52 protein-coding genes (2 of these 52 running past the window's edge) are annotated in these 56,148 nt (G+C 73.2%); 20 read left to right on the top strand and 32 right to left on the bottom strand.

All coding sequences use genetic code 11. The annotated features are described in order from the left end of the window. Window positions 1–350 carry the 5' portion of a Fe-S cluster assembly protein SufB gene (sufB, locus tag ACZ6S5_RS17130; protein ID WP_154227702.1) on the bottom strand. It extends 1,081 nt beyond the left edge of the window, so only the first 350 of its 1,431 coding nucleotides appear in the window; it begins with the start codon at window positions 348–350; its stop codon lies off the left edge, out of view. After that, window positions 347–1,093: a helix-turn-helix transcriptional regulator gene (locus tag ACZ6S5_RS17135; RefSeq protein WP_466001378.1), complete on the bottom strand. Its 747-nt coding sequence runs from the start codon at window positions 1,091–1,093 to the stop codon at window positions 347–349. Before ACZ6S5_RS17135 ends, sufB begins: the two co-directional genes overlap by 4 nt. A 98-nt stretch (window positions 1,094–1,191) precedes the next feature. Between ACZ6S5_RS17135 and ACZ6S5_RS17140 the strand changes: the two genes are divergently transcribed. Both ACZ6S5_RS17140 and ACZ6S5_RS17145 read left to right on the top strand, forming a co-directional pair. Beyond that, the gene (locus ACZ6S5_RS17140; RefSeq protein ID WP_466001380.1) at window positions 1,192–2,154 is read left to right on the top strand and encodes a COX15/CtaA family protein; all 963 of its coding nucleotides are present in this window, start codon (window positions 1,192–1,194) and stop codon (window positions 2,152–2,154) included. A gap of 89 nt (window positions 2,155–2,243) precedes the next feature. After that, window positions 2,244–3,917, top strand: a complete 1,674-nt coding sequence (locus tag ACZ6S5_RS17145; RefSeq protein WP_466001382.1) for a right-handed parallel beta-helix repeat-containing protein — start codon at window positions 2,244–2,246, stop codon at window positions 3,915–3,917. Between the two features lie 113 nt (window positions 3,918–4,030). Here the strand turns inward: ACZ6S5_RS17145 and ACZ6S5_RS17150 are convergent, their stop codons facing one another. The 3 genes from ACZ6S5_RS17150 to ACZ6S5_RS17160 form a co-directional block, all read right to left on the bottom strand. Further along, the gene (locus ACZ6S5_RS17150; protein WP_466001384.1) at window positions 4,031–4,951 is read right to left on the bottom strand and encodes an ATP-grasp domain-containing protein; all 921 of its coding nucleotides are present in this window, start codon (window positions 4,949–4,951) and stop codon (window positions 4,031–4,033) included. Window positions 4,952–4,957: 6 nt separating this feature from the next. Continuing rightward, complete coding sequence (locus ACZ6S5_RS17155) at window positions 4,958–5,290, bottom strand: hypothetical protein (protein ID WP_466001385.1); 333 nt, start codon at window positions 5,288–5,290, stop codon at window positions 4,958–4,960. 251 nt (window positions 5,291–5,541) lie between these two features. After that, the gene (locus tag ACZ6S5_RS17160) at window positions 5,542–6,501 is read right to left on the bottom strand and encodes a heme o synthase (protein ID WP_466001387.1); all 960 of its coding nucleotides are present in this window, start codon (window positions 6,499–6,501) and stop codon (window positions 5,542–5,544) included. 266 nt (window positions 6,502–6,767) lie between these two features. Between ACZ6S5_RS17160 and tkt the strand changes: the two genes are divergently transcribed. The 6 genes from tkt (at window position 6,768) to pgl (ending at window position 15,282) form a co-directional block, all read left to right on the top strand. Further along, complete coding sequence (gene tkt, locus ACZ6S5_RS17165) at window positions 6,768–8,906, top strand: transketolase (RefSeq protein WP_466001389.1); 2,139 nt, start codon at window positions 6,768–6,770, stop codon at window positions 8,904–8,906. Between the two features lie 16 nt (window positions 8,907–8,922). After that, window positions 8,923–10,101 (top strand): transaldolase, encoded by a 1,179-nt coding sequence (gene tal / locus ACZ6S5_RS17170; RefSeq protein ID WP_466001391.1) that lies wholly within the window; start codon window positions 8,923–8,925, stop codon window positions 10,099–10,101. A 79-nt stretch (window positions 10,102–10,180) separates the two neighbouring features. Next, the gene (locus tag ACZ6S5_RS17175) at window positions 10,181–11,824 is read left to right on the top strand and encodes a glucose-6-phosphate isomerase (RefSeq protein ID WP_466001393.1); all 1,644 of its coding nucleotides are present in this window, start codon (window positions 10,181–10,183) and stop codon (window positions 11,822–11,824) included. Window positions 11,825–11,862: 38 nt separating this feature from the next. Further along, entirely contained in the window at window positions 11,863–13,377 is a 1,515-nt protein-coding gene (zwf, locus tag ACZ6S5_RS17180) for a glucose-6-phosphate dehydrogenase (RefSeq protein WP_466001395.1), read from the top strand. A gap of 31 nt (window positions 13,378–13,408) precedes the next feature. After that, a complete protein-coding gene (locus ACZ6S5_RS17185) occupies window positions 13,409–14,425 on the top strand; it encodes a glucose-6-phosphate dehydrogenase assembly protein OpcA (protein WP_466001397.1) in 1,017 nt (338 codons plus the stop codon). 86 nt (window positions 14,426–14,511) lie between these two features. Beyond that, entirely contained in the window at window positions 14,512–15,282 is a 771-nt protein-coding gene (gene pgl, locus ACZ6S5_RS17190; RefSeq protein ID WP_466001399.1) for a 6-phosphogluconolactonase, read from the top strand. Between the two features lie 102 nt (window positions 15,283–15,384). Here the strand turns inward: pgl and ACZ6S5_RS17195 are convergent, their stop codons facing one another. From ACZ6S5_RS17195 to rapZ, 8 genes are all read right to left on the bottom strand, one after another. Then, on the bottom strand, window positions 15,385–15,729 hold the full coding sequence (locus tag ACZ6S5_RS17195) for an RNA polymerase-binding protein RbpA (RefSeq protein ID WP_466001401.1): 345 nt from the start codon (window positions 15,727–15,729) through the stop codon (window positions 15,385–15,387). A gap of 133 nt (window positions 15,730–15,862) precedes the next feature. Then, window positions 15,863–16,117, bottom strand: coding sequence for a preprotein translocase subunit SecG (gene secG / locus ACZ6S5_RS17200; protein ID WP_466001502.1), 255 nt, complete (start codon window positions 16,115–16,117; stop codon window positions 15,863–15,865). Between the two features lie 96 nt (window positions 16,118–16,213). Then, on the bottom strand, window positions 16,214–17,005 hold the full coding sequence (gene tpiA, locus ACZ6S5_RS17205; RefSeq protein WP_466001403.1) for a triose-phosphate isomerase: 792 nt from the start codon (window positions 17,003–17,005) through the stop codon (window positions 16,214–16,216). After that, a complete protein-coding gene (locus ACZ6S5_RS17210) occupies window positions 17,006–18,205 on the bottom strand; it encodes a phosphoglycerate kinase (RefSeq protein WP_466001405.1) in 1,200 nt (399 codons plus the stop codon). Further along, window positions 18,202–19,206, bottom strand: a complete 1,005-nt coding sequence (gene gap, locus ACZ6S5_RS17215) for a type I glyceraldehyde-3-phosphate dehydrogenase (protein WP_466001407.1) — start codon at window positions 19,204–19,206, stop codon at window positions 18,202–18,204. Before gap ends, ACZ6S5_RS17210 begins: the two co-directional genes overlap by 4 nt. Window positions 19,207–19,472: 266 nt before the next feature. Continuing rightward, window positions 19,473–20,453: a DNA-binding protein WhiA gene (gene whiA, locus ACZ6S5_RS17220; RefSeq protein WP_076467662.1), complete on the bottom strand. Its 981-nt coding sequence runs from the start codon at window positions 20,451–20,453 to the stop codon at window positions 19,473–19,475. A 54-nt stretch (window positions 20,454–20,507) separates the two neighbouring features. Then, window positions 20,508–21,491, bottom strand: a complete 984-nt coding sequence (locus ACZ6S5_RS17225) for a gluconeogenesis factor YvcK family protein (protein WP_466001409.1) — start codon at window positions 21,489–21,491, stop codon at window positions 20,508–20,510. Further along, window positions 21,488–22,396, bottom strand: a complete 909-nt coding sequence (gene rapZ, locus ACZ6S5_RS17230) for an RNase adapter RapZ (protein WP_466001504.1) — start codon at window positions 22,394–22,396, stop codon at window positions 21,488–21,490. The genes ACZ6S5_RS17225 and rapZ overlap by 4 nt, the downstream gene beginning before the upstream one ends. Before the next feature lie 243 nt (window positions 22,397–22,639). Here rapZ and recQ point away from each other — a divergent pair, with 243 nt between their 5' ends. Continuing rightward, entirely contained in the window at window positions 22,640–24,481 is a 1,842-nt protein-coding gene (recQ, locus tag ACZ6S5_RS17235; protein WP_466001411.1) for a DNA helicase RecQ, read from the top strand. A 59-nt stretch (window positions 24,482–24,540) separates the two neighbouring features. Here the strand turns inward: recQ and ACZ6S5_RS17240 are convergent, their stop codons facing one another. The 5 genes from ACZ6S5_RS17240 to rsgA form a co-directional block, all read right to left on the bottom strand. Then, window positions 24,541–25,191 (bottom strand): C39 family peptidase, encoded by a 651-nt coding sequence (locus ACZ6S5_RS17240; protein WP_466001413.1) that lies wholly within the window; start codon window positions 25,189–25,191, stop codon window positions 24,541–24,543. A 715-nt stretch (window positions 25,192–25,906) separates the two neighbouring features. Next, window positions 25,907–27,847, bottom strand: a complete 1,941-nt coding sequence (gene uvrC / locus ACZ6S5_RS17245) for an excinuclease ABC subunit UvrC (RefSeq protein ID WP_466001415.1) — start codon at window positions 27,845–27,847, stop codon at window positions 25,907–25,909. A gap of 93 nt (window positions 27,848–27,940) precedes the next feature. After that, window positions 27,941–28,426 carry a Rieske (2Fe-2S) protein gene (locus ACZ6S5_RS17250; protein WP_466001417.1) on the bottom strand — a complete coding sequence of 162 codons (486 nt, stop codon included), beginning with the start codon at window positions 28,424–28,426 and terminating at the stop codon, window positions 27,941–27,943. 153 nt (window positions 28,427–28,579) lie between these two features. Further along, on the bottom strand, window positions 28,580–31,525 hold the full coding sequence (gene uvrA / locus ACZ6S5_RS17255) for an excinuclease ABC subunit UvrA (protein ID WP_466001419.1): 2,946 nt from the start codon (window positions 31,523–31,525) through the stop codon (window positions 28,580–28,582). A 211-nt stretch (window positions 31,526–31,736) separates the two neighbouring features. Continuing rightward, window positions 31,737–32,816 carry a ribosome small subunit-dependent GTPase A gene (gene rsgA / locus ACZ6S5_RS17260; protein ID WP_466001421.1) on the bottom strand — a complete coding sequence of 360 codons (1,080 nt, stop codon included), beginning with the start codon at window positions 32,814–32,816 and terminating at the stop codon, window positions 31,737–31,739. Between the two features lie 178 nt (window positions 32,817–32,994). On the opposite strand from rsgA, the gene ACZ6S5_RS17265 reads away from it, so the two are divergent. Then, complete coding sequence (locus tag ACZ6S5_RS17265) at window positions 32,995–33,711, top strand: maleylpyruvate isomerase family mycothiol-dependent enzyme (protein ID WP_466001423.1); 717 nt, start codon at window positions 32,995–32,997, stop codon at window positions 33,709–33,711. Window positions 33,712–33,719: 8 nt separating this feature from the next. Next, window positions 33,720–34,373, top strand: a complete 654-nt coding sequence (locus tag ACZ6S5_RS17270) for an MBL fold metallo-hydrolase (protein WP_466001425.1) — start codon at window positions 33,720–33,722, stop codon at window positions 34,371–34,373. Between the two features lie 48 nt (window positions 34,374–34,421). On the opposite strand, the gene ACZ6S5_RS17275 is transcribed toward ACZ6S5_RS17270, so the two are convergent. Together ACZ6S5_RS17275 and ACZ6S5_RS17280 are read right to left on the bottom strand one after the other, a co-directional pair. After that, window positions 34,422–35,045, bottom strand: a complete 624-nt coding sequence (locus tag ACZ6S5_RS17275; RefSeq protein WP_466001427.1) for a DedA family protein — start codon at window positions 35,043–35,045, stop codon at window positions 34,422–34,424. Between the two features lie 98 nt (window positions 35,046–35,143). Then, the gene (locus tag ACZ6S5_RS17280; protein WP_466001429.1) at window positions 35,144–35,830 is read right to left on the bottom strand and encodes a class I SAM-dependent methyltransferase; all 687 of its coding nucleotides are present in this window, start codon (window positions 35,828–35,830) and stop codon (window positions 35,144–35,146) included. Window positions 35,831–35,996: 166 nt separating this feature from the next. Between ACZ6S5_RS17280 and ACZ6S5_RS17285 the strand changes: the two genes are divergently transcribed. Beyond that, on the top strand, window positions 35,997–36,200 hold the full coding sequence (locus ACZ6S5_RS17285) for a cold-shock protein (RefSeq protein ID WP_091059998.1): 204 nt from the start codon (window positions 35,997–35,999) through the stop codon (window positions 36,198–36,200). A 51-nt stretch (window positions 36,201–36,251) separates the two neighbouring features. On the opposite strand, the gene ACZ6S5_RS17290 is transcribed toward ACZ6S5_RS17285, so the two are convergent. The 5 genes from ACZ6S5_RS17290 to ACZ6S5_RS17310 form a co-directional block, all read right to left on the bottom strand. Further along, window positions 36,252–37,520, bottom strand: a complete 1,269-nt coding sequence (locus tag ACZ6S5_RS17290) for an MFS transporter (RefSeq protein WP_466001431.1) — start codon at window positions 37,518–37,520, stop codon at window positions 36,252–36,254. Next, on the bottom strand, window positions 37,517–38,095 hold the full coding sequence (locus ACZ6S5_RS17295) for an ArsR/SmtB family transcription factor (RefSeq protein ID WP_466001433.1): 579 nt from the start codon (window positions 38,093–38,095) through the stop codon (window positions 37,517–37,519). The genes ACZ6S5_RS17290 and ACZ6S5_RS17295 overlap by 4 nt, the downstream gene beginning before the upstream one ends. A gap of 80 nt (window positions 38,096–38,175) precedes the next feature. Further along, on the bottom strand, window positions 38,176–39,045 hold the full coding sequence (locus ACZ6S5_RS17300) for a hypothetical protein (protein ID WP_466001435.1): 870 nt from the start codon (window positions 39,043–39,045) through the stop codon (window positions 38,176–38,178). Between the two features lie 161 nt (window positions 39,046–39,206). Then, the gene (locus ACZ6S5_RS17305; RefSeq protein ID WP_466001437.1) at window positions 39,207–40,862 is read right to left on the bottom strand and encodes a CocE/NonD family hydrolase; all 1,656 of its coding nucleotides are present in this window, start codon (window positions 40,860–40,862) and stop codon (window positions 39,207–39,209) included. A gap of 4 nt (window positions 40,863–40,866) precedes the next feature. Continuing rightward, the gene (locus ACZ6S5_RS17310; RefSeq protein WP_466001506.1) at window positions 40,867–41,412 is read right to left on the bottom strand and encodes a MarR family transcriptional regulator; all 546 of its coding nucleotides are present in this window, start codon (window positions 41,410–41,412) and stop codon (window positions 40,867–40,869) included. Window positions 41,413–41,532: 120 nt separating this feature from the next. Between ACZ6S5_RS17310 and ACZ6S5_RS17315 the strand changes: the two genes are divergently transcribed. Then, entirely contained in the window at window positions 41,533–43,668 is a 2,136-nt protein-coding gene (locus tag ACZ6S5_RS17315; RefSeq protein ID WP_466001439.1) for an MMPL family transporter, read from the top strand. 63 nt (window positions 43,669–43,731) lie between these two features. Here ACZ6S5_RS17315 and ACZ6S5_RS17320 read toward each other — a convergent pair whose 3' ends face one another. Next, window positions 43,732–44,928, bottom strand: a complete 1,197-nt coding sequence (locus ACZ6S5_RS17320) for a S53 family peptidase (protein WP_466001441.1) — start codon at window positions 44,926–44,928, stop codon at window positions 43,732–43,734. A 493-nt stretch (window positions 44,929–45,421) separates the two neighbouring features. Between ACZ6S5_RS17320 and typA the strand changes: the two genes are divergently transcribed. Beyond that, the gene (gene typA / locus ACZ6S5_RS17325) at window positions 45,422–47,290 is read left to right on the top strand and encodes a translational GTPase TypA (protein WP_466001443.1); all 1,869 of its coding nucleotides are present in this window, start codon (window positions 45,422–45,424) and stop codon (window positions 47,288–47,290) included. Window positions 47,291–47,484: 194 nt separating this feature from the next. Here the strand turns inward: typA and ACZ6S5_RS17330 are convergent, their stop codons facing one another. Beyond that, window positions 47,485–48,150 (bottom strand): class I SAM-dependent methyltransferase, encoded by a 666-nt coding sequence (locus ACZ6S5_RS17330; protein ID WP_466001445.1) that lies wholly within the window; start codon window positions 48,148–48,150, stop codon window positions 47,485–47,487. Between the two features lie 72 nt (window positions 48,151–48,222). On the opposite strand from ACZ6S5_RS17330, the gene ACZ6S5_RS17335 reads away from it, so the two are divergent. Continuing rightward, window positions 48,223–49,086: a serine hydrolase gene (locus tag ACZ6S5_RS17335; protein ID WP_466001447.1), complete on the top strand. Its 864-nt coding sequence runs from the start codon at window positions 48,223–48,225 to the stop codon at window positions 49,084–49,086. 39 nt (window positions 49,087–49,125) lie between these two features. Here ACZ6S5_RS17335 and ACZ6S5_RS17340 read toward each other — a convergent pair whose 3' ends face one another. After that, window positions 49,126–49,923 (bottom strand): tyrosine-protein phosphatase, encoded by a 798-nt coding sequence (locus tag ACZ6S5_RS17340; protein ID WP_466001449.1) that lies wholly within the window; start codon window positions 49,921–49,923, stop codon window positions 49,126–49,128. A 44-nt stretch (window positions 49,924–49,967) separates the two neighbouring features. On the opposite strand from ACZ6S5_RS17340, the gene ACZ6S5_RS17345 reads away from it, so the two are divergent. Both ACZ6S5_RS17345 and ACZ6S5_RS17350 read left to right on the top strand, forming a co-directional pair. Continuing rightward, on the top strand, window positions 49,968–51,065 hold the full coding sequence (locus tag ACZ6S5_RS17345; protein WP_466001451.1) for a mandelate racemase/muconate lactonizing enzyme family protein: 1,098 nt from the start codon (window positions 49,968–49,970) through the stop codon (window positions 51,063–51,065). A gap of 43 nt (window positions 51,066–51,108) precedes the next feature. Beyond that, window positions 51,109–52,041 (top strand): C40 family peptidase, encoded by a 933-nt coding sequence (locus ACZ6S5_RS17350; RefSeq protein WP_466001453.1) that lies wholly within the window; start codon window positions 51,109–51,111, stop codon window positions 52,039–52,041. Window positions 52,042–52,098: 57 nt separating this feature from the next. On the opposite strand, the gene ACZ6S5_RS17355 is transcribed toward ACZ6S5_RS17350, so the two are convergent. Continuing rightward, on the bottom strand, window positions 52,099–53,097 hold the full coding sequence (locus ACZ6S5_RS17355; protein ID WP_466001455.1) for a TerC family protein: 999 nt from the start codon (window positions 53,095–53,097) through the stop codon (window positions 52,099–52,101). A 459-nt stretch (window positions 53,098–53,556) separates the two neighbouring features. On the opposite strand from ACZ6S5_RS17355, the gene ACZ6S5_RS17360 reads away from it, so the two are divergent. The 3 genes from ACZ6S5_RS17360 (at window position 53,557) to ACZ6S5_RS17370 (ending at window position 54,394) form a co-directional block, all read left to right on the top strand. Then, window positions 53,557–53,850: an antibiotic biosynthesis monooxygenase family protein gene (locus tag ACZ6S5_RS17360; RefSeq protein WP_466001457.1), complete on the top strand. Its 294-nt coding sequence runs from the start codon at window positions 53,557–53,559 to the stop codon at window positions 53,848–53,850. A 164-nt stretch (window positions 53,851–54,014) separates the two neighbouring features. Then, the gene (locus tag ACZ6S5_RS17365; protein WP_466001459.1) at window positions 54,015–54,197 is read left to right on the top strand and encodes a hypothetical protein; all 183 of its coding nucleotides are present in this window, start codon (window positions 54,015–54,017) and stop codon (window positions 54,195–54,197) included. Then, the gene (locus tag ACZ6S5_RS17370; protein ID WP_466001461.1) at window positions 54,194–54,394 is read left to right on the top strand and encodes an SDR family oxidoreductase; all 201 of its coding nucleotides are present in this window, start codon (window positions 54,194–54,196) and stop codon (window positions 54,392–54,394) included. The genes ACZ6S5_RS17365 and ACZ6S5_RS17370 overlap by 4 nt, the downstream gene beginning before the upstream one ends. Window positions 54,395–54,407: 13 nt before the next feature. Here the strand turns inward: ACZ6S5_RS17370 and ACZ6S5_RS17375 are convergent, their stop codons facing one another. The 3 genes from ACZ6S5_RS17375 to ACZ6S5_RS17385 form a co-directional block, all read right to left on the bottom strand. Continuing rightward, window positions 54,408–55,322 (bottom strand): helix-turn-helix domain-containing protein, encoded by a 915-nt coding sequence (locus ACZ6S5_RS17375; RefSeq protein ID WP_466001463.1) that lies wholly within the window; start codon window positions 55,320–55,322, stop codon window positions 54,408–54,410. Window positions 55,323–55,468: 146 nt separating this feature from the next. After that, window positions 55,469–55,837 (bottom strand): VOC family protein, encoded by a 369-nt coding sequence (locus tag ACZ6S5_RS17380; RefSeq protein WP_466001465.1) that lies wholly within the window; start codon window positions 55,835–55,837, stop codon window positions 55,469–55,471. 24 nt (window positions 55,838–55,861) lie between these two features. Then, window positions 55,862–56,148, bottom strand: partial view of an AraC family transcriptional regulator gene (locus ACZ6S5_RS17385; RefSeq protein ID WP_466001467.1) — the 3' portion only. It continues 568 nt past the right edge of the window; only the last 287 of its 855 coding nucleotides appear in the window; the start codon falls outside the window, past its right edge; the stop codon is at window positions 55,862–55,864.

Consider the following 56,148-nt stretch of genomic DNA (forward strand, 5'->3'; position numbering starts at 1 on the left):
CCCAGCCGGTCGTAGGTGTTCTTGATGTCCTCGGGCAGGTCCTCCCAGCTGGTGGCCTGCTTCTCGGTGGACCGCACGAAGTACTTGATGTTGTCGAAGTCGATCCCGGTGAGGTCGGCGCCCCAGGCCGGCATCGGCTTGCGCCCGAACAGCCGCAGGCCCTTCAGGCGCAGGTCGAGCATCCAGGCCGGCTCGTTCTTCTTGGCCGAGATGTCCCGGACCACCGCCTCGTTGAGGCCGCGCTGGGCGGACGCCCCGGCGACGTCGGGGTCGGCCCAGCCGTACTCGTAGCGACCGAGGGCGGCGAGCTGCTCCTCCTGGGTCAGGGGCTGGACGATCTGCTCGGTCATCTATCTGTCCTCACAGTGGTGACGGTGTTACCGGACTGGGCACGCGGCTGGGCGGGAATGTGCGTGGTGCACACCCCGTCGCCGTGCGCGATGGTGGCCAGGCGCTGCACGTGGGTGCCGACCAGACGGGAGATGACCGCCGTCTCGGCCTCGCACAGCTGGGGGAACTCGGCGGCCACGTGTGCCACCGGGCAGTGGTGCTGGCAGAGCTGGCCGCCGGAGGCGATCGTGGACGCGTTGGCAGCGTAGCCCTCGGCGGTGAGCGCCCCGGCGAGCGCCTCCGCCCGGGCCAGCGGGTCGTCGCCGGCGTCCTCCATGGCGGCCCGGCAGCGCGCCTCCAGCGCGGCGACCTGGTCGGCGGCGAACGCCTCCACGGCCGCGGAACCGCCGTTGCGCGCGATCCAGCGCAGCGCCGCGGTGGCCATGTTGTCGTAGTGGTGGGTGCCGCAGCGCACCCGGGCCGCCTCCGTCAGCACGAAGACCTTGGCCGGCCGGCCCCGGCCCCGGCTGCCCCGCACGACCTGCTCGCGGGCGACCACGTCGCCGTCGGCGAGCATCGCGTCGAGGTGACGGCGGATCGCGGCCGGGCTGAGCCCGAGCGCCGAGCCGAGCTGGGCGGCGGTGGTCGCGCCCCGCTCCAGCAGGAGCTGGGTGACCCGGTCCCGGGTGGAGAGGTCGGCGGACGCGGCCGAGCTGGCGACCGCACGGGTCACCGGGCCTCGGGAGAGCGCCGCGTTTTTCACAACGGCAACGTTACGTAATTCGCCGAGGGCCCGCAAACCCGGGGTCCGGTGATCCCGACCACCGGGGTGGCGGAGTCACCCGATCGGGATCCACTACGGTGCGTAGGATTCGCTCCGTGAAGCCTTCCGTCCGGTTCCCGGTCTCCCCGACGCTGCTGGCGCGCCTCGCGTACACCTCGATCATCGCGAACGTGGCGATCGTGGTCACCGGCGGGGGCGTCCGGCTCACCCGCTCCGGGCTCGGCTGCCCGACCTGGCCCCGGTGCACCGACGGGTCGTACACCACCACCCCCGAGATGGGCGTGAACGGGGCGATCGAGTTCGGCAACCGGCTGCTCACCTTCGTGGTGGGGATCATCGCGCTCGCCGTGGTGCTGGGCGTGCTCGCCCAACGCCCCCGCCGGCGCGGGCTGCTGCCGCTCTCGGTCGCCGTGCTCCTGGGCATCCCCGCGCAGGCGGTGATCGGCGGGATCACCGTGCTGACCCACCTCAACCCGTGGGTGGTCGGGCTGCACTTCCTCGCCTCGATGGTGGTCATCGCCGCCGCGTACGCCCTCTGGCGGCGCATCGTCGAACCGGACGAGCCGGCGACGCCCACCGTGCCGGCGCCGCTGCGTACCCTCGCCCTGCTCACCACCCTGGTCAGCGCGGCGGTGCTGGTGGTCGGCACCTGGGTGACCGGCAGCGGCCCGCACGCCGGCGACCAGGGCGCGGCCCGCAACGGGCTCGATCCCGAGGCGATCTCCCAGGTGCACGCCGACGGGGTGTTCCTGCTCATCGGCCTGTCGGTGGCGATGGTCCTCGCGTTCCGCGCGGTCCGCGCCACCCGGGCCGCCCGGGCCGCCGCAGTGCTGGTCGCCGTGGAGCTGGGCCAGGGACTGATCGGCTTCGTGCAGTACTTCACCCACCTGCCGGTCGTCCTGGTCGCCGCGCACATGCTCGGCTCCTGCCTGGTGCTGCTGGCCACCCTGGCGGTGCTCTGGTCGACCCGGGAACGCCGTCCGGTCGCGCCGCCGGTGCGGCCCGCGCCGGCCGCCGAACCGGTCACCGCGGTCGCCTGACCCGACACCGGGACACCGCGCCCGGCGTTAACCCCGGGACCGGGCGGGAACCCGGCGGCGGAGAGATCCGTACGCCGAGGGGAGCGCCCGTGTCCACCAGAGGGCTGTCCACCGCCGTCCCGCAGCGGCTCACCCCCGTGGCCGGCGCGCCGCTGTGGTGCGACGCGCGGGAGTTCGGGCTCACCGGCGACGGGGTGACCAACGACCAGCCGGCGCTCTCCGCCCTGGTGGACCGGCTGGGCGACGGGTACGCCGCGGACGGCCGGGCCCGGGTGATCTGGTGCCCGCCCGGGATCTACTCGATCCGGGACGCCGGCACGGTGTGGCGCAGCGGGGTGTCCCTGATCGGCGCCGGTCCGGCGGCGACCCGCTTCCTGCTGAGCAACGAGGGCAACCGGGCCGCCCCGGTGCCGCTGGCGTACTGGACGGTGCTGCAGCACGGGGCCAGCCGGGAGCGGCACATCGCGGACTGCACCTTCGCCGACTTCGAGATCGACGGCTCCGGGGTGGGCCAGGTCCAGTACTGCTACCTCGCCAAGGGCCTGGGCATCCAGTACATGGTCCGGGGGGTCTTCCGGAACCTCTACATCCACCACACCGGGGCGAGCGGCCTGGGCTGCGACTTCCTCCAGGACAGCCTGATCGACGGGGTGGTCGCGGTGGGCTGCGGCCGGCTGGACAACGGCGAGGAGATCGGCGGCGCCGGCATCGGCATCGGGGTCGGCGGCTGGGGCGAGGTGGAGCGGCTCACCATCGCCAACTGCACCACGGTCGGCAACGGCACCAACGGGATCTTCCTGGAGCTGCAGAAGGACTGGTGGCCCCCGCCGCGCGGCTACCGCATCATTGGCTGCCACAGCCAGGCCAACCGGTTCGGCATCTCCGACTGGGGCACCGACGGGCTGATCGTCACGGGCTGCACGCTCAGCGACAACCTGGAGGCCGGCTTCGACGTCTCGGCCAACGGCACGGCCGGCATCGCCGGGCGCGGCGGGCTGCTCGCCGACTGCGTGATCGACTGCAACGTCGGGGACGGGATCAGCATGGGCAACTCCCCCGGGCCGTACACGATCCGGGGCAACCGGATCAGCCGCAACGGCGGGTACGGGTACCACGAGCACGACCTGGGGCACGGCTTCACCGGGCCGGCCGCCGACGTGGTGCTCGACGGCAACGAGATCTGGGAGAACGGGCTGGACGGCATCCGGATCGACCGGCCGATGACCGACGCCACGGTGGTGAACAACCGGATCCGCAACAACGGCCGCCGCTGCGCGCCGGCGGCGAGCGGGGCGGGCGAGTCGGTGCGCTACGGCGACCGGAAGATGGTCGACTCGGCGGCACACTGGCCGCCCGACGGGCACCGGGGAAAGATCGTCCGGGTCGGCTCGCACACCGCCGTGGTCGTCGCGAACACCGACACCGAGCTGACCCTCGCCGAGGTGCGACCGGACTCGGTCACCGGCTGGAACGAGGACATCCCGCACCCCGGCGCGCGGTACGAGCTGCCGGACGGGCCGCCGATCCGGGCCGGGATCGCCGTCAACGCCGCGTTCGACTCCGCCACGGTGCGGGCCAACCGGATCTGGGACCACCGGGACGACCGGACCCAGACGTACGGGCTGTGGGTCACCGGCCGGGGCAGCTGCCTGTCCTGCCGGGTGGAGGACAACGACTTCGTCGGCAACGCCGAGGCCGCGGTGCGCCTGGACACCCCGCCGGTGGGCGGCCACTGGCACCGCAACCACCAGGACGTGCCCTGACGCCGCCGGGCGAGTGGCCGACGCGGGTTGCGGCAGCTGGGGGTGTCATCGGGCCCGGAGGCCCCGAGATGCCGCAACCCGGGGTCGATCAGGCCCCGCCCGGGGGCGGTCGGTCAGGTGCCCGCGGTCAGGTGGGTGGCGATCGCCGCGGCGAGGCGGTCCGGGGCGCCGTGGGCGTACCCGATGAACAGGCTCGGCTCGGTGAGTTCCAGTTCGACCACGACGGGCGCGCCGTCCCGGCCGGGGATCACGTCGACCCGGGCGTAGAGCAGCCGGTCCGTGCCGCCCGGAACCACGGCGAGGGTCTTCTCCGCGGTGTCGAGCTGCTCGGGGGTGGCCGTCCGGGCGTCGATCCGCTCCTCCTTGTAGAGCTCGGCCACGCCCAGGTCGGGGCCGGTCAGCATCGGCCCCTTGCGGATCGCGTGGCTGAACGCCAGGCCGTCGGGCCTCGCCAGGAAGAGCAGCGCGGTCTCCCCGGCGGTGTCCACCGCGCCGAGGTACGGCTGGACCATGGTGACCCGGCCGGCGGCGGAGAGCCGCCGTACGTGCGCCTCGGCCAGCTTCCGGTGCTCCGGGTCGGCCAGGTCGTACCGGCCGGTGTCCTGGCTGCCCGCGCTGACCGCCGGCTTGAGCACGATCTCGCCGGAGTCGGCGGGCGGGGCCCAGCGCTCCCCCGGCTCGACCCAGGTGGTCGGCACGGTCGGCACGCCCGCCGCCGACAACTCGGCGAGGTAGCGCTTGTCCGTGTTCCAGGTGACCACGTCGGCGGGGTTGACCAGGTGCGGGACCGTACGCGCCCAGGCGACGAACTCGTCGCGCCGCAGCGCGTAGTCCCAGGGCGAGCGGAGCACGACCAGGTCGTAACCGGACCAGTCCACGGCCGGGTCGTCCCAGCGGGCCGGCTCGGCGGTGACGCCGCGCGCGGCGAGCGGGCCGAGCACGAGCCGGTCGTCCGGGTCGAGGTCGGGCAGGGCGGAACAGGTGACGAGAGCGACCCGGGGTTCCCCCCGGGTCGACTGGTGGTGGTTGGTCAATTTATGTCAACGGGCCATCGTGCGTCGGGCCATCGACCGCCAGAGGTCGTTGCTCGGCCGCATCTGGTCCATCAGCTCACGCTCCCAGGCGTTCTCGACGGCGACCCCGGCCGTGGCGCAGGCCTGCCGCGCGATGTCGGTGCCGTCGGCGAACTGGTCGGCCCACGCCCCGTCCTCACCCACGAGGACGATGCGCGCGCCGCGCTTGCCGACGTACTCGATGACCGCCTTCGCCCCGCCGTGCCCGGCGGCGAACGACTTGATGCCCGCGACCAGACCGTTGGGGGCCTGCTCGGCGGTCTTGTCAGCCGTCAGCGTCGTATCGGAACCATCTGCCATGACGCGAAGCCTAAGCAGAGTTCCACCCACGTGTGCGAGAACGATGAACTAATTGTGATGCCAATTACCTACAGGTTTAAGGAAGACCACAGGTAATTCGCCCGTACATGTCCGCTATATCCGGGCGAAGCGGACAGGGAAGATCGTCACAGTCTGTCCCACTTGAGCCGCCCTGGCTCAGGCCGAAAAAAATTCTGATGAATCCGTCACCTGCGGGAACTCATCCATCCCGGTCAGTGCGGAACAGACCCCTACACCAGGGCGTCAAGCGCGACGGCCGCGAAGAGGATCGTGAGGTAGGTGGTGGACCAGTGGAACAGCCGCATCGGCTTGACCGCCTCGCCGCGCGCCGCGCGCCGGCACAGCTTGTGCGCCTCCACCACGAAGATGCCGCCGACCACCAGCGCGGTGACCCCGTAGATCGGGCTCATGCCCAGCGGCCAGACGGCCAGCGACGAGAGCAGGGTCAGCCAGGAGAAGATGATGATCTCGGCGTTTACCCGGCGGACCGAGGCCACCACCGGCAGCATCGGGATGCCGGCCCGGGCGTAGTCGGCCTTGTACTTGATCGCCAGCGCGTAGAAGTGTGGCATCTGCCAGAAGAAGACCACCGCGAAGAGCCCCCACGCGGCAGGGGCCAGCGAGCCGGTGACCGCGGCCCAGCCGATCAGCACCGGGGCCGCCCCGCAGGCGCCGCCCCAGAAGGTGTTGGCCGCCGTGGTCCGCTTGAGCCAGAGCGTGTAGACCAGGTCGTAGTAGGCGATCGCGGCCAGCGTCAGCGCGGTCGCCAGCCAGTTGGTGAACGCGGCCATCAGCACGATCGAGACGACCGCCAGCACCAGTCCGAAGACCAGCGCGTTGCGCGGCGACACGGTGTGCGCGGGCAACGGCCGGCGCTTGGTGCGCCGCATCAACTGGTCGATGTCCCGGTCGATGTAGCAGTTGAGCACGCTGGCCGCACCGGCGGCGAGCGAACCGCCGACCAGCACCACCGCCACCAGCCAGAGCGAGGGCAGCCCGCCGTCGGCGAGCATCATCGCCGGCACCGTGGTGACCAGCAGCAGCTCGACGATCCGCGGCTTGGTGAGGGCCACGTACGCGGCCACCACGGCCCGCACGTCCCGCCGCCCGGTCGCCGACGCCTCCGCCACCGTGCGCACCGGCGGCTGCCCGGCAGAGTTGCTGACGGGGCGCTCGGTGATCATGCTCACGGATTGCCACCTTCCGGCTTCGGCGGGGGAGGTCGGGGTCGGTGGCGGCCCTGGGCGGGTCCACACACCGCCCCACACACTACGCGGCGTCGTTTTGGCTGCCCCGCAGACCCGACAACGGTGCGGGCCGTCACACCCGACGGTGAACGACCGATCCGGTCGGACGCGTACAGAACACCATGCAGAGATCCCCGGGCGGACGTTTAGGGACGCTCGATAGGGTCATCAGTGAGGGTTCCGCCCATCTGCCGAGGAGCACAACCATCGTGGCTGCCAACCGACCCGAGCTTCCCGCTCTCAACTGGTCCGACCTCGACCGCAGGGCCGTCGACACGGTCCGCGTGCTGGCCATGGACGCCGTGGAGAAATCCGGCAACGGCCACCCGGGCACGGCGATGAGCCTCGCCCCGGCGGCGTACCTGCTCTTCAACCGGGTCATGCGGCACAACCCGGCCGACCCGAACTGGCCCGGCCGCGACCGGTTCGTGCTCTCCGCCGGCCACTCCAGCCTGACGCTCTACATCCAGCTCTTCCTCTCCGGCTACCCGCTGGCCCTGGATGACCTCAAGGCGCTGCGTCAGTGGGGTTCGCTCACCCCGGGTCACCCCGAGCACGGCCACACCCCCGGTGTCGAGACCACCACCGGCCCGCTGGGCCAGGGCATCGGCAACGCGGTCGGCATGGCCATGGCGGCCCGCCGCGAGCGCGGCCTCTTCGACCCCGAGCCGGACCGCGGCGACTCCCCGTTCCGCCACGACATCTGGTGCATCGCCTCGGACGGCGACATCGAGGAGGGCATCAGCCACGAGGCCAGCGCGCTCGCCGGCCACCAGCAGCTCGGCAACCTCTGCCTGATCTACGACGACAACGAGATCTCGATCGAGGACGACACCCGCATCGCCAAGAGCGAGGACGTCGCGGCCCGCTACGAGGCGTACGGCTGGCACGTGCAGACCGTCGACTGGCGCCGTGGCGACGCCGACCAGGGCGACTACCACGAGGACGTGGAGGCGCTCTACCAGGCGCTGCTGGCCGCCAAGGCGGAGACCGGCCGTCCCTCCTTCATCGCGCTGCGCACCATCATCGGCTGGCCCGCCCCGAACAAGAAGAACACCGGCAAGATCCACGGCTCGGCGCTCGGCGCCGACGAGGTGAAGGCCACCAAGCAGATCCTCGGCTTCGACCCGGAGCGGACCTTCGAGGTCGACGACGAGGTCCTCAAGCACGCTCGTCAGGTGATGGACCGGGGCGCCGAGGCCCAGGCGGCGTGGACCACCACGTTCGACGCGTGGGCGCAGGCCAACCCGGAGCGCAAGGCGCTGTGGGAGCGGATGTCCACCCGTACCCTCCCGACGGGCTGGGCGGACGCCCTGCCGACCTTCCCGGCCGACGCCAAGGGCGTGGCCACCCGGGCCGCCTCCGGCAAGGTGCTGGAGGCCCTCGCCCCGGTGCTGCCCGAGCTGTGGGGCGGCTCCGCCGACCTGGCGGAGAGCAACAACACCACCATGAAGGGCGAGCCGTCGTTCGTCCCGGCCGAGCACGCCACCAAGGACTTCCCGGGCGACGAGTACGGCCGCACCCTGCACTTCGGCATCCGTGAGCACGCCATGGGCGCGATCCTCAACGGCATCGCCCTGCACGGCGGCACCCGCCCGTACGGCGGCACGTTCCTGGTCTTCAGCGACTACATGCGCCCCTCCGTCCGGCTCGCCGCGCTGATGAAGCTGCCGGTGGTCTACGTCTGGACGCACGACTCGATCGGCCTCGGCGAGGACGGCCCGACCCACCAGCCCGTGGAGCACCTCACCGCGCTGCGCGCCATCCCCGGCCTGGACGTGGTCCGGCCGGCCGACGCCAACGAGACCGCCTGGGCGTGGCGGCAGGCGCTGGAGCACACCGACCGGCCGACCGCACTGGCGCTCAGCCGCCAGGCGCTGCCGACGCTGGACCGGACCGAGCTGGCCGGCGCCGAGGGCACCGCCAAGGGCGGCTACGTGCTGGCCGAGGCGTCCACCGGCAAGCCGCAGGTGATCCTCGTCGGCACCGGCTCCGAGGTGCAGCTGTGCCTCACCGCCCGGGAGCGGCTGGAGGCCGACGGCACCCCGACCCGGGTCATCTCGATGCCCTGCCAGGAGTGGTTCTTCGCGCAGGACGAGGCGTACCGGGAGTCGGTCCTGCCGCGCGGGGTAAAGGCACGGGTGAGCGTGGAGGCGGGCATCGCCATGTCCTGGCGGGGGATCGTCGGGGACAGCGGCGAGAACGTGAGCCTGGAGCACTACGGGGCGAGCGCGCCGCACACCGTGCTCTTCGAGCAGTTCGGGTTCACCCCCGACCGGATCGTGGCCGCCGCGCACGCGGCGCTGACCCGGGTGGGCGACATCACCGGTTTCACGACCGGCAACTGAGGGGAGCGTGGACGGCATGACCGACAGGCTTGGTGAGCTGAGCGCCGCGGGTGTGGCGATCTGGCTCGACGATCTTTCCCGGACCCGGCTCAGCTCGGGCGGGCTCGACCAGCTCCGGCGGGAGAAGCATCTGGTCGGGGTGACCTCCAACCCGACCATCTTCGCCAAGGCGCTGAGCGACGCCGACGAATACAACTGGCAGCTCAAGGACCTCGCCATCCGTGGGGTGGACGTCGAGGAGGCCGTCCGCCTGCTCACCACGTACGACGTGCGGTGGGCCTGCAACGTGATGCGCCCGGCGTACGACGCGAGTGGCGGGGTGGACGGCCGGGTCTCCATCGAGGTCGACCCGCGGCTGGCCCACGAGGCGGAGAAGACCGTCGCCGAGGCCGGGGCGCTGTGGTGGCTGATCGACCGGCCGAACCTGTTCATCAAGATCCCGGCCACCGAGGCGGGCCTGCCGGCCATCACCGCCACCCTGGCCCAGGGGATCAGCGTGAACGTCACGCTGATCTTCGGCCTGGACCGATACTCGCAGGTCATGGAGGCCTTCCTGGCCGGTCTGGAGCAGGCGAAGGCGAACGGGCACGACCTGTCCAAGATCGGCTCGGTGGCCTCGTTCTTCGTCTCCCGGGTCGACACCGAGGTGGACAAGCGGCTGGAGAAGATCGGCTCGGACCAGGCCAAGGCGCTGCGCGGCAAGGCCGCCGTGGCCAACGCCCGGCTGGCGTACGAGCGTTACAGCGAGGTCTTCGGCTCCGACCGGTGGCAGAAGCTGGCCGAGGCCGGCGCCCACCCGCAGCGCCCGCTGTGGGCATCCACCTCCACCAAGAACCCGGACTACCGGGACGTCATCTACGTCGAGGAGCTGATCGCGCCCGGCACGGTCAACACCATGCCGGAGCCGGTCATCCACGCCTTCGCCGACCACGGTGAGACGCGCGCCGACACGGTCACCGGCGGCTACGACGAGGCCCGCAAGGTCTTCACCGACCTGCAGGCCGTCGGCGTAGACATGTCGGACGTGATCGCCACCCTGGAGCGGGAGGGCGTGGAGAAGTTCGAGGCGAGCTGGCTCGAGCTGCTGGACGGGGTCAAGAAGTCGCTCACCGAGGCGGCCAAGGGCGCCGGGCAGCCGGGCCGGGCCGCGAAGGGCAGCGCGCAGGCCGCCGAGCAGGCCGGGGGCAACGCGTGACGAACGGCGCCGGACGCGTCCCGGGGCACCGCCCCGGGTCGCGCCCCGCCGTCCCCGCCCCCGACGACGGGGCCCGGACATGAGTGACGTGCTGGCCGGTCCGGCGGAGGTCGCCGGCGGGCTGTCCGTACACGGCGCGGGCGCGGTCGACGCGGCCGCGCCCGCGTCGGTGCGCGCGGCCCTGGTCGACCGGGACGTCCCGGCCCGGCTGGCCGCCAAGGATCCCACCCTGTGGGGTCCCGACGCGGAGGCGGCGAAGGTCCGGCTCGGCTGGGTGGACACCCACGGGCGCAGCCGCGACCTCCTCCCCCAGCTCGCCGAACTGGTCGCCGAGCTGGCCGACCTGGATCACGTGGTGCTCGCCGGGATGGGCGGCTCCTCGCTCGCCCCGGAGGTGATCACCCGGACGCTGGGCCGGCCACTGACCGTGCTGGACACCACCGATCCGGGGCAGGTCCGGGCCGCCCTGGCCGACCGGCTGGAGCGGACCGTGGTGGTGATCTCCAGCAAGTCCGGTTCGACGGTGGAGACCGACAGCCACCGGCGGGCGTACTGGCAGGCGTTCCTGGACGCCGGGATGAGCGAGGCGGAGGCGGCCCGGCACTTCGTCGTGGTCACCGACCCGGGCTCCCCGCTGGAGGCGACCGCCGCCGAGATGGGCGTGGTCACCATCCTCGCCGATCCGGAGGTGGGCGGCCGGTACTCGGCGCTCACCGCGTTCGGCCTGGTCCCCGCGGCCCTCGCCGGCGTCGCGGTGACCGACCTGCTGGACGACGCGGACGCGCTCGCCGGGTCGCTGGGGCGGAACCGCGACAACCCGGCCCTGGCCCTCGGCGCGGCGCTCGGCGCGGCGGCCACCACGGGCCGGGCCACCGTCGCCCTGACCACGGACGGCACCGGCGTCGACGGGCTGGGCGACTGGGCCGAGCAGCTGCTCGCCGAGTCGACCGGCAAGGACGGGGTGGGGATCCTGCCGGTGGTGCTGGAATCCCCCGACGCCCCCGGCGCCACCGCCCCGGACGTGCTCACCGTGAGCTACGGCGGGGCGCTCACCCCCGGCCAGGCCCCCGGCGCCGGCGTCGCCGACCTGGCGGTCAACGGCCCGCTCGGCGCCCACTTCCTCGCCTGGGAGTACGCCACCGCGGTCGCCGGGGTGGTGCTCGGCGTCAACCCGTTCGACCAGCCGAACGTCGCCGAGAGCAAGGAGAACACCGCCCGCATCCTCGCCGCCGGGCCACCCGCGGAGGCGCCGTCGTTCACCGACGGTCCGGTCGAGGTGTACGCCCCGGTCGACGCCCCCGGTGACCTGGTCGGCGTGCTGCGGTGGCTGCTGGACGGGCTGGGCGACGACGGATACCTGGCGGTGACGGCGTACCTCGACCGGCTGGGCGACGCGGCGGTGGCCGGGCTGCGCCCGGCCCTGGCCCGGGCCACCGGACGCCCGGTGACCTTCGGGTGGGGTCCCCGGTCCCTGCACTCGACCGGGCAGTACCACAAGGGCGGCCCCCGGGCCGGCAGCTACCTTCAGGTGACCGGCGCGGTCACGGATGATCTGCCGGTGCCCGATCGCCCGTACACCTTCGGGGAGCTTCAGGCGGCGCAGGCCGCCGGCGACCGGCAGGCCCTGGCCCGCCGGGGGCGAACGGTGCTGCGACTGCACCTGACCGAGCGGGCGGCGGGCGTCGCCCAGCTGCTGGATGCTGCCGGACGGACACGGACGTGACGATGAATGACGTGGAATCAGCGGAGCGAGGAGGCAGCATGAACCCGCTGCGCGACCCCCAGGACCGGCGCCTGCCGCGGATCCCGGAGCCGTGCGCTCTGGTGATCTTCGGGGTGACCGGTGACCTGGCCCGCAAGAAGCTGTTGCCGGCGGTCTACGACCTGGCCAACCGGGGGCTGCTGCCGCCCGGTTTCGTGGTCCTGGGCTTCGCGCGGCGGGACTGGGGCGACGGCGACTTCGAGTCGCTGGCCCACGAGGCGGCGAAGAAGCACGCCCGTACCCCCTGGCGCGAGGAGGTGTGGGCGCGGCTGGCCGGCAACATCAAGTTCGTCGGCGGCTCGTTCGACGACGACGCCGCGTTCGACCAGCTCGCCGCGACCCTGGACGAGCTGCGCGAGTCGCACGGCATCGCCGGCAACGCCGCTTTCTACTTCTCCATCCCCCCGGCGGCCTTCCCGGTGGTGCTCAAGCAGCTCGCCCGCACCGGCATGGCGGACAACGCCAAGTCCGGCGGCTGGCGCCGGGTGGTGGTGGAGAAGCCGTTCGGCCACGACCTGCCCTCGGCGAAGGCGCTCAACGACCTGGTCGACGACGTCTTCACCCGGCAGGACGTGTTCCGGATCGACCACTACCTGGGCAAGGAGACGGTCCAGAACATCCTCGCGCTGCGGTTCGCCAACAACCTGTTCGAGCCGCTGTGGAACTCCAAGTACGTCGACTCGGTGCAGATCACCATGGCCGAGGACGTCGGCATCGGCACCCGGGCCGGGTTCTACGACTCGGCCGGCGCGGCCCGCGACGTGCTCCAGAACCATCTGCTCCAGCTCCTCGCGCTGGTCGCCATGGAGGAGCCGACCAGCTTCGACGCCGACGAGATCCGGGCCGAGAAGCTGAAGGTGCTCAAGGCGATCACCGTGCCGAAGGACGTCGTCCAGGACACCGTCCGCGGGCAGTACCTGCCCGGCTGGGTCGGCGGCGAGCGCGCCGTCGGCTACCTCGACGAGGAGGGCGTCCCCCAGGACTCCACCACCGAGACGTACGTGGCGGTGAAGCTCGGCATCCAGAACCGGCGCTGGGCCGGGGTGCCGTTCTACATCCGGGCCGGCAAGCGGCTGCCCCGGCGGGTCACCGAGGTGGCCATCATGTTCAAGAAGGCGCCGCACCTGCCGTTCAACGCGGCCGACATGGAATCGCTCGGCCCCAACCAGCTCGTCATCCGGGTCCAGCCGGACGAGGGCGTGGTGCTGAAGTTCGGCTCCAAGGTGCCCGGGACGACCATGGAGGTCCGCGACATCGCGATGGACTTCCAGTACGGCGAGGCGTTCACCGAGTCCAGCCCCGAGGCGTACGAGCGGCTGGTGCTGGACGTGCTGATCGGCGACCGGACGCTGTTCCCGGACGCCGCCGAGGTGGAGCAGAGCTGGCAGGTGCTGGACCCGCTGGAGCACGCCTGGACGGGCACCAAGCCGGAGCCGTACCGGGCCGGCGAGTGGGGTCCGCGGGCCGCCGACGAGTTGCTGGCCCACGAGGGCCGGGCTTGGCGGAGAGCGTGACCGAGCACTGCGACCGAACCAGGAGGCTCCCGTGATCGGGTTGTGGGACACCACCGGCAACGAGGTGGTCAAGGCGCTCGCCGCCGAACGGCGCAGCGCGGGTGGCGTGGCCAGCGGCATGGCGCTCAGTCTGATCGTCGTGGTGGACGAGAAGCGGGTGCGGGAGGCGGAGGCGGCGGCGACCATCGCGGCCTCGGCCCACCCGTGCCGGCTGCTCGTGGTGGTCCGCACCGACGTCGAGCGGGAACGCAACCGGCTGGACGCGGAGATCGTCGTCGGCGGCCGGCTCGGCCCGTGCGAGGCGGTGGTCATGCGCATGTACGGCCGGCTGGCGCTGCACGCCGAGTCGGTGGTGATGCCGCTGCTGGTGCCGGACGTGCCGGTGGTGACCTGGTGGCACGGCGAGCCGCCGGAGGAGATCGCCACCGACTTCCTCGGCGTGGTGTCGGACCGGCGGATCACCGACTCGGCGCAGGCCGCCGACCCGATCGCCGCGCTGCGACAGCGGGCGCGCGACTACGCGCCGGGCGACACCGACCTGGCCTGGACCCGGATCACCCCGTGGCGCACCCTGGTCGCCGGGGCGTTCGACACCGCGCAGGCGAAGGTCACCGAGGCGACCGTGGTCGCCCCTCGGACCGACCCGACGGCGGCGCTGATGCGCGGCTGGCTGACCGCCCGGCTCGGCATCGACCCGGTCTGGGAGCACACCGACGAGTTCCCCCGGATGCGCGAGGTGCAGCTGCGCTGCGCCAACGGCGACGAGCTCACCCTCACCCGGGACGAGAGCGTGGCGCGGTTCCGGCGGACCGGCCAGGAGGACCGTACGCTGCCGCTGGTCCGCCGCCCGCTCGGCGACGAGCTGGCCGAGGAGCTGCGCCGCCTCGACGCCGACCAGGTGTACGCGGAGGCGCTCGGGGCGGCCGCCGGCCTCACCGGGCTGGACCAGCGTCCGGCCGGGCGGGTGCACGTGTGGAAGGATCCGGCGACCGCCCAGCGCGCCGAGGCGGGCGTTACCGCGCATGCCGGCGCGACCGCCAACGAATGAGGTCGGCGGGCAGCAGCACGGACCGCTCGGCGGTCGGACAGCACAGGTGACCGCCGTGGGGCGGCCGGAGCACGAAGGCGCGATGGATGAGTGAGGCGAGTGTCGCCGTACACGCCGACCCCGACCTGCTGGCGCAGGCGGTGGCGGCCCGGTTGGTGGTGAAGCTGCTCGACGCGCAGGCGGACCGGGGCCAGGCGTCGGTGGTGCTGACCGGCGGGCGGATCGCCGCGGCGGTGTACCGGGCGGTGGCGGCGCTACCGGCCCGGGACGCCGTCGACTGGTCCCGGGTCGACGTCTGGTGGGGCGACGAGCGGTTCCTGCCGGCCGGTGACCCGGAGCGCAACGAGACGCAGGCCCGGGCGGCGCTGCTGGACGTGGTGCCGCTGGACCCGGCGCGGATCCACCCGATGCCCGCCTCGGACGGGCCGGCCGGCAACGACCCGGAGACGGCCGCCGCCGGGTACGCGCAGGAACTGGCCCGGGCCGCCCGGCCGGGCCACGCCGCGCTCCCCCACTTCGACGTGCTGCTGCTCGGTGTCGGCGAGGACGGGCACGTGGCCTCGGTCTTCCCCGAGCACCCGGTGCACCACGACAACCGGCCGGTCAGCGCGGTCCGGGGCAGCCCCAAGCCGCCCCCGGTGCGCACCACGCTGACCCTGCCGGCGATCAACACGGCCGAGGAGGTCTGGCTGGTGGCGGCCGGCGCCGACAAGGCCCGGGCGGTGGGCATGGCGCTGGCCGGCGCCGGTCCGGTGCAGCTGCCGGCGGCCGGCGTGCACGGCGTCACCCGCACCCTCTGGCTCCTGGACCGGCCCGCCGCGGCCGACGTCCCGCCCCGCTCGCGCAGCCTGCGCTGACCTAACCGGGCGACACAACTTCGGGGAAGTTGCTGCCTCCGCGCGCCCGGAGGCAGCAACTTCCGCGAAAATGCGCGGATCTTGGGGACGCGCGGAGGCGCGTCAGGCTTGGCCGCGGCGGCGGCGGAGGGTGTCTAGGGCCTCGGCGAGGAGGGCCTCCGCCTCCTCCGGGGTGCGCCGCTCCTGGACGTACGCCAGGTGGGTCTTGTAGGGCTCGGCGCGCTGCCGGCCGGGTGGGTTGCCCGGGTCGGGGCCGGCCGGCTCGCCGCAGCGGGGGCAGTCCCAGGTGGCGGGCGCCTCCGCCTCGGCGGCGATGAGGAACTGGACCCGGTGGTCGTTGCGGCACCAGTAGACGACCGGGCGACGGGGGGCCGGCTCGGTGCGCTGGTCGAAGCGTTCGGGGGCGGACCCGATCCGGGTGCCGCGGATGACGTTGCCACTCGGCACGGCTGCTCGCTCCTGTCGTCGGAGGGGACCGCCGCTCGGGGGTGGGCGGCGGGCGACGCGGTGCAGCGGGAAAACAAAACTGCGCGCGGTCCGTGACGGACCGCGCGCAGATTGTACGACTCGACGCGCTGGATCAGGAGCTGAGCTGCAGCCGGAGCCAGAGCCCGATCCCGATGATGCACGCGAACCAGACGATTCCGACCAGAACGGTGTACCGGTCGAGGTTCTTCTCGGCCACCGACGAGCCGGCCAGGCTGGAGCTGACGCCACCGCCGAACATGCTCGACAACCCACCGCCCTTACCTCGGTGCAGCAGGATCAGCAGGGTGAGCAGAATGCTCGTGATGATCAACAACACGATCAACGTGTACGCGAACGCGATCGGCATGGCGGGGGTCAGTCCTCTCGTAGCGATCAGCTGCCCGGGCTGGTCGGGCATGGTGGCACCGGCCAGCGGACGGGCAGCGTCAAGGATAGCGAGCGATCAGCGGGCGATGTGCTCCGGGAACCGGCAGATCTGCGCGAATTCCTCGGCGTCCAGGCTGGCGCCCCCGATCAGGGCCCCGTCCACGTCCGGCTGGGCCATGATCGCGGCGATGTTCGACGCCTTGACCGACCCGCCGTAGAGGATCCGGACCTGCTCGGCAGTGTTCTCGTCGTACGTCTCGACGAGCCGCTTGCGCACCTCGCCGCAGACCTCCTGGGCGTCCTCGGGGGTCGCCGTCTTGCCGGTGCCGATCGCCCAGACCGGCTCGTACGCGACGACGACCTTGGTGACCTGGTCCGCGGTGAGCCCCTTGAGCGCGCCGTCGAGCTGGTCGCAGCAGTGCGGCACGTGCTTGAGCTGCTCGCGGATCTCCAGCCCCTCACCGATGCACAGGATCGGCGTGAGGCCGTTCTCCAGGGCGGCGGCCACCTTGGCGTTGACCAGCGCGTCGTCCTCGTGGTGGTACTGCCGCCGCTCCGAGTGGCCGACCACCACGTAGGTGCAACCCAGCTTGGCGAGCATCGGCCCGGCGATGTCCCCGGTGTACGCGCCCGACTGGAACGGCGACAGGTCCTGCGCGCCGTAGCCGATCAGCAGCTTGTCGCCGTCCACCGCGGTCTGCACGGTACGCAGGTCGGTGAAGGGCGGCAGGACCACCGTCTCGACGTCGGTGAGCTGCTTCTCGGTGAGGCTCGCGGCCAGCTTCTGCACCAGCAGGTTGGCCTCGAGGTGGTTCAGGTTCATCTTCCAGTTGCCGGCCATCAGCGGCCGGCGGGTGGTGCTCGCCATTCAGTTCTCCAGGGCCGCGATGCCGGGGAGGGTCTTGCCCTCCAGGTATTCCAGGGAGGCGCCGCCGCCGGTGGAGATGTGCCCGAAGGACGACTCGTCCAAGCCGAGGGCGCGCACCGCCGCGGCGGAGTCGCCGCCACCGACCACGCTGAACGCGTCGGCCTTGGTGATCGCCTCGGCCACCCCGCGGGTGCCGTTGGCGAACGCGGCCATCTCGAACACGCCCATCGGGCCGTTCCAGAAGATGGTCTTCGCCTGGGACAGGGCGGCGGCGAAGCCGGCCACCGTCTCCGGGCCGATGTCCAGGCCGAGCCGGTGGCTCGGGATGCCGTCGGCCCGCACGACGTCGTGGTCGGCGTCAGGGGCGAAGGCGGTCGCGGCCACCACGTCGACCGGGAGCATGATCTTGCCCGGCTCGCGCTCCATGAGGTTGCGGCAGGTCTCGACCATCTCCTCCTCGAGCAGCGAGGTGCCCACCTCGTGGCCCTGGGCCTTGAGGAAGGTGAAGCACATCCCGCCGCCGATGAGCAGCCGGTCGACCTTGGGCAGCAGCGCCTCGATCACGGCCAGCTTGTCGGAGACCTTCGAGCCGCCCAGCACCACCACGTACGGCCGGTCCGGCTCGCCGGTCAGCTTGCTGAGCACCTCGACCTCGCGCAGCACCAGCCGCCCGGCGACGTGCGGCAGCCGGGCCGGCACGTCGTGGACGCTGGCGTGCTTGCGGTGCACCGCGCCGAACGCGTCGTCGACGTACGCCTCGCCGAAGGCGGCGAGCTGGTCGGCGAAGGCGCCCCGCTCGGCGTCGTCCTTGCTGGTCTCGCCCTTGTTGAAGCGCAGGTTCTCCAGCAGGGCGACCTGGCCGTCGGCCAGGCCCTCCACGGTGGACCGGGCGGAGTCGCCGACGGTGTCCTCGGCGAAGTGGACCGGGGCGCCCAGCAGCTCGCCGAGCCGCCCGGCGACCGGGCGGAGGCTGAACGCCGGGTCCGGCGCGCCCTTCGGGCGGCCCAGGTGCGAGCAGACGACCACCTTGGCGCCGGCCTGCACCAGCGCGCCGAGGGTCGGCAGGACGGCCCGGATCCGGCCGTCGTCGGTGATCTCACCGGTCTGCTTGTCGAGCGGGACGTTCAGGTCGGCGCGCACCAGCACGCGCCGACCCGACACCCCCTCGCCGAGCAGGTCGTCGAGGTTGCGGATGCTCACAGCGACGAACCCACCAGCTTGACCAGGTCGACCAGGCGGTTCGAGTAGCCCCACTCGTTGTCGTACCAGCCGACGACCTTGACCTGGTTGCCGATCACCTTGGTCAGCGGCGCGTCGAAGATGCAGGACGCCGGGTCGGTGACGATGTCGGCGGAGACGATCGGGTCCTCGTTGTAGACCAGGATGCCCTTGAGCGGGCCGTCGGCGGCGGCCTTGAGCGCGGCGTTGACCTCGTCCACGCTGGTCTCCCGGCCGACCGTGACGGTCAGGTCGGTGGTGGAGCCGGTCGGGATCGGCACCCGCAGCGCGTAGCCGTCCAGCTTGCCCTTGAGGTCCGGCAGGACCAGACCGATCGCCTTCGCGGCGCCGGTCGAGGTCGGCACGATGTTGAGCGCGGCGGCCCGGGCCCGGCGCAGGTCCTTGTGCGGCGCGTCCTGCAGGTTCTGGTCCTGGGTGTACGCGTGGATGGTGGTCATCAGACCCTGCTGGATGCCGAACGTGTCGTGCAGCACCTTGGCCATCGGGGCGAGGCAGTTGGTGGTGCAGGAGGCGTTCGAGATGATGTTGTGCTTGGCCGGGTCGTACTGGTCCTGGTTGACGCCCATGACCACGGTGACGTCCTCGTTCTTCGCCGGCGCGGAGATGATGACCTTCTTGGCCCCGCCGTCGATGTGCGCCTTCGCCTTGGTGGCGTCGGTGAAGAAGCCGGTGGACTCGATGACCACATCCACGCCGACCTCGGCCCACGGCAGCTTGCCCGGGTCCTTCTCCTCGAATACCCGGATGGACTTGCCGCCCACGGTGATCTCGTCGGCGGTGGCCTTCACCTCGTGCGGGAGGCGGCCCAGGATGCTGTCGTACTTGACAAGGTGGGCGAGCGTGGCGTTGTCGGTCAGGTCGTTGACCGCCACGACCTCGATGTCAGCGCCGGACGCCAGCACTGCCCGGAAGAAGTTGCGGCCGATCCGGCCGAAGCCGTTGATGCCAACCCGGATGGTCACAGGTCCCATCTCCTCGCGTTCTGGTCCGCCGGCGTAAGACCCCGGCCGGCGGAGATGTGTTCGCCGACCGTTGGAGCCGGCCGTTGACGGTTCATCTCGGCCACCCCGCCGCGCGGTCCGTGGGGACCTGACCGCCCGAGGCGGTGAGCACGGCGAGGGATGCCTGTGCCGGCCCCCTTGCCGTACGCAGCGACCTTATCCGAGCGCGCGCCGCCGCGCTGCGGCGGGTGGAGATCACTGCCGCAGCACAACGCCTCACCGTCCTATCAGACCACGAGCATGTCGGGCGTGACGGCCGCTTCCGTATCCGGGATGCCCAGGTCGCGGGCCCGCTTGTCGGCGAGCGCGAGCAGCCGGCGGATCCGGCCGGCGATGGCGTCCTTGGTCAGCGGCGGGTCGGCCAGGGCGCCCAACTCCTCCAGCGAGGCCTGCCGGTGCTCCAGGCGCAGCCGGCCGGCCGAGGTGAGGTGGTTGGGGGCGTCGTCGGCGAGGATCTCCAGCGCCCGGGTGACCCGGGCGGCGGCGGCCACCGCGGCGCGGGCCGAGCGGCGCAGGTTGGCGTCGTCGAAGTTGGCCAGCCGGTTGGCGGTCGCCCGGACCTCCCGGCGGACCCGCCGCTCCTCCCAGGCCAGGACGCTGGAGTGGGCGCCGATCCGGGTGAGCAACGCGGCGATCGCGTCGCCGTCCTTGACCACTACCCGGTCCACCCCACGCACCTCGCGGTTCTTGGCGGTGATGCCGATCCGGCGAGCCGCGCCGACCAGCGCGAGCGCCGACTCCGGCCCCGGGCAGGTGATCTCCAGCGCGCTGGAGCGGCCCGGCTCCGTGAGCGAGCCGTGCGCCATGAACGCGCCGCGCCAGGCCGAGACTGCGCAGCAGACGTTGGCGGCCACCACGTGCGGCGGCAGGCCGCGCACCGGGCGGCCCCGGACGTCCAGCAGGCCGGTCTGCCGGGCCAGCGCCTCGCCGTCCTTGACCACCCGCACGATGAAGTGGCTGCCCTTGCGCAGCCCGCCCGAGGCGAGCACGTGGATCTCGCTCGGGTAGCCGTAGACCTCGGCGATCTCCCGCCGGAGCCGCCGGGCCACCGCGCCGGTGTCCAGCTCCGCCTCGACCACGACGCGGCCCGACACGATGTGCAGGCCGCCGGCGAAGCGCAGCAGGGCGGCCATCTCCGCCCGCCGGCAGCAGGGCTTGGGCACGTCGACCCGACTCAGCTCGTCCTTGACCGCAGCCGTCATCGCCACAGTGCGCCCCCTCACGGACCGGTTCCGGCGTGTCGCCGGTGATTACGTACGTGTCTAACGATCGGCGCCCAGGACAGGCACCAGCGCGGCGCCCAGCGCGGCCGGATCATGGCGGGGCGTGCCGTCCGGGACGGCGACGGGGGCGAGGACCAGCCGGGCACCCAGCGATTCTGCCGCACGCCCGACCGCCTCGGGGTCACCCACCGCCGTCGAATCGGCCAGCACCATGTCCACCTTCAGCTCGGGCAGATAGCGCCCGAGGGTGTCCAGATGGTCGGCCAGGGAGAGCCCGTGGGTCTCCTTCTCCGCCACCAGGTTGAGGGTCACCAGCCGGCGCGCCGAGCTGGACACGATCGCGTCGGCCAGCCCCGGCACCAGCAGGTGCGGCAGGACGCTGGTGTACCAGCTGCCCGGGCCGAAGATCAGCCAGTCCGCGTCGCGTACCGCGGTCAGCGCCTCCGCGCAGGCCGCCGGGGCGGCCGGGGTGAGCCGCAGCGACTCGACCCGCCCCGAGGTGACCGCCACCTGGTGCTGGCCGCGCAGCGTGCGTACCTCGTCGGGGTGGGCCGGGTCGGCGCCGCGCACCTGAGCCTCGATGCCGACCGGCTGGCGCGACATCGGCAGCACCCGGCCGACCGCGCCGAGCATCGCGCCGGCGTGGTCGAGCGCCGCCACCGGGTCGCCGAGCAGCTCCATCAGCCCGCAGATCAGCAGGTTGCCGACCGCGTGCCCGGCGAGCGAGTCCGCCGCACCGCCGGTCACGTGGGCCAGGCCCGCCTCGAAGCGGTGCTGGAACAGCGCGGCGCTGCGCCGGGTGGCCGGGTGGTCGCCGGCCAGGGCGACCAGCGCCTGCCGCAGGTCACCCGGGGGCAGCCCGCCGCGCTCGGCGCGCAGCCGGCCGCTGGAGCCGCCGTCGTCGCCGACGGTGACCACCGCGGTGATGTCCAGGTCGAGTTCGGGTACGCAGCGCCGCAGCGCGCGCAGCGACGCGGAGAGCCCGTGCCCGCCGCCGAAGGCGACCACCCTGATCGGGGTCATTCCCGCCCCAGATCCCGGTGCTGGGGGTTGGCGGCGATGCCGGACTGGCGCAGCCGGGCGGCCAACTCCTCGGCGATCGCGACGCTGCGGTGCTTGCCGCCGGTGCAGCCGACGGCGACGGTCAGGTAGCGCTTCCCCTCCCGCTCGAAGCCGGCGGTGGTGGCGTTGACCAGGTCCGCGTAACCGGCCACGAAGGCGTCCGCGCCCTCCTGGCCCAGCACGTACGCGCTGACCGCCTCCTCGCGCCCGGTGTGCTCGCGCAGCTCCGGCACCCAGTACGGGTTGGGCAGGAACCGGGCGTCCATCACGAAGTCGGCGTCGGGCGGGAGGCCGTACTTGAAGCCGAAGGAGAGCACGGTGATCCGCAGCCGGCGGGAGTCCTCCCCGCCGAACAGCTCCTCGACCCGGCGACGGAGCTGGTTGACGTTGAGGTGGCTGGTGTCGATGATCACGTCGGCCTGGTCCCGGGCCTCCTCCAGCAGGGCGCGCTCGACGGCGATGCCGTCGGCCAGCCGGCCGTCGCCCTGCAGCGGGTGGGACCGGCGGACGCTCTCGAACCGGCGGATGAGCACGTCGTCGTCGGCGTCGACGAAGACCACCCGGGGCTGGAAGCCGCGCTCGCGCAGCTCCCGGATCGCCCCGGCCAGATCGGTGGAGAAGGCGCGGGAGCGCACGTCCAGCACCATGGCCGTACGCCGGGCCGCGCCGCCGGCCTTGAAGGCCAGCTCAGCCATGTCGAGCAGGAGCGCCTGGGGCAGGTTGTCGACCACGTAGTAGCCGACGTTCTCCAACGCCCGGGCCACCGTGCTGCGGCCGCCGCCGGAGAGGCCCGTGACCACCACCAGGGTGGTCTCCGCCTCGGCCGGCGCCGGCTGTCCGAGGGCTTTCTCCGTACCGGTCGGCACCAGGTCGCCCGTCCGCGCCTCGCTCACCCGTTACCCCCAAGCCGTGGCGCCGCGGCCGTTCGGCCGCGCATGGTCAGTCAGCGACTCTAACGGCTGCACACCCGTCCGGGATTCCACGGGGTGACGACCGGAACACGCAGTTGCCCGATTTGCCGGTGTCGCGGCCGGCGATCGCCGGGTCCCGGGCCGCGACGCGCTCGTCGCTGGTCGGGCGGTGTCGGGGGACGCTCGTAGACTGCGCGGATGGTCTCCCCCACCGGTCAGCGGACCGAGGACGCGCTGCGGGTGCTCAACCGGGTGTTCGGGTACGACGCCTTCCGCGGCTTCCAGCAGGAGGTCGTCGAGCACGTGGTGGCCGGCGGCGACGCGCTGGTGCTGATGCCCACCGGTGGCGGCAAGTCGCTCTGCTACCAGATCCCGGCGCTGGTGCGGGACGGCGTCGCGGTGGTCGTCTCACCGCTGATCGCGCTGATGCAGGACCAGGTCGACGCGCTCACCGCCGTCGGCGTCCGGGCCGGCTTCCTCAACTCGACCCAGGACCTCACCGAGCGGCGCCGGGTGGAGGCGGCCTTCCTCGCCGGCGAGCTGGACCTGCTCTACCTCGCGCCGGAGGCACTCGCGGTCCGCTCCACCGTCGCCCTGCTGGAGCGGGGCCGGATCGCGCTGTTCGCGATCGACGAGGCGCACTGCGTGTCGCAGTGGGGGCACGACTTCCGCCCGGACTACCTCAACCTGTCGATGCTGCACGAGCGGTGGCCGGGGGTGCCGCGCATCGCGCTGACCGCCACCGCGACCCGGGCCACCCGCACCGAGATCGCCACCCGGCTCCAGCTCACCGACGCCCGGCACTTCGTGGCCAGCTTCGACCGGCCCAACATCCAGTATCGGATCGCGCCGAAGCGGGAGCCGCGCAAGCAACTGCTCGGCCTGCTGCACGACGAGCACCCGGGCGACGCCGGCATCGTCTACTGCCTGTCCCGCGCCTCGGTGGAGAAGACCGCCGATTTCCTGGTGCAGAACGGCATCCCGGCGCTGCCCTACCACGCCGGGCTGGACGCGACGACCCGGGCGGCCAACCAGCAGCGCTTCCTCCGGGAGGACGGGCTGGTCATGGTCGCCACCATCGCCTTCGGCATGGGCATCGACAAGCCGGACGTACGCTTCGTCGCCCACCTCGACCTGCCCAAGTCGGTGGAGGGCTACTACCAGGAGACCGGCCGCGCCGGGCGGGACGGGCTGCCGTCGACCGCCTGGCTCGCGTACGGGCTCCAGGACGTGGTGCAGCAGCGCAAGATGATCGAGACGTCCGAGGGCGACCTGGCGCACCGGCGCAACCTCGCCACCCACCTGGACGCGATGCTCGCCCTCTGCGAGACGGTCCGCTGCCGCCGCGCCCAACTCCTCGAATACTTCGGCGAGACCGACACCGGTGGCTGCGGCAACTGCGACACCTGCCTGGAGCCGCCGGAGTCCTGGGACGGCACGGTCGCCGCGCAGAAGCTGCTCTCCACCGTCTACCGGCTCGACCGCGAGCGCAACCAGCGGTTCGGCGCCGGGCACAGCATCGACATCCTGCTCGGCAAGCGCACCGACAAGATCGACCAGTACGGCCACGACTCGCTGACCACCTTCGGCATCGGCGCCGAGCTGCGCGAGGCGGAGTGGCGAGGGGTGGTCCGGCAGCTGCTCGCCGAGGGCCTGCTCGCCGTCGAGGGCGACTACGGCACCCTCGCGCTCACCGAGGCCAGCGGCGAGGTGCTGGGCCGCCGGCGTACGGTCACCCTGCGGCGCGAGCCGGAGCGGCCCGCGTCCACCCGGTCCGCCAAGCCGCGCGGCGCGGCGACCGTCGTCGCCGACCTCGCCCCGGCCGCGGTGCCAGTCTTCGAACGGCTGCGCGCCTGGCGGGCGGCCACCGCGAAGGAGCAGGGCGTTCCCGCGTACGTGATCTTCCACGACGCCACCCTGCGGCAGGTCGCCGCCGACGCGCCCGCGTCCCTGGCCGAGCTGTCCCGGATCAACGGTGTCGGCGAGAACAAGCTCGCCAAGTACGGCGAGGCGATCCTCGCGGTCCTCGCCGAGTCCTGAGACAAGCCGAAAGGGCCCGACCCCGTGATGGGGTCGGGCCCTTCGTCACTGCCTCAGCGTCAGGAGCTGTAGCCGCGGCTGGCGATCCAGTGCGCCAGGGCGTCCACGTCGATCCGGTACGAGGCCATGTCCGGGTTGGCGGAGTCGGCGATCGTCACGACCTTCCCACCGTCGCGGTAGCCGACCACGCTGATGTAGTGGCCCCCCTCGAAGGAGTGGGTGTTGCCGTCGGTGTCGGTCGCGGTGCCCGCGATGTTGGCCACCACGGCCCGGCCGTCGTCCACGGCCTTGACGATGTCGGCGCGCAGCTGCTCGACGTGCTTGGCGTCGACCTTGTCCACCGGCATCTCGGTGCTGTGGTACGCGTTGCGGCCGGTCTCCTTGTTCAGCACCGGGGTGATGTCGTTGATGGAGTTGGTGCCGGCCTCGGTGGTGCCCATCTCCTTGGCCATGGCGTCCACGTCGATGGCCTTGCCCTGGACGGAGAGGGCGTTGCGGGTGGCGGCGGGGCCGCAGTAGTAGAAGTTCGGCTGCGCCTCGTAGCGGACGTTGAGCTCCCGCTCGCCGCCGGGCTTGCGCTCGGTCTGCACCTGCGCCGTCGGCTTGGCCTCGGCGGCGTGCGCGGCGATGGCGGGGCCGGCGATCCCGCCGGCGGTGGCGGCGAAGCCGGCAGCGGTCAGGACGGTCTTGCGAAGCAGAGTGGTGGCCATGATGAGTCACGCCTTCCATTCGGGGGTTTCGCGGCGGCCGCGAAGGGGGTGCGGTGGTGCCGCGTGAAAAGGTCTTGGGAGGGGCGGGCCCGGCGGTCGGGGGTGACCTGCTCGGGTGGCCCGGGGGTGTAACGACCGGGGGCCGGGGGTGATTCCCGGTGGCCTCACCGGCGGGACCAGTGTTCGCGGTCCGGGGGAGGTAACGACGGCCGGTGGCCGGTCATTCCGACCGGCGGCCCGCCGCGCCCGTGGGGGCGGGGGTTGCCGCGCGGTCTGCCATGTTCAACGACCCCGCCCCCGGCATGATTCCGCCGTGCGAGTGGCCCCGACCACGCGACACCCGCCCACGAACCACCCATCCGGGGCCGGCGGAGGACATCCCCGCCCCGGCGATCCGGACATTCGACGCGTGCGGTGTCTGTCAGGGGTGATCGACTCGGGCCGCGGCATATCGGCGCCTCCACCGCCCCGGATAGCGCCGCTTGCGGCACCAAGAGTCGATCAACGCACAGGCACAACCGCACGGGTCGGACGCCCACCCGGACATTCACCCCAAACGCCCACCACCGGCGAACCCGAACCCGGACCGGCCGTCCCACCCGGGGCTCGCCCCCAAGATCTGCGCAACCTCCCTGAAAGTGCTGCCTCCAGCCGCCGGGAGGCAGCGCTTTCGCCGATCTCGTGCGGATCTCGGCGCTCGGCCAGGGCGCGACGGTCAGGCGGTGGGGGTGGGCCTGGCGTTCTCGTCGAGGGCGGCGAGGATCGCCTCGGCGGTACGCCGGCCCACGCCGGGCACCTCGGTGATCTCCTCGACGGTGGCGGCGGAGAGGCGCTTGAGCGAGCCGAAGTGCCGCAGCAGCGCCTTGCGGCGTACCTCGCCGAGGCCGGGGATGTTGTCGAGCGCCGACTCGGTCATCCGCTTGGAGCGGCGCTGGCGGTGGAAGGTGATGGCGAACCGGTGCGCCTCGTCCCGTACGCGTTGGAGCAGGTAGAGCGCCTCCGAGGTGCGCGGCAGGATGACGGGGAAGTCGTCGTCGGGCAGCCAGACCTCCTCCAGCCGCTTGGCCAGGCCGCAGAGCGCCACGTCGTCGATGCCCAGTTCGGCGAGGGCCTGCGCGGCCGCCGCCACCTGCGGGGCGCCACCGTCGACGACGACCAGCTGCGGCGGATACGCGAACTTGCGCGGCCGGCCGGTGGTGGGGTCGATGCCCGGCCGGTCCGGGTCGCCGGCGGTCTCCTCGCCGATCTCGCCGGTCTCGGCACGGGCGTCGAGGTAACGGGCGAAGCGACGGCGCAGCACCTCGGACATGGCGGAGAGGTCATCGGTGGCGTTACGGACGATGAACCGCCGGTATTCGCTCTTGCGGGGCAGCCCGTCCTCGAAGACGACCATGCTGGCGACCACGTCGGTGCCCTGGATCTGGGAGACGTCGAAGCACTCGATCCGCAGCGGCGAGGTGCGCATGCCGAGCGCGTCGGCGATCTCGTCGAGGGCCTTGCTGCGGGTGGTCAGGTCGCCGGCGCGCTTGAGCTTGTGCCGGGCGAGCGCGTCCTTGGCGTTGCGCTCCACCGTCTCCAGCAGGGACCGCTTGTCGCCGCGCTGCGGCACCCGCAGCGACACCCGGCTGCCCCGGCGGGTGGAGAGCCAGTCGGCGAGCGCGTCCACATCGCCGGGCAGCTCGGGGACGAGCAGCTCGCGGGGGACGTCGGCCTCGCCCTGCTCGCCGCCGTAGACCTGGGTGCAGAAGTGGTGCACCAGGTCGCCGGTGGTGACCTCCTCGGTCTTCTCCACCACCCAGCCGCGCTGGCCGCGCACCCGCCCGTCGCGGACGTGGAAGACCTGGACGGCGGCCTCCAGGGGGTCGTCGGCGAAGGCCACCACGTCGGCGTCGGTGCCGTCGCCGAGCACCACGGTCTGCTTCTCCATGGCCCGCCGCAGCGCCGCGATGTCGTCGCGCAGCCGGGCCGCCCGCTCGAACTCGAGCTGCTCGCTGGCCTCCAACATCTCCCGTTCGAGCTTGCGGACCATGGTGTCGGTGCGGCCGCCCATGAAGTCGCAGAAGCCGTTGACGATCTCCCGGTGCCGTTCGGCGGTGACGCTGCCGACGCAGGGCGCGGAGCACTTGCCGATGTAGCCCAGCAGGCACGGCCGCCCCACCTGGCCAGCCCGCTTGAACACCCCGGAGGAGCAGGTCCGCGCCGGGAAGACCCGCAGCAGCAGGTCCAGCGTCTCGCGGATCGCCCAGGCGTGCGAGTACGGCCCGAAGTAGCGCACCCCCTTGCGCTTGGCGCCCCGCATCACCTGCAGCCGCGGGTACTCCTCGTCCAGCGTGACCGCCAGGTACGGGTACGACTTGTCGTCGCGGTAGCGGACGTTGAACTTCGGGTCGTACTGCTTGATCCAGGTGTATTCCTGCTGGAGCGCCTCGACCTCGGTGGCGACGGTGATCCAGTCCACCGACTCGGCGGTGAAGACCATCTGCCGGGTGCGCTGGTGCAGGTTGACCGGGTCGGCGAAGTAGGAGTTGAGCCGGCTGCGCAGGTTTCGCGCCTTGCCGACGTAGATCACCCGACCGGTGCCGTCGCGGAAGCGGTAGACCCCTGGCGACTCCGGGATCGTGCCGGGCGCGGGACGGTAGGTCGAGGGGTCAGCCACGTCAGCAAGCCTAGTCCGCGCCCCCGACAGGCCACCGCCGCCGCGCGCTCCCCCGGTCCGACGCCCGCGGGCCGGGGAGGCGCGGCGGACCGGTCAGGCCAGGGTGATCTGTTCCCCGGTGACCTTGAGGTTCTTCGACGCCAGCGGCCGGGTGGCCGGGCCCTGCTTCACCGAGCCGTCCTCGATGGAGAACCTGCTGCCGTGGCAGGTGCAGTTGATCGTGCCGCCGTCGACGTTCGACACCGGGCAGCCCTGGTGGGTGCAGATCGGGTCGAAGCCCTTGAACTCCCCCGCCTTCGGCTGGGTGATCACCACGCCCTTGCTGGCGAACACCGCCCCGCCACCGACCGGGATGTCGGTGGTCCGGGCCAGTGGACCGGTGCTGTCCCGGTTGCCGCCCTCGGCGTCGCCGGCGCCGGTCGCGCCGGGGCCGCCGCTGGTGGGCGTGGAGGTGCCCGAGCCCTGGTCGTCGCTGCCGCAGGCGGCCAGTACCACCGCCGCGCCGACCGCGCCGGCGCCCGCGAGCAGGGCCCGGCGTGTCCGCGTACCCGGCCCGGTCAACTCCTGGTCGTCACTCATGTCCGGCCTTTCTCTCGGCTGTCGCCTGTCATGATCTGCGGCCACACTGGGGGACACGCAACCCGGTCGCGCACGGTTCATACTGACGCGTCACGACATGGACACCGAAAACGGGCGGGCCGGTTGTCCCGGCCCGCCCGTCGTACGCCCGGGTCAGCGTGCCCCGGCGGGGACCTTGCGGCTGCTCCGCGACCGGGTGACGCCGTTGGCCTTGGCGGCCCGGGTGGTGGCCGCGGCGGCGCCCTTCGCCTCGCCGTCGAGCCTGAGCATCGGGCGGAGGAACTGCCCGGTGTGGCTCTCCGGCACCTCGGCGACCTCCTCGGGGGTGCCGGTCGCCAGGACCGTGCCGCCCCGGTGGCCCCCCTCCGGGCCCATGTCGATGATCCAGTCGGCCGTCTTGATCACGTCGAGGTTGTGCTCGATGGTGATCACCGTGTTGCCCTTGTCGACCAGGCCCTCCAGCACCATCAGCAGCTTGCGGATGTCCTCGAAGTGCAGGCCGGTGGTGGGCTCGTCGAGCACGTAGACGGTCCGCCCGGTGGAGCGCTTCTGCAGCTCGGAGGCGAGCTTGACGCGCTGCGCCTCGCCGCCGGACAGGGTCGGGGCCGGCTGGCCCAGCCGGACGTACCCGAGACCGACGTCGACCAGGGTCTTGAGGTGGCGGTGGATGGCCGGGATGGCGGAGAAGAACTCCGCCGCCTCCTCGATCGGCATGTCCAGCACCTCGGCAACCGTCCTGCCCTTGTAGTGCACCTCCAGGGTCTCCCGGTTGTACCGGGCGCCCTTGCACACCTCGCAGGGGACGTAGACGTCCGGGAGGAAGTTCATCTCGATCTTGATCGTGCCGTCGCCGGAGCACGCCTCGCAGCGCCCGCCCTTGACGTTGAACGAGAACCGGCCCGGGCCGTACCCCCGGACCTTGGCCTCGGTGGTCTCGGCGAAGAGCTTGCGGATGTGGTCCCAGACGCCGGTGTAGGTGGCCGGGTTCGACCGCGGGGTCCGCCCGATCGGCGACTGGTCCACGCCGACGACCTTGTCCACGTGCTCCAGTCCGCTGATCCGGGTGTGCCGGCCGGGGACCAGCCGGGCGCCGTTGATCTGGTTGGCCAGCACCGCGTGGAGGATGTCGTTGACCAGGGTCGACTTGCCGGAACCGCTGACCCCGGTGACCGCGATGAGCTGGCCGAGCGGGAAGCTCACGGTGAGGTTGCGCAGGTTGTGCTCGCGCGCCCCGTGCACCACCAGCTCCCGGCCCGGGGTCTGCGGCCGCCGCCCGGCCGGCGTCGGGATCACCTTCCGCCCCGACAGGTACGCCCCGGTGACCGACTCCTCGTTCTCCAGCAGGGCCGGCACCGAGCCGCTGTGCACGATCCGGCCGCCGTGCTCGCCCGCGCCCGGGCCGATGTCCACGATCCAGTCGGCCACCCGGATGGTGTCCTCGTCGTGCTCGACCACGATCAGCGTGTTGCCCAGCCCGCGCAGCCGCAGCAGGGTCTCGATCAGCCGGTGGTTGTCGCGCTGGTGCAGGCCGATGGACGGCTCGTCGAGCACGTACAGCACGCCCACCAGGCCGGAGCCGATCTGGGTGGCGAGCCGGATGCGCTGCGCCTCGCCGCCGGACAGGGTGCCCGCCGGGCGGTCCAGGGAGAGGTAGTCCAACCCGACGTCGAGCAGGAACTTCAGCCGGGCGTTGATCTCCTTGAGCACCCGCTCGGCGATCATCTTCTGCCGGTCGGTCAGCTCGATGCCGGCGAGCAGGTCGGCGGCCTCGCCGACGGAGAGGTTGCAGACCTCGGCGATGCTCTTGCCGGCCAGGGTGACCGCGAGCACCTCGGGCTTGAGCCGGGCGCCGCCGCAGGCCGCGCAGGGCACGTCCCGCATGTAGCCCTCGTACTTGTCCCGCGACCACTCCGACTCGGTGTCCGAGTGCCGCCGCTCGATCCACTGCACCACACCCTCGAAGCCGGTGTAGTAGGAACGCTCGCGGCCGTACTTGTTGCGGTAGCGGACGTGCACCTGGTCGTCGGAGCCGTGCAGGATCGTCTTCTGCGCCCGGGACGGCAGCTTGCGCCACGGGGTGTCGAGGTCGAAGTGCTCGGCCTCGCCGAGGGCCTCCAGCAGGCGCAGGAAGTATTCCAGGTTGTGCCCGTTCGCCCAGGGCTGGATGGCCCCCTCGCGCAGGGTGCGCTCCGGGTCCGGGATGACCAGCTCCGGGTCGACCTCCTTCTTGGTGCCCAGGCCGGTGCACTCCGGGCAGGCGCCGTACGGGGCGTTGAAGGAGAAGACTCGCGGCTCCAGGTCCTCGATCGCGAGCGGGTGGTCGTTGGGGCAGGCCAGGTGCTCGGAGTAGCGGCGCTCCCGCTCCGAGTCGTCCTCCGCCAGGTCGACGAAGTCGAGCAGGACGATGCCGCTGGAGAGCCCGAGCGCCGCCTCGACCGAGTCGGTCAGCCGCTGCTTGGCGCTCGGCTTGACGCTGAGCCGGTCGATGACCACCTCGATGGTGTGCTTCTCCTGCTTCTTGAGCTTGGGCGGCTCGGTCAGCGGGTGCACCACGCCGTCGACCCGGGCCCGCGCGTAGCCCTTCGACTGGAGTTCGGCGAAGAGGTCGACGTACTCGCCCTTGCGGCCGCGCACCACCGGGGCGAGCACCATGAACCGGGTGCCCTCGGCCATGGCGAGGACCCGGTCGACGATCTGCTGCGGGCTCTGCTTCGAGATCCGCTCGCCGCAGATCGGGCAGTGCGGCTCGCCGATCCGGGCGAAGAGCAGGCGGAGGTAGTCGTAGACCTCGGTGATCGTGCCGACCGTGGAGCGCGGGTTGCGCGAGGTGGACTTCTGGTCGATGGAGACCGCCGGGCTCAGGCCCTCGATGAAGTCGACGTCGGGCTTGTCCATCTGGCCGAGGAACTGCCGGGCGTACGAGGACAGCGACTCGACGTAGCGCCGCTGGCCCTCGGCGAAGATGGTGTCGAACGCCAGGCTCGACTTGCCCGACCCGGAGAGCCCGGTGAAGACGATCAGGGCGTCCCGGGGCAGGTCGAGACTGACGTCACGCAGGTTGTGCTCGCGCGCGCCACGGATGATCAGTCGGTCGGCCACGGTGCGTGTGCTCCCGGAAGAAGAATGTGAGGCGGATCTGTCCGCTCGGAGCGTGGTCTGAGCGGTTTTCGAGGGTTGTCGAGGCGCAGAAATACGCCTGGGCAACTCTAGCCCTGAGGTACGACAAACTTCGTCGCGCGCACATTCCCCCAGCTCAGCACGGTCGGGCGGAGCGCGTGACGCCCCGCCCGACCGTCTCGCGCCCACACGGTCAGAATCCCCCGGGCCCGGGCGGCGGCGTCGGACGCGCGGTCCGCCGCCGCTCCCCCCGCCAGCTCCCCCGCCGCTGGGCGGCCAGCCGGGTCTCCCGCCGTCGGCTCTCGAACGTCACCTCCCGCTGGAGCCGGCGCCAGCTCTCCCAGCGCCGGAACGGCAGCTCGCCGCTCTCCAGCGCCGCCCGCACCGCGCAGGCCGGCTCGGCGTCGTGCGCGCAGTCGGCGTACCGGCAGCCGGTGGCGAGTTCGGCGATGTCGGCGAAGGCCCGGTCCAGGCCGGCCGAGCCGTCCAGCAGGCCGACCGCCCGTACGCCCGGGGTGTCCAGCACGGCGCCGCCGCCCGGGATCGGCAGCAGCGACCGCCAGGTGGTGGTGTGCCGGCCCTTGCCGTCCACCCGCCGGATCGCCTGGGTCCGCATCACCTCCGCCCCAGCCAGCGCGTTGACCAGGCTCGACTTGCCCGCCCCGGAGGGGCCGAGCAGGCCGAGGGTGCGCCCGGACGCGACGTGCCGGCGCAGCGGGTCCAGCCCCGTGCCCCGCTCGGCGCTGACCGGCAGCACCGGCACCCCCGGGGCGAGGGCGGCGAGCTGCCGGGCCACCGCCTCCGGGTCGGCGGCCAGGTCCGCCTTGGTGAGCACGATCAGCGGCTCGGCGCCGGACTCGTGGGCCAGGGAGAGCAGCCGTTCGATCCGGGCCGCGTCCGGCTCGGGGTGGACCGGTTCCACCACCGCGGCGGTGTCGAGGTTGGCGGCCAGCACCTGGCCGCTGGCGTCCTTGCCGGCGGTCCGGCGGATCAGCGCGGTACGGCGGGGCAGCACCGTCTCGACGGTGACCGGTCCGTCCGGCCAGCTGGCCAGCAGCACCCAGTCCCCGGCGCAGGGCAGCGCGGCCAGGTCGCGGGCGGCGGCGGCCAGCACCGCGCCGCCCAGGCTGGCCCGGACCGGACCCTCCCGGCACAGCACGGTGCAGATCCCGCGGTCGACGCGGGCCACCCGGCCCGGTCGCCGATCGGTACGACGTTCCACGTGTGCCGCCCGGTCGGCGTCCCAGCCGAGGGCGGTCAGGTCGATGGTCATGGTGTCCTCATCGGTGTCGAGGGGGTTCATGGCGGAACACGCGTGCTACGACCGGCATGCTCACCACCTCCACTCCGACTCCCGGTGCCGCGTTCGACGCCGACGGTAAGGGGCGCGCCGACGCGCCGAAAGCGATTTCCCCGGCGACGCGGCGACGCCGTACCGCTAGGGTCGATGGGTGACCAGCGATCCGCTGTTGCTGACCGGGGAGGTCGAGGACGCCACGGCCCGACTCCTGCGTACCGTGGCCGGCTTCGGCGCCGCGGACGTGGCCGCCCCGTCCCTGCTGCCGCGCTGGACCCGCGGACACGTGCTGACCCACCTGGCCCGCAACGCCGACGCCTTCGTCAACCTGCTCACCGCCGCCCGCACCGGCGAGCCGATCCCGATGTACGCCAGCCCGGAGGCCCGGGCCGCCGACATCGAGGCCGGCGCCGGCCGTGGCCCCGCCGACCTCCTCGACGACCTGCGCCGCAGCTCGGCACGGTTCGCGGCGGCGGTCGAGGAGATGCCGGTGGAGGCGTGGGCGGCCACCGTGCAGACCCGGCGCGGCCCGTGGCCGGCGGCGACGCTGGTCTGGGGCCGGCTACGGGAGATCGAGGTGCACCACGTGGACCTCGGCGCGGGCTATCGGCCGGCGGACTGGTCGGAGGCGTTCGCCCAGCGGTTGCTGCACGAGGTGGCGACCGGGCTGGCCGACAACCCGGACGCGCCGGCGATGGTGCTGCGCTTCGACGGCGTCCGACACGAACTCGTCGTGGGCGATCCCGAGGGGGCGCCGACGGTCACCGGCCCCGTGCCGGAACTCGCCGCGTGGCTGATCGGCCGCAGCGCCGGCGAGGTGCTCACGGTCACCCCCGACGGTCCCCTGCCGACCCCACCGGAATGGATATAGAAGTCCTCATGACCTACACCGGAGACGTCACGCCCGGCGGTGCGCCGGACGTCCGCGAGCTCGACCGGCTCACCATCACCAAGGTGTCGGTGGGTCCGATGGACAACAACGCCTACCTGCTGCGCTGCCGGGAGACCGGCGAGCAGGTGCTGATCGACGCCGCGAACGAGGCGCCCCGGCTGCTCGACCTGGTCGGCGACGGCGGGCTGAGCGCGGTGGTCACCACCCATCAGCACATGGACCACTGGGTGGCCTTGGAGGAGGTGGTCGCCAAGACCGGCGCCCGCCCGCTGGTGCACGCCGACGACGCCGAGGGCCTGCCGATCGAGGCCGAGCCGCTGCGCGAGGGCGACACCGTCCCGGTCGGCGACTGCGCCCTGGAGGTGATCCACCTCACGGGGCACACCCCGGGCTCGGTCGCGCTGCTCTACCGCGACCCGTCCGGCGTCCCGCACCTGTTCACCGGCGACTCGCTCTTCCCCGGTGGCGTGGGGAACACCCACCAGGACCCGGAGCGGTTCGCGCAGCTCATCGACGACGTGCAGCGGAAGCTGTTCGACCGGCTGCCCGACGAGACCTGGTTCTATCCGGGGCACGGCAAGGACAGCACCCTGGGCGCCGAGCGCCCGGCGTTGCCGCAGTGGCGGGCTCGCGGCTGGTGACCTCCCGGCTCGCCGGGCGCACCCGCTCCCGCGCCCGGCGACCGGAGCTCAGGCCCGGGGCTCCGCCGCGACCATCGCGCGGATCCGGCGCCGCATACCGATCAGCACGGGGGCGGCCAGCAGCAGCCCGACGGCCATGGTGACCAGCGCCGGGCTGGGCGCGCCGGGCAGCAGGGCGGTCAGCGCCCGGGCCGCGGTGCCGAGGAGCACGTAGAGGCCGGCCCAGAGGGTCGCGCCGACCGCCGCCGCTGCGACGAACCTCCGGTACGACATCCGCAGGCCGCCCGCGGCCAGCGGCAGCAGCGCGTTGAGCACCGGCAGGAAGGGCGCGACCAGCACCATCCGGCCGCCGCCGCGGCGCAGCACCGCCTCCGCCGCGGCCCACCGCGACTCGCCGATCCAGCCGCCCAGCCGGCTTTCCCGCAGCGACGCGCCCCAACGCCGGCCGGCCAGGAAACTCAGCGACCAGCCGGCGAGGCAGCCGGCCACCACCGCCGCGACGGCGGCGATCCCGGTCGCCGGCCGGCCCGTGGCGACCGCCGCGAGAACCGCGGCGTCGCCGGGCACCAGCACCCCGAGCAGGGGTACGGCGTCGGCGAGCATGACCACGCCGAGCGCCGCCATGAGGCAGGCGGTGGGCAGCTCGCCGACCTGAGCCAGCAGATCCGTCATGATGGGTACGCTACGGCCGCCGGCGCGCCGCACGCATCGGGCTCGATCCCCTATCCGACCCTGAAACCGTCTAGGGGTCGCCCCGACCGGCGGCCCGCTCAGCGGGGGCGGAGCACGTGGACCCGGCGTACCGGGGAGTCGACCGAGGGCTCGGTGGTGGGCACCGGGTAGCTGGCCACCACCTCCAGCCGGTCCGGTGGCAGGTGCCCCCGGTCCGGGTCGCCGACCAGCACCTCGACGCCCCGTTCGGCGGCCCGCTGCAGGAACGGCAGCACCCGCGCGGCCAGGTCGGCGTCGTAGAGCATGTCCCCGGCCAGCAGCAGGTCGGCGCTGACCGGGGCGTCCAGCAGGTCGCCGCCGATGGCGGCCACGGCCACCCTGTTGGCGCGCGCGTTGACCGTGACGGCGGCGACCGCGTACGGGTCGACGTCGTTGGCGGCCACCCGGTCGGCCCCGGCGAGCGCGGCGGCGATGGCCACCAGCCCGGAGCCGCTGGCCAGGTCGAGCACCTGGCGGCCCGCGGCCAGCTCGGGGTGGTCCAGCAGGTGGCGGGCCAGTGCCTGACCGCCGGCCCAGACCGAGGCCCAGTACGGCGGTGGCAGGGACCGGCCGGCCGCCGCCTCCATCCGGGCCCACCAGAGGATGGCGTCCTCGGCCAGGTGCAGCCGGACCTCCGGCACGAACGGCGTGGCGACCAGCCGGAGCCCGTCCATGCCCCCGCCGGGCGCGGCGATCTCCCGTTCCAGGTCGGCCAGCGCCGTCTGTTCCCTCACCGGGGCAAGCATGCCCCGACCCGGCCCGAGCCGGGGCCTTTTTCCCGCTCGGCGGGTATTCCCGGGGCGCGCCGGCACTTCCGGCAGCGGATCCCCGTTCGGCCGGTTACTGTCGGGAAAGTACAGGGCGATCACCGGCCGCGGCCGGTGCTCACCCGCTTTGAACAGGGAGAGACGCATGGCAACCGGCACGGTCAAGTGGTTCAACTCGGAAAAGGGCTTCGGCTTCATCGAGCAGGACGGCGGGGGTCCGGACGTGTTCGTCCACTACTCGGCCATCCAGTCAGGCGGCTACCGCGAGCTGAACGAGGGCCAGAAGGTCGAGTTCGAGGTGACCCAGGGGCAGAAGGGCCCGCAGGCGGACAACGTCCGTCCGATGTAGCTCCGTGCCGGCGACGGCGGTCGGACCCCCGACCGCCGTCGCAGCGCACCGTCAGGCCGGCGCAACCGGCAGGTCTCGCCGCCGCCGCAGCGGCCCGACCAGCAGGATCAGCGGGGTCAGCGCCAGCCAGGCGGTCATCAGCCGGATCGCCCCGGCCGGCCCCCACGCGGCGCCCAGCGCCCCGGCCGCCACCGCGGCCAGCGGGATCGTGCCGTAGTTCAGCAGCTGCATGCTCACCGTCACCCGGCCGAGCAGCCGGTGCGGGGTGTACGTCTGCCGGAAGCTGCCCTTGACCACGTTGCCCACCGCGACCCCGAGGCTGACCAGGGCCCCGCCGAGCACCAGCCAGGCCACCCGCGGGCCCGGGCCGGCGAGCGGGATGAGCAGGGCGGGCGGCCCGGTGAGCAGGGCGGCGAGCAGCAGGGCGCGGGCGGAGCCGAGGCGCCGGGCCAGCCCGGTGGCCAGGCCGGCTCCGACGATCCCGCCCACACTCGCCAGTCCGATCAGCAGGCCGACCAGGCCGGCCGGCAGCTCGGCCGCGCGGATCAGGAAGACCACCAGGACGGCCTGGTAGCCGGTGAGCCCGATGTTGCTGGCCGCCCCGAACACGGTCAGCACCCGCAGGTACGGGTCGCGGACCACGAACCGCAGCCCGTCGAGGACCTCGCGGCGCAGCGAGGTGGCCCCGTCGGGTCGACCGGGCCGGGGTTCGACCGCGCGGATGCGCCCGAGGCACAGGGCGGAGATCAGGAAGCTCAGGGCGTCGAGCAGCACCGCGGTCACCGCACCGGCGAGCTGGGCGATCAGGCCGGCCAGCCCGGGGCCGACCAGGTAGCTGGCGGTCTGCGTGGCGTGCAGCTTCGCGTTCCCCTCGGGCACCTCCTCGGGCCGCAGCAGCACCGGCAGGTACACCTGGTCGGCGGTCTCGAAGAAGACCCGGGCCAGGCCGGCGCCGAGCGCCACGACCAGGAGCTGGCCGACGGTGAGCAGACCGAGCAGGGCGGCGGCGGGGACGCTGAGGAACAGCACCGCCGAGACCAGGTCGCAGGCGATCATCACCGGGCGGCGGCGGATCCGGTCGACCCAGGCCCCGGCGGGCAGCCCGACCAGCAGCCAGGGCAGCCAGGCGGCGGCGGTGAGCACCGCGACCTGGAAGGTGCTCGCGTCGAGCACGGCCACCGCGACCAGCGGCAGCGCCACGGCAGTCACGTTGCTGCCGACCGCGCTGACCGTCTGCCCGGCCCAGAGCAGCCGGAAGTCGCGGTGCCGCAGCAGGCCGCCCGGCCGCGCGGGCGCGGGCGTACGGGCCAGGGTGGTCACGGCTGGGCCGGGACGCCGTGGGCGAACAGGAAGACCGGCTCGCGCCGCTGCCCGTCGTCGTCGGAGACCGGGCGGTCGGCCCAGCGGGCGAACAGCTCGATCACCTCGCGCCCGAGTTGCGCCAGCTCGTCCGGGGTGAGGTGCAGCCACTTGTCGGTGCTGAACGGTCCCTCGCCCCAGGCCGCGTGGGCGTCGTCGCCAGCGGCGTGCCAGGCCCGGACCAGAGCCGTGTGCCGGTCCAGGTTGAGCGAGCTGGCGGCGTCGGCCACCGCGCGGGCGGCGGGGTCGGCGTCGAAGTCCGTGTTGGACCAGCGCACCCCCCGGTCCCGCAGCCGCCACCACCGCTCCCGGCGGTCCCGGGCCAGCTCGGGTGCCTCCGCCACCAGGTCGGCGGCGGCCAGCATCTTGAGGTGGTGGCTGACGTTGGCGGGGGCCTGACCGGTCCGCTCGGCGAGCACTCCGACGGTGGTCGGGCCGTACACCTTGAGCACGTCCATCAGGCGGCGGCGCAGCGGGTGGGCGAGCGCCGCGAGGACGCGGGAGTCGGTGACGTGGCGAACCTCGGGGTCGGTCATGCCGACAGCCTGACATTCGCAAGAGGCGTTGCGCAATGTTTCTTGCTTAATCTTCCCGCGACCGGCCCGGCGCGCCCCGGTCAGGCGACCATCCGCCGGGCGAGTTCGTCGGCGACGTCCTTGGCCAGCTGCGGGGGGATCGCCTGGGCGATCTTCTCCGGCGGCAGCCCGGCGAGCACGCCGGTGACGATCGCCTGCTCGTCGGTGAAGTCCTTGCCGGAGAGCACGCTCACCTGCGCGGCGAGCTGGTCCAGCCGCAGCATGAGGTAGTCGAGCTTGGCCACCAGGCTGTTCGCGCTGGGCTGCGGGCCGGTGCCGTCCGGGTCGACGCTGCGGCCCATGCTCGACCCGCCGTAGAACATGCCGGCGTAGACCTGGTGGATCTCGCTCTCTGCCTGCGCGCTCATGTCGTCTCCTTCGATCAGGCCGATGGCGATGAGGTAGCGGCGGAACAGCGGGGTCTGGTCCCGGCCCGCCTTGGTCGAGTCGCGGAAGAAGCTGAAGTGGGTGTGGGTCAGATGGCTGGAGTCGCCGCTGGTCCGCTTGCCCAGCCGGTCCCAGCGCCGCACGGTCACGCCGTCCGGGGAGTAGATGATCTCCCGGATGTCCCGGGTGTCGGCGGCCCCGGCGACGCACTGCGCGACGAACCACGTCGAGAAGGTGCGCAGGTCGTGGGTCCGGCCGCCGGCGACGACCGTGAACATCCCGACGTCCAGCGCCGACGCGTCGAGCGTCAGCCCGGCGGAGTCCCGGCGGGATTCGACGACGGAGTAGTCGTTCGCCACCACCCGGTCGGAGCCACAGTGGTAACCACCGCGGTGGTTGGCGTCGCCGACGATGCCGACCTCGCCGGGCTCGAGGTCCGCGGCCCGGACGGCGTTCTTGTCGACGTTGAGGTAGGTGAGCAGCAGGCTCCGGACGGTCAACAGGTTCTGCGGGGCAGTCGTCACGCGTTCCCCCTTCGATGGGGCACGGCCGGGCGTGGCCATCACCGCACGTGAGGGAGCGTGCTGCGGATACGCCCGTCCGAGATCATGCGCAGCGCCGGGCACTTGCCCCGAGAGTATCCGCAGTTCCGGATGTCTGCCCAGCTCAGAGGCACTATCTGGAACTATGGGGCGGCTGTGGACGGTGGCGGCGCCACCGGGAGCACGATGACCGAAGGGTGCGCGGGGTCGTGCAGGACCTCACGCCATCCGGCACGCAGAGTGACCGCCGTGCCGAGCGGCTCCCCGGTGCCGGGGTTGCGCGCGTAGCGCGGGTGGGCGCCGCCGGAGACCTGGAGGCGCAGTCGGTGACCGGGAGCGAAGCGGTGCGCCACGGGCCAGAGGGTGACCGGCACCCGGACCACGCCGGCCGGATCCGCGGCGAACCGGCCGGGCGCCACCCGGACCAGGCCGTCGCACACGTTCCACGACCGACCCCGGCGGTCCACGTCGCAGAGCCGAACGAAGACATCCAGGTAGGACAGTTCACTGCGGAGGTGGATCTCGGCCTGCACCGGGCCGACCACCTCCATCGGCGCGTCCAGCGGCGCGCCGGTGTACGTCAGCACGTCCGGCCGCGCCTCCACCGGCCGGTTGTCCACCGCCCCGGCCCGCTGCGCGACCAGGAGCGGACCGCCCAGCGACGGCGTCGGGTCGGCCGGGTCGTACCAGATCCGGTCGGGCCGGGAGTCGGCCGGCGGATCGGGGTCGAGAACCCGGCCGGCGTGCAGGTGCCACCGCGTCGGCACGGCCGGCGGCGGCCAGTCGGGCAGGTCCCGCCAGCCGCCGCCCGCGCCGCCGACGTGCACCCGGACCGGGGCGCGGCGGCGCGCGGGACGGCCGGCGAGGTGCTCGTCGAGCCAGTCGAGGCCCTCCCGCAGGGCGGCGACGAGCAGTCCCGGGCTGCCGTGGGTCCACGGGCCGATGGTGAGCCGGGGCCGGGCGCCGGCCGCCCGAAGCCGGGCGTAGTCGTCGAGCTGGGCGGGGAGGAAGATGTCCTGCCACCCGCTGACCATCGCCACCGGGGCGCGCACCTCGGTGATCCGGTCGCCGAAGCACCGCAGCCGCCAGTAGTCGGCGTCCGGCGTGTGGTGCCGCAGCCACTCCTGGAAGAACGGCACGGTCGCCCCGGTGGCGATCCGGTCGGCCTCGGCGAGCGGCAGGTGGGCCAGCGCCCGGGTCAACCGCGGCTGGCCGCGCTTGAGCTCCCACTGCCGGGCCAGCCACGGCACGGTCTGCGCCTGGAGCAGCTCGGCCCAGGTGAGCACGGTGTCCAGGGCGAACGACTCCCCCGCGTACGTCGAGTCGCGGGTGGCCGAGGCGGTCACCACCGCGACCATCGCGCACAGCTCGTCGGCGGCCTCGGCGGCCACCGCCCACTGCACGAACCCCTGGTAGCTGGCGCCGAACATGCCGAACACCCCGGTCCACCAGGGTTGTCGGCGAAGCCATTCCAGGGTGTCCAGGCCGTCGTCGCGCTCGTGCACCAGCGGGGCGAACTCGCCGCCGGAGCCGTAGGTGCCCCGGCAGGACTGGATGACCACGTGGAAGCCGCGCTCGGCGAGCAGCCGCCCGAGCAACCGCACCGGCCCACCCCGCCCGTACGGGGTGCGGACCAGCACGGCTGGCGCGCCCGGCAGGTCCGGGGCGTAGTGGTCGGTACGCAGCGGGACGCCGTCGCGGACCCGGACCGGGATGTCGCGGGTCACCGCGACCCGCCGGGTACGGGCGGCCGGCAGCCGCAGCGCCGCCCCGGCGAGCCGGGTGACGAACCGGTCCACGGAATCAGCCGGCGGCGGGCCCGGGAGCGCCGGGGTCCGCCGCCCCGCGCTTCGCGGGCTCGCCGCGGGCCGCGCGCACGGCGTCCCGGTGCTCGCGCATCGAGGCCACCATGTCGGTCATGAACCGGTGCACGACCGCGAGTTCCTCGTCGGTGTACCGGGCCATCACGTCGTCGGTGCGCCGGCCGAGTGGGGCGAAGAAGCTGCGGGCCAGCTCGGCGCCCCGGTCGGCGTAGTGCAGGAAGACCTTGCGCCGGTCGGCGGTGTCCCGGTCGCGGCGGATGTGGCCGGCCCGTTCCAGCCGGTCGATCAGCGCCGTCACCGAGCCGGAGGAGAGGTTGAGCCGCTCCCCCAGCCGCCCCGGGGTGATCGGGTCACCGACCAGCTCGGCGTCCATCACGGCGATCAGCGCGTGCAGGTCGGTGGCGTTGAGCCCGTGCAGGCCGGCGAACGCGTGCCCGATGTGCTGCGCGTCCACCGAGTAGCGCCGCAGGTCGTTGGTGATGTCCGCGATCATCCGTCCGCGCGGGTCGTCCCGCCGCCGGTACATGCCGTGCGCTGCCACGTCTCGTCGATGCCCCCTGTCCGAGCTGTCCGGTTGCAGCATAGAGCCTCCGCCGATAATCTCGCTCATCAAGATACTCGTCTGCCGAGAATGATGGGCATCCCCATGTCACTGTTCACCCGCGTCGCCCGGGGCCGGCTGGCCGCCTGGCTCACCGTGGCCGCCGCACTCGTCGTGGGGGCGGTCGTCTTCGGGCTGCCCCGGCCCGCCAACCCCGACCCCGTCTCCGCCACCGGCCTCTCCGTCGAGTGGCAGTCCACCCAGGTCGAGCGCCTCCAGGACCAGCTGCCCTCCAGCGACGTCCAGCCCGCCGTGGTCGTGGTCAGCCGCGCCGACAGGGCACCGCTGAGCGAGGCCGACCGGGCCACCCTGGCCGGCGCGTCGGGCACGCTCGGCCGGCTCGCGGTCGGCGGCCGGGTCGCCCCGGCCCAGCTCTCCCCCGACGGCACGGTCGCGCTCGTCGCCGTACCGCTGTCCACCACCGGCGGCCAGCAGGCCGTGGTCGACGAGGTCACCCGACTCCGGGCCGCGCTGGCCGACCTGCCCGACGCGCTGACCGTGCAGGTGACCGGCGCGCCCGCCTTCACCGCCGACCTCACCAAGGTGTTCGAGGGCGCCGACATCACCCTGCTCGCGGTCACCGCCGCGGTGGTGGCGCTGCTGCTCCTGGTCACCTACCGCAGCCCGTTCCTGTGGATCGTGCCGCTGCTCGTGGTCGCCGCGACCGAGCAGGTCACCCTGCGTGCCGTGGACACCATCGTCCCGGCGCTCGGCATCCACCTGCAGGACGGCCAGGTCACCGGCATCGCCAGCGTCCTCGTCTTCGGCGCGGCCACCGACTACGCCCTGCTGCTGATCGCCCGCTACCGGGAGGAGCTGCGCCATGCGGAGGACCGGTTCACCGCGATGCGGGCGGCCCTGCGCCGGACCGCCGAACCGATCCTGGCCAGCGGCTCCACCGTCGTCCTCGGCGTGCTCACCCTGCTGCTGTCCGAGCAGGAGACCAACCGGGCGCTCGCGGTGGCCTGCGCCACCGGCGTCGTGCTCGCCATGCTCTCCGCGCTGTTCGTGCTCCCCGCCGCCCTGGTGCTCTTCGGTCGGGGGCTGTTCTGGCCGTTCGTACCCCGGCTCGGTGCCGCGGCGCGCGAGGGCCGGATCTGGGGTCGGCTGGGCGCCGCGGTGATCCGCCGCCCGGCACCGGTCGCGGCGCTGGCCACGCTGCTGCTGGCCGGCCTGGCCCTGGGCGGTCTCGGGATCCGCACCGGGCTGTCGGAGACCGAGCAGTTCCGGGCGAAGCCGGAGGCGGTGGCCGGCGCGGAGACCCTGGCCCGGGCCTTCCCGGCCGGGACCACCCAGCCGGTGGCGGTGCTCACCAACCCCGGCGCCGCACCGGCCGTGCTGGCCGCCGCCGGCGCGATCGACGGGGTGGCCGCCGCCCGGCCCGGCCCGGCCGGCGAGCGGGTCGCCCAGGTCGACGTGGTGCTCGACGCCGAGCCCGGCACCGCCGCCTCCGATCGGGCCGTCGCGGCCCTGCGGGACGCGGTCGCCGCGGTGCCGGACTCCGCCCCGCCCGCGGTCGCGGGCGCCGACGCCCCACCGGGCGCGGTGGTCGGCGGTACGGTCGCCGCCACGTACGACGCGGAGCGGGCGAACACCCGGGACCTGCGGCTGATCCTGCCGATCATCCTGCTGCTCGTCGGTGCCGTGCTGGTGCTGCTGCTGCGCGGCCTGGTCGCCCCGGTCCTGCTGGTGCTGACCGTCATCGGGTCGTTCTTCGCCAGCCTGGGTGCGGCGTGGCTGCTCTTCGACCACGTGCTGGGCTTCCCGGCGCTGGACAGCGGGGTGCTGCTGCTCGCCTTCGTGTTCCTGGTGGCCCTGGGCGTGGACTACAACATCTTCCTGGTCACCCGGGCCCGGGAGGACGCCCGCCGGAGCGGCACCCGGGACGGCATGCTCTCCGCGCTGCGGGTCACCGGCGGGGTGATCACCAGCGCCGGGGTGCTGCTCGCGGCGGTCTTCGCCGTGCTCGGCGTTCTCCCGCTGATCACGCTCACCCAGATCGGGATCATCGTCTGCGTCGGGGTGCTGCTGGACACCCTGCTGGTCCGAACGGTGCTCGTGCCCGCCCTGGCCTTCCTGCTCGGGGACCGGTTCTGGTGGCCGAGCCGGGTCCGGCGCGAGCCCGACATCCCGGCCGCCGGGGACGCGGCTGCGGCGGAGCCGGTCGGCGCCCGGGACTGAGCCGGCCCCCCGGACGACGGGGCCCCGGCGGTCGCCCGCCGGGGCCCCTGCCGCGTCAGCGGCTCAGAAGGCGCCCACGCCGTTGGGGGTGCCGAGGCCGCTCGGGCCGTCCCAGCCGGTACGGGCGGTGCACCACTGGCTGGTGGGGCAGGTGCCGTTGCTGCCGGAGGTGACGTCGAACAGCGAGCCGGTGTGGCTGTACGGGTAGTTGTTGTCGATCGAGGCGGCGTTGCCGGCCAGCCCGTACACCCCGGCGATCACCGGGGCGGCGACGCTGGTCCCGCCGAACACCAGCCAGCCGGACAGCCCCTGGTAGGCGGTGCTGTCGTAGACCGCGACGCCGGTGTTCGGGTCGGCGACGGCGGACACGTCGGCCACCGCCCGCTTGGCGCAGCCGGTGCCCACGGAAGCCTGCCCGGCGAGCGCCGTGTTGTACGCCGAGCAGCCGCTGCCCGCGCCCTTCCACACCGTCTCGGTCCAGCCGCGGGTGCTGGTGGACCGGGTCAGCGAGGTGCCGCCGACCGCGGTGACGTAGTGCGAGGAGGCCGGGTACTCGACGCCGTAGCCGGCGTCACCCGAGCTGACGGTGATCGCGACGCCCGGGTGGTTGAAGTACGAGCCGTAGGTGGCGTCGGACGCGTCCGAGCCCCCGTAGCTGTTGCTGATCACGTTTGCCCCGAGCTGGGCGGCCTTGTTCTCCGCGGCGCCGAGGTTGGCGAAGGAGTTGGTCTTCGCCTCGACCAGCAGGATCTTGCAGTTGGGGCAGATCGCGGAGGCCATGTCGAGGTCTAGCGAGATCTCCTGCGCCCAGCCGCCGTCCTTGCGCGGGTAGGCGGTCCCGCCGTTCTGGTCGACCTTGCGGAAGCAGCCGTTGGCGGTGGTGCACGGCGGCAGGCCGTACTGGCTGCGGTAGACGGCGAGGTCCGACTCGGCGGTCGGGTCGTCGAACGCGTCGACGATCGCGATCGTCTGCCCGGCGCCCGCGGTGGAGGACGGGAGCTTGTAGGCGGACTGGAGGTCGGCCGGCCCGTAGCCGGAGGGGGTGGCGTTGGGGGTCACGCCGCCCTTGAGGGGGGTGGTGTCGGTGCGCACGACGGCGTGGCAGGAGGCGCTGCCGGCCACCGGCGCGGGGCAGGAGTGGAGGGTGGCGTGGGTGACGCCGGTCGGGGACTGGGCCTGGGCGGGATTGGCGAGGGTCAGCCAGGACGTGGCGGCGGTGGCCGCGACGGCGAGGCCGGCCATGCGACGGGTGACGCGCATGTGGCTCTCCAAAAGGAAGGAGGAAGGAAGAGCTGACCTGCGCGGAAGCGTAAGCCCGTTGCCCCGGGCAAGCAATGGAAGTTGATCGATCGCGACCGCAGCGTTTTCGGCCGCCGGAGTGTTACCCGACAACGCCGCCGGGTGTGTCTCCTGTCACGCGACCACCCGACTTCCCCGCTCGGGTCGGAGCGGTGCGGGCACTGCCGCGTACGCTAGGAAGCCGACCAGCAGCAGGGGTCGTCCCCTCCCGGCACCGGCCGACCGGAGATCACCGCCGTCCCACCGGGGCGACCGTCGCGGCGACCGGGCGGCACCGGCGGGGACGACGGGCCCCTGCGCCGCCCTGGCAGGTCGGCATCCGCTCCCGCCCCTGGTGGGGCCGGCGTGCCAGCCGCCGGACCGGTCGGCACCGCAGTTACGGCAGAGATCCGGGTGCGCCCCGGGGGTGACCCCGGCCCGTGCCCCGGCAACCGCAGACAGGAGTATGGAGGGTATGCAGCTACGCACCGACCTCCGCAACGTCGCCATCATCGCCCACGTCGACCACGGCAAGACGACCCTGGTCGACGCCATGTTGCGGCAGGCCGGCGCCTACGGCGCCCGCGGTGAGGTCACCGAGCGGGTCATGGACTCGATGGACCTCGAGCGGGAAAAGGGCATCACCATCCTGGCCAAGAACACCGGCGTGCGGTACCTGCCGGCGGATGGTTCCGACCCGGTCACCATCAACATCATCGACACCCCGGGCCACGCCGACTTCGGCGGCGAGGTCGAGCGCGGCCTGACCATGGTCGACGGGGTGGTGCTGCTGGTCGACGCCAGCGAGGGCCCACTGCCGCAGACCCGCTTCGTGCTCCGGAAGGCCCTCAAGGCCCGGCTGCCGATCATCCTGGTGATCAACAAGGTGGACCGCCCGGACGCCCGGATCAAGGAGGTCGTGGACGACACCTACGAGCTCTTCCTCGACCTGGACGCCGACGAGGAGCAGATCGACTTCCCGATCGTCTACGCCTGCGCCCGCGACGGCATCGCCTCGCTGACCCAGCCGGCCGACGGCGCGGTGCCCAGCGACAGCCACAACCTGGAGCCGCTGTTCCGCACCCTGCTGGACACCATCCCGGCCCCGGCGTTCGAGGAGGACGCACCGCTGCAGGCGCACGTCACCAACCTGGACGCCTCGCCGTTCCTCGGCCGGCTGGCGCTGTGCCGGGTCCGGCAGGGCACCATCAGCAAGGGCCAGACCGTGGCCTGGTGCCGCACCGACGGCAGCACCCAGCGGGTCCGCATCTCCGAGCTGCTGATGACCGAGGGCCTGGAGCGCAAGCCCGCCGACTCCGCCGGCCCCGGCGACATCATCGCCGTCGCCGGCATCCCGGAGATCATGATCGGCGAGACGCTCGCCGACGCGGAGGACCCGGTCCCGCTGCCGCTGATCACCGTCGACGAGCCGGCGATCTCGATGACCATCGGCACCAACAACTCGCCGCTGGTCGGCCGGGTCAAGGGCGCCAAGGTCACCGCCCGCATGGTCAAGGACCGGCTCGACAAGGAGCTGGTCGGCAACGTCTCGCTGCGGGTGCTGCCCACCGAGCGTCCGGACGCCTGGGAGGTGCAGGGCCGCGGCGAGCTGGCCCTGGCCATCCTGGTCGAGCAGATGCGCCGCGAGCAGTACGAGCTGACCGTCGGCAAGCCGCAGGTGGTCACCAAGGAGATCGACGGCAAGACCTGCGAGCCGGTCGAGCGGCTGACCATCGACGCCCCGGAGGAGTACCTGGGCGCGATCACCCAGCTCCTCGCGACCCGCAAGGGCCGGATGGAGCAGCTGGTCAACCACGGCACCGGCTGGATCCGGATGGAGTGGCTGGTGCCGGCGCGCGGCCTGATCGGCTTCCGCACCGAGTTCCTCACCGAGACCCGGGGCACCGGCATCCTGCACCACGTCTTCGAGTCGTACGAGCCGTGGTTCGGCGAGCTGCGCACCCGCAACAACGGCTCCCTGGTCGCCGACCGCACGGGCAGCGTCACCGCGTTCGCGATGACCAACCTCCAGGAGCGCGGCCAGCTCTTCGTCGAGCCGGGCACCGAGGTGTACGAGGGCATGATCGTCGGTGAGAACTCCCGCTCCGACGACATGGACGTCAACATCACCAAGGAGAAGAAGCTCACCAACATGCGGTCGTCGACCGCGGACGAGACCGAGAAGCTGATCCCGCCGCGCAAGCTGTCGCTGGAGCAGGCCCTCGAGTTCTGCCGCGAGGACGAGTGCGTCGAGGTGACCCCGGCCGCGGTCCGCATCCGCAAGGTCGTGCTGGACCAGACCCAGCGGGCCCGTACCGCCGCCCGCCGCAAGCACGCCGGCTGACCCCGCACCCCTGGCACCCCATCCCGGAGCCCGGCCCGCCCACCCGGCGGCCGGGCTCCCCCCTTTCCCCTTGGCCCACCCTCGCCGGCCCGCGCCGTTGATCATGAAGTTGGCGGCAGTTGCGGAGATCGACTTCGCCGTCAAGTTCATGATCGACCAAGCGACCGCGGGGGCCGGGGGGGCGACCGAGGGGGTCAGGGGGTCTTGGTGGCCTGGAGGGCGAGGACGTCGGGGAGGGGGCCGGGGGCGGACTCCACGACGCGGGTCAGGGTGAGGCCGGCCGTGGTGACCGCGTTCAGCAGGTCGGCCAGGGGCAGGTGCCAGGCGCCCACCCGGGCACGGACCCCGGTGGAGTTCCAGGAGCGGAACGTGCGCTCCCGTTCGGCGTAGCCGCCATCGACCACGATCCGGCCCGGGTCGGAGCGGTCCGCGAACGCGCCGACGTAGCACGGGTGCACGCCCACGTGGACCAGCCGGCCGCCCGGCGCGAGCACCCGGGCCGCCTCGGCGACCACCGCCGGATAGTCCGGCAGGTCGGTGTGGGCGAGCACGCAGGCCACGGCCGGCACCGCGGCGTCCGGCAGGGGCAGCGCGCCGGCGTCGGCGCGGACCACCGGCAGCCGGCTCCGCGCGTGGCGCAGCTGACCGGCGGACAGGTCCACCCCGACCGGGCTCCAGCCGAGCCGGCGCAGCTCGGCGACGTGCGCCCCGGTGCCGCAGCACAGGTCCAGGCACCGGCCGGGGCCGGCGCCCAGCAACTGCGCCAGCAGCGTACGCACCCGGTCGCTGTAGCCGGCGGCCGTGGTCGTGACGTAGTCCTCGTACCAGTCGGCGATGGCGTCGTACGCGGGGATCGTCATCTCCGCACGCTAGACCGGCCACCCGCCGGACCGCAGCCCCGCCGCCGCCGATGATCCGCTACGGTCACCGGCATGACCTGGGAGGATCTCGACGCGCACCTCGACAAGGTGCCCGGCACCGTCTCCGCGTACGTGGGGCGGCCGGGCGCCGGGCCGACCTGGACCCGGCTGCCCGACGCCACCCACTACGCCGCCAGCACCATGAAGGTCGGCGTGCTGGTGGCGCTGCACCGCGCCGCCGAGGCCGGCCGGCTCGACCTGGACGCACCGGTTCCGGTGCGCAACGAGTTCGACTCCGCGCTGCCCGGGGCGCCCCGGTTCACCTGCGCCCAGCACTACGACAACGACGACGCGGTCTGGGCGCGCGTCGGCGACACCGCGCCGCTGCGCTGGCTCGCGCAACGGATGATCGTCCGGTCCAGCAACCTGGCCACCAACATCTGCATTGGACAGGTCGGGCTGCCGGCGGTGGCCGAGGTGTGGGCCCTGGCGGGCGCCCGGCACAGCGTCACCGGCCGGGGCATCGAGGACTTCGCCGCCCGCGAGGCGGGCATCACCAATCTGGTCACCGCCGCCGACCTGGCCGCCCTGCTCGGCGCGCTGGCGCTGGGCGCGCAGCGACCCGGCCCGCTCGCCGCCCCGGCCGCCTGCGCGGCCATGCTGGACGTGCTCCTCGCTCAGGAACACCGGGAGGACCTCGCCGCCGGCCTGCCCGAGGGCACCCGGATCGCACACAAGAACGGCTGGGTACACGGGGTCCGGCATGGCGCCGGGGTGGTCTTTCCCGACGACGCGCCGGCGTACGCGATCGTCGCCTGCACCACCACCGACCTGGCCGACGGCGGCCCGAGCGGCGAGGACGAGGACGACGCCTGCCGGCTCATCGCCGACATCTCGGCCCGGGTCTGGGCGGTCCGACACGACCTGGCCGGCTGACCGCCGCCGCCGGCCGGGGCGACCCGGCCGGCGGCGCCCTCAGTCCAGCAGGTTCGCCCGCAGCGCGGCGACCGTCCCGTCGGTCACCCCCAGGCCCGCACGCAGGTACGCCTCGAACGACCCGTACACCCGCCGCACCTCGTCGTACGCGGCGTCCAGGTAATCCGGCCGCACCTCCAGCAGCGGACGCGCGGTCGCCGGGTCCAGGTCCGGCCGCTGGCGGGTCATCCCGGCGAGCAGCACCTCGCGCAGGCTCTCGGTCAACTCGTTGTGCCGCAGGTAGTCCGCGCGGATCGTCGCCTCGTCCACGCCCAGCGCGGTCAGCAGCACCACCGACAGCCAGCCGGTGCGGTCCTTCCCGGCCGAGCAGTGAAACAGCAGCGGCAGGTTCCCCGCGTCGGCGGCCAGCCGGACCGCCGCCCCGAACCCGGCCCGCGCCGACTCCCCGGTGACGAACCACCGGTAGATCGCGCACATCGCCGCCGGCATGCCCTCCCGGGCCAACTCCTCGTACGCGGCCAGGTCGTGGCCGAGCAGCACCGCCGAGACGTACGTGAACACCGGGTGGGCCGGGTCGTACACCGGCAGGTGCACCACCCGCGGCTCGCCGGCCAGGCGGTCCGGCGGGGCGACCTCCTGCTCGGTGGCGTGCCGCAGATCCACCACACAGGCCGGCGCCAGCTTGCCCAGCACCGGCAGGTCCTCGTCGGTGAGCCGGCCCAGCGCGGCAGTGCGGATCAGCCGGCCGGCCCGTACCCGCCAGCCCCCGCCGGCCGGCAGTCCGCCCAGGTCACGGGCGTTCGGCGCACCCACCAACGCCCAGTTCCGTCCCATCATCGGCCCTCCCCTGTCGCCGGCCACCTGCATATAGGGTGCCGGACATGACGATCGCCGCGGTACGCACCCACCGGCTCTCCGCCCCCTTACACACCCCGTTCGTCACCGCGCTGCGCCGCACCACCACGGTGGACACCCTGGTCGTCGAGGTGGTCGACGGCGACGGGCGGTCCGGGTTCGGCGAGGCCCCGCAGGTCTGGCAGGTGACCGGGGCGTCGATCGCCGGCGCCGAGGCGTGCGTCCGCGACCTGCTCGCGCCCCGGCTCATCGGACGAGACGCCGACGACCTGAACGCCCGCTGCGCCGAGGTGAGCCGGGCGGTGGCCGGCAACGAGTCGGCCAAGGGCGCGGTCGACGTCGCCCTGCACGACCTGGCCGCGCGGCGGCTCGGCGTACCCCTGGTGCGGCTGCTCGGCGGCACCGCGCTGCGCGTCCCGACGGACGTCACCCTCGCGGCCGGCGACGCGGTGGACCTGGCCGCGGCCGCCCGGCAGCGCCAGGCCGAGGGCTTCACCGTGCTCAAGCTGAAGGTCGGCACCGACGCCCGGGGCGACCTCGACCGGGTCCGCGCGGTCCGGGCCGCGGTCGGGCCGGAGGTGCGCATCCGGCTGGACGCCAACCAGGGTTGGACGCCGCGCGAGGCGGTCCGGGTGATTCGCGGCATCGAGGACGCCGGGCTCGACGTCGAACTGGTCGAGCAGCCGGTCCACCGCCGGGACCTGGACGGGCTGGCCTGGGTCAGCGACCGGGTCGACCTGCCGGTCCTCGCCGACGAGTCCGTCTTCGACCTGCGCGACCTGGTCGAGGTGATCCGCCGCCGGGCCGCCGACATGGTGAACGTCAAGCTGGCCAAGTGCGGCGGCCTGCGCCCCGCCCGGACGCTGCTCGACCTGGCCGCCGCCCACGGCATGGGCACCATCGTCGGCTCGATGATGGAGAGCCCGGTCGGCGTGAGCGCCGCGGCCAGCCTGGTCGCCGCCTACGGCACCAGCGCGGTCTCCGACCTGGACGCCGCCTGGTGGCTGGCCCGGTCGCCGGTCGGCGGCGGCATCCGGTACGACGGCGCCATGGTCGCGCTCCCGGACGCCCCGGGCCTCGGCATCATCGACGTGAATGAAGCAAACATTCAGGCCACAGGTTGAGCGCCGTTGGATTTTTTCATAGGGTCGGCGCAGAGTGCCCGAGATGGGGGTGGACGTGGAACTGCAACCCGACCGCGAGGCCGTCGTCCGGGTCCCGGTGGCGACCCTCTGGACCGCTCCCGAGGCGGTCCGGCCCGTCGACCGCCCCGCCCTGACCGACACCGCCGACGTCGCCGCCTGGGTCGGCGGCCTGGACCACGACCAGCAGGTCGGCGACTGCGTGCTCAGCCAGCTGCTGCTCGGCGAGCGGGTGCTCGTCACCGAGCTGCGCGCCGACGGGTGGGCGCACGTCGTCGCCCTCGAACAGCCCGCCGCCAAGCACGACCCCCGGGGCTACCCCGGGTGGCTGCCCGCCGTCCAGCTCACCGCCCCGCCGGAACCCGGTTCGGCGGCCGCCCCGCTGGTCGTGGACGCCACGCACACCACGCTGCGCGCCGCCCCGGACGGCCCGGTGGCCCTGCGCGGGGTCGTCCTCGGCACCCGCCTCGCCTCGGCCGGCCGACCGACCGACGGCTGGCGGCCGGTCCACGCGCCCGGTCACGTCGAGCCGCTCTGGGCCCCCGAGGGCGACCTGGTCCCGCTGCCCGCCGAACGACCGGAGGTCAAGGAGACGCTCGCGGTCGCCGAGCGGCTGCGCGACCTGGCCTACATCTGGGGCGGCCTCTCCACGTACGGCATCGACTGCTCCGGCCTGGTGCACCTGGCCTGGCGGCGGTACGGGCTGATTCTCCCCCGGGACGCCGACGACCAGGCCGAGGCGACCACGCCGCTGGCGCTGGACTCCGAGCGCCCCGGCGACCTCTACTTCTTCGCCCGCCCGGGCCGGCGGATCCACCACGTCGGCATCGTCAGCGCGGAGCCGCACGGCGACCGCCGGCGGATGCTGCACGCCTGCTACCGGCAGCGCCGGGTGGTGGAGGAGCAGCTCCCCGAGGACCGGCTGGCCACCCTCGTCGGCGCGCACCGCGTCGGCTGACCCGCTACGCGCGAAGGGGCGCTCCCGACCACGGGAGCGCCCCTTCGCGTCGTGCGGTCAGTGCCGGGCCTCGGCCAACTCGCGGCGCCGGTCCCGGGAGGACTTGACCAGGCTTGCCGCGGTGGCGATCGCCAGGGTGCCGAGGATGACGGCCAGCGAGAGCCAGATCGGGATGTGCGGGGCCCAGGCCACGTGCTCGCCGCCGTTGACGAACGGCAGGTTGTTGTCGGCGAGGGCCTCCAGGACCAGCTTGACCCCGATGAAGCCGAGCACCACGGCCAGGCCGTAGCTCAGGTAGATCAGCCGGTCCAGCAGCCCGCCGAGCAGGAAGTAGAGCTGGCGGAGACCCATCAGCGCGAAGACGTTCGCGGTGAAGACCAGGTACGGCTCCTGGGTGATGCCGAAGATCGCCGGGATCGAGTCGAGGGCGAAGATCAGGTCGGTGGTGCCGATCGCGATCATCACGATCAGCATCGGGGTGAAGAGTCGCCGCCCGTTCTCGTGCGTGGTCATCCGCGCCCCGTCGAACTCGCGGGACAGCGGCAGCGCCTTGCGGCTCCACCGGATCAGCAGGTTCTCGCTGAACTCGTCCTCGTCCGGCTCGCCCTGCCGGGCCAGGTTGACCGCCGTGTAGATCAGGAACGCGCCGAAGATGTAGAACACCCAGGAGAACTGGGAGATCAGCGCGGCGCCGGCGGCGATGAAGCCACCCCGCATGACCAGCGCCAGCAGGATGCCGACCAGCAGCACCTTCTGCTGGTACCTCCGAGGCACCCCGAACCGGGCCATGATGATCACGAAGACGAAGAGGTTGTCCACCGAGAGGCTGTACTCGGTGAGCCACCCGGTGTAGAACTGGCCGGCCACACTGGGCCCCGAGGTGAGCCAGAGGCCCGCGCCGAACAGCAGCGCCAGCCCGACGTAGAAGCCGACCCAGAGGCTCGACTCACGGACACTCGGCTCATGCGGGCGGCGACCGATGATGAAGAGGTCGGCAAGCAGGACCGCCGTCAGCGCGACGAGAGTCCCGGCCCACACGTATCCGGACACGTTCAAAATCCATCCTCCGGCAGACACACAGCGTCGGGCACACCGTACGCCGGGTGAGCGGCCGGGGTGCGTCGACGCTGACTCTGGTGACTGTCGGAGGTCTCTTCCGCCAGCGGCCCGAGACTCCGGGACCACCAACCGACGGAGCCGGGTCGTGCTACCGGGGGCCGGCGCTCTTCCGTGCTGACGACTCCGTCGCGGGGGAATACTCCCCTCCTCGGCCGCCATTGTTCACCATCCGGCCCGGTCGGCGCATCTCCGGGGGCCCGGATTGATGAGGGAATCACTTTCTGACGTGGCAAGGCCCGCATCCCGTAGCGCTTCCTAGGAGGCTGGGTGAGCGGCCGGCGGGCGCGCGGCGACGCCAGACTCCGCGCCCACCACCACGACCCGACGGGCCAGCCAGGCCCGCACCGCGGGGCCCCGGGTGGCTGTGGCCGGAGGCCGGCGTGCGAGGCTGCGGGCATGGTTCTTGAGGTCGCGCTGATCGACGTAACCCCCGGGCACGAGGACGACTTCGCCGCCGCGTACGCGCAGGCCCGCTCGATCCTGGCCGGGACCGAGGGCTGCCGTTCGGTACGGATGACCCGGGGCGTGGAGTCGCCGTCCCGGTTCGTGCTGCTGGTGGAGTGGGACTCGGTCGAGGCGCACGACGTCAACTTCCGGCAGAGCGACCGCTTCCCGCAGTGGCGGGGGCTGATCGGCCCGTTCTTCGCCGGCCCGCCGCTGGTCGAGCACTTCGTCGACGTGGCGGCCTGAGCTGTCGTACCCCTGTCCTAGCGTGACGCCGACGCGCCGGCCGCCGGTCCCGACGGACATCGGGGGCGCCGGGCCTGGCGGCCGCGCGCGCTGAGAAGGCCATTGCGCTCGCCGCGCGGGCCCGGTTGGCTGCGGATCATGGATCGGGTCGCCCTGGTGCCGGCGTGAGCCGGCGGATCGGCATCGGCGCGGCGGTCGCCCGCGCGCTCGCGGCGGACGGGTGGCGGCTGACGCTGACCGGCCTGCCCGGCTACGACGACGCCCAGCCCTACGGCGGCGACCCGGACGGGGTGCCGGCGCTCCTCGCCGAGCTGGGCGGCGACGTGCCCCACCTGGCATCACGGTGAACTGCCTCAACCCCGGGCCGACCGACACCGGCAACGCCGACCCGGACCAGCTGGCCGGGGTCGCCCGGCTCTTCCCGGGCGGCCGGTGGGGCACCCCGGAGGACGCCCGGCTGGTCCGCTTCCTCTGCTCCGCCGATGCCGCCTGGATCACCGGCCAGGCGATCGACTCCGAGGGCGGCTTCCAGCGGCACCGCTGACCCGCGGCCGGAGTCAGCCCGGCTCGGGAACCTCGGTGTCGCGGGGTTCGCGGGGCCGGGGCACCAGCGCCGGGCCCAGCCGCCGGCCGAGCCGCTCGACGGTCTCCTCCGCCGACAGCGCCGCCGCCGCCAGCCAGTCGATCAGCCGCTCGTAGCGGGCGATGTCGGCCTCGGCGACCAGCCTCAGGTCGGCGGTGAGGGTCTCCACCAACACGGTGCGCGGATCCGCCGGATCCGGGTGGGCGTAGTAGGCGAAGGCGGCCAGCGGGTGCACCCCGCCGTGCGGCGCGGCGTCACGGGACAGCAGCCGGACGGTGACGTGCGGGCGCTCGGCGAGGGCGAGCAGGTGTCGCAACTGGTCCCGCCAGACGTCGTCCGGGGTGCCGCCGGGGTCGCAGACCCGCTCGTCGAGCAGCGAGGTGTACTGCGGCGGGTCGGGCCGGCGCAGCACCTCCTGCCGCACGGCGCGGGCCCGGACGTCGGCCTCCACGTCCACGCCGTCGCAGAGCAGCGACCCGGCGGCCACCCGCAGACGGGCGTACGCCGGGGTCTGCAGCAGCCCGGGCACGACGGCGGGTTGGTATTCCACGATGCGCGCGGCGCCCGCCTCCAGCTCGGCGTACGCCCGCTGCCGCTCGCCCATCTCACCCAGCGCCTTGGACCAGCCGCGACCGGTGGCGGCGTCCCGGGCGATGACGATCAGCTCGGTACGCTGCTCGGGCGGCACCTCGAAGACGTCCAGCAGGTCGAGCACGTCGGCCAGGTCGGGGCGGCTCTGGCCCAGCTCGATGCGGGACAGCTTGGACGTGGACGCCCACCCGAGGCGGGCACAGACCTGCTCGAGGGTGAGCGACTGCCGGTGACGCAGCCGGCGCAGCTCCGCGCCGAGCCGGGCCCGCCGGACGACAGGACTTGCTGACAACGGCATGCGAGCCTCCCGGAGGGAGAGTACGCACGACCATCACGCTGGGCAATACCTCGATTGCTCAGTGCGATCAGCCGAGGCCGCCGGGGCCGGTGCGCCGCGGTGCCCGGGCCCCGGCTCACGGTCGGGGTGCCGCGCGGCGCCCCGGCTCACGGCCGGTACGTGCCGAAGGACCAGACCAGGCCCGCCGAGTCCCGGGCCACGTAGTCGCGCGAGCCGTAGTCAGTGTCGAAGGGCGGCCGGACGATCTCCGCGCCGGCCGCCCGGGCGCGCTCGTGGTGCTCGTCGACGTCGTCGACCGCCACGTAGAGGCGGTAGTCGTCGTCGGCCGGCCGGACCGCGGGAGCGGGTCCGGTGCCCAGCATGACGAGGTCGTCCCCGTAGCCGAGGTGGGCGTGCCGGACCGCGCCGTCCGGGCCCTCGTGCAGCCCGTGCAGGGTGAAGTCGAACGCGGACCGGAGGAAGTCGATGGCGGCACGCGCGTCGGGGTACCGCAGGACCGGGTAGATGCTTCGCATGCCCCGAGTGTGCCGGCGGGCCGGTCAGCCGGGATTGGACGAATGTGACCCCGGGCGGCCCAGCATCGCCGGGGTGCGGCCGGTGAACTCCCGGAACTCGCGGATCAGGTGCGACTGGTCGTAGTAGCCGCAGCGGGCGGCGAGCGCCGCCCAGCCCGTCCCCGCTCCCGCCGCCGCGTCGATCGGGTCCGCCAGGGACGCACCGGCCAGCTCGCGGCCGAGGGTCGCGTACGCGCGCTGGAAGCGCACCAGCCGGCCGACGGTCTTCGGTGGCAGGCCGAACTCCCGCCGGAACACCGTGGCCAGGTGCC

Source organism: Micromonospora sp. NPDC051924 (genome assembly GCF_055586005.1).

Excerpts from the sequence above, each read along its gene's own strand:
- ACZ6S5_RS17155 (WP_466001385.1), bottom strand. The coding sequence starts at position 5,290 with ATGGCAGATGGTTCCGATACGACGCTGACGGCTGACAAGACCGCCGAG.
- ACZ6S5_RS17240 (WP_466001413.1), bottom strand. The coding sequence starts at position 25,191 with ATGGCCACCACTCTGCTTCGCAAGACCGTCCTGACCGCTGCCGGCTTC.
- ACZ6S5_RS17275 (WP_466001427.1), bottom strand. The coding sequence starts at position 35,045 with ATGACGGATCTGCTGGCTCAGGTCGGCGAGCTGCCCACCGCCTGCCTC.
- ACZ6S5_RS17250 (WP_466001417.1), bottom strand. The coding sequence starts at position 28,426 with ATGAGTGACGACCAGGAGTTGACCGGGCCGGGTACGCGGACACGCCGG.
- ACZ6S5_RS17375 (WP_466001463.1), bottom strand. The coding sequence starts at position 55,322 with ATGCCGTTGTCAGCAAGTCCTGTCGTCCGGCGGGCCCGGCTCGGCGCG.
- recQ (WP_466001411.1), top strand. The coding sequence starts at position 22,640 with ATGGTCTCCCCCACCGGTCAGCGGACCGAGGACGCGCTGCGGGTGCTC.
- ACZ6S5_RS17380 (WP_466001465.1), bottom strand. The coding sequence starts at position 55,837 with ATGCGAAGCATCTACCCGGTCCTGCGGTACCCCGACGCGCGTGCCGCC.
- tpiA (WP_466001403.1), bottom strand. The coding sequence starts at position 17,005 with ATGGCGAGCACCACCCGCCGGCCGCTGATGGCCGGCAACTGGAAGATG.
- ACZ6S5_RS17175 (WP_466001393.1), top strand. The coding sequence starts at position 10,181 with ATGAGTGACGTGCTGGCCGGTCCGGCGGAGGTCGCCGGCGGGCTGTCC.
- ACZ6S5_RS17315 (WP_466001439.1), top strand. The coding sequence starts at position 41,533 with ATGTCACTGTTCACCCGCGTCGCCCGGGGCCGGCTGGCCGCCTGGCTC.
- ACZ6S5_RS17285 (WP_091059998.1), top strand. The coding sequence starts at position 35,997 with ATGGCAACCGGCACGGTCAAGTGGTTCAACTCGGAAAAGGGCTTCGGC.
- rsgA (WP_466001421.1), bottom strand. The coding sequence starts at position 32,816 with ATGACCATCGACCTGACCGCCCTCGGCTGGGACGCCGACCGGGCGGCA.
- ACZ6S5_RS17280 (WP_466001429.1), bottom strand. The coding sequence starts at position 35,830 with ATGCTTGCCCCGGTGAGGGAACAGACGGCGCTGGCCGACCTGGAACGG.
- pgl (WP_466001399.1), top strand. The coding sequence starts at position 14,512 with ATGAGTGAGGCGAGTGTCGCCGTACACGCCGACCCCGACCTGCTGGCG.
- typA (WP_466001443.1), top strand. The coding sequence starts at position 45,422 with ATGCAGCTACGCACCGACCTCCGCAACGTCGCCATCATCGCCCACGTC.
- ACZ6S5_RS17345 (WP_466001451.1), top strand. The coding sequence starts at position 49,968 with ATGACGATCGCCGCGGTACGCACCCACCGGCTCTCCGCCCCCTTACAC.
- secG (WP_466001502.1), bottom strand. The coding sequence starts at position 16,117 with ATGCCGATCGCGTTCGCGTACACGTTGATCGTGTTGTTGATCATCACG.
- ACZ6S5_RS17310 (WP_466001506.1), bottom strand. The coding sequence starts at position 41,412 with ATGTACCGGCGGCGGGACGACCCGCGCGGACGGATGATCGCGGACATC.
- ACZ6S5_RS17225 (WP_466001409.1), bottom strand. The coding sequence starts at position 21,491 with ATGACCCCGATCAGGGTGGTCGCCTTCGGCGGCGGGCACGGGCTCTCC.
- ACZ6S5_RS17360 (WP_466001457.1), top strand. The coding sequence starts at position 53,557 with ATGGTTCTTGAGGTCGCGCTGATCGACGTAACCCCCGGGCACGAGGAC.
- ACZ6S5_RS17320 (WP_466001441.1), bottom strand. The coding sequence starts at position 44,928 with ATGCGCGTCACCCGTCGCATGGCCGGCCTCGCCGTCGCGGCCACCGCC.
- ACZ6S5_RS17295 (WP_466001433.1), bottom strand. The coding sequence starts at position 38,095 with ATGACCGACCCCGAGGTTCGCCACGTCACCGACTCCCGCGTCCTCGCG.
- zwf (WP_466001395.1), top strand. The coding sequence starts at position 11,863 with ATGAACCCGCTGCGCGACCCCCAGGACCGGCGCCTGCCGCGGATCCCG.
- ACZ6S5_RS17350 (WP_466001453.1), top strand. The coding sequence starts at position 51,109 with ATGGGGGTGGACGTGGAACTGCAACCCGACCGCGAGGCCGTCGTCCGG.
- ACZ6S5_RS17330 (WP_466001445.1), bottom strand. The coding sequence starts at position 48,150 with ATGACGATCCCCGCGTACGACGCCATCGCCGACTGGTACGAGGACTAC.
- ACZ6S5_RS17340 (WP_466001449.1), bottom strand. The coding sequence starts at position 49,923 with ATGATGGGACGGAACTGGGCGTTGGTGGGTGCGCCGAACGCCCGTGAC.
- tal (WP_466001391.1), top strand. The coding sequence starts at position 8,923 with ATGACCGACAGGCTTGGTGAGCTGAGCGCCGCGGGTGTGGCGATCTGG.
- ACZ6S5_RS17270 (WP_466001425.1), top strand. The coding sequence starts at position 33,720 with ATGACCTACACCGGAGACGTCACGCCCGGCGGTGCGCCGGACGTCCGC.
- ACZ6S5_RS17335 (WP_466001447.1), top strand. The coding sequence starts at position 48,223 with ATGACCTGGGAGGATCTCGACGCGCACCTCGACAAGGTGCCCGGCACC.